The sequence below is a fragment of the Porphyromonadaceae bacterium W3.11 genome (assembly GCA_030434245.1).
Taxonomy (GTDB): Bacteria; Bacteroidota; Bacteroidia; order Bacteroidales; family Porphyromonadaceae; genus Porphyromonas_A.
The window spans coordinates 57,672-115,342 of record JAUISX010000005.1 but is presented as its reverse complement, the minus strand read 5'-3'; the positions used below and the strand labels follow the sequence as shown (position 1 = coordinate 115,342).

The 57,671-nt window shown below is 39.5% G+C and carries 42 protein-coding genes and 1 tRNA gene (2 of these 43 cut by a window edge); 21 read left to right on the top strand and 22 right to left on the bottom strand.

Features of this window, described 5'->3' with window-relative positions; translation table 11 throughout:
- From QYZ87_08880 to QYZ87_08855, 6 genes are all read right to left on the bottom strand, one after another.
- Nucleotides 1-901 carry the 5' portion of a VWA domain-containing protein gene (locus QYZ87_08880; protein ID MDN4754630.1) on the bottom strand. 140 nt of this gene lie to the left of the window's left edge, so 901 of the gene's 1,041 nt are visible here — the first part of the coding sequence; the start codon lies at nucleotides 899-901; its stop codon lies off the left edge, out of view.
- Nucleotides 902-925: 24 nt separating this feature from the next.
- Complete coding sequence (locus tag QYZ87_08875) at nucleotides 926-1,906, bottom strand: VWA domain-containing protein (GenBank protein MDN4754629.1); 981 nt, start codon at nucleotides 1,904-1,906, stop codon at nucleotides 926-928.
- A complete protein-coding gene (locus tag QYZ87_08870) occupies nucleotides 1,906-2,895 on the bottom strand; it encodes a hypothetical protein (GenBank protein MDN4754628.1) in 990 nt (329 codons plus the stop codon). Before QYZ87_08870 ends, QYZ87_08875 begins: the two co-directional genes overlap by 1 nt.
- A 5-nt stretch (nucleotides 2,896-2,900) precedes the next feature.
- The gene (locus tag QYZ87_08865) at nucleotides 2,901-3,773 is read right to left on the bottom strand and encodes a DUF58 domain-containing protein (GenBank protein ID MDN4754627.1); all 873 of its coding nucleotides are present in this window, start codon (nucleotides 3,771-3,773) and stop codon (nucleotides 2,901-2,903) included.
- Between the two features lie 56 nt (nucleotides 3,774-3,829).
- Complete coding sequence (locus tag QYZ87_08860; protein MDN4754626.1) at nucleotides 3,830-4,828, bottom strand: MoxR family ATPase; 999 nt, start codon at nucleotides 4,826-4,828, stop codon at nucleotides 3,830-3,832.
- Nucleotides 4,829-5,157: 329 nt separating this feature from the next.
- Nucleotides 5,158-7,671 carry a hypothetical protein gene (locus tag QYZ87_08855; protein MDN4754625.1) on the bottom strand — a complete coding sequence of 838 codons (2,514 nt, stop codon included), beginning with the start codon at nucleotides 7,669-7,671 and terminating at the stop codon, nucleotides 5,158-5,160.
- A gap of 318 nt (nucleotides 7,672-7,989) precedes the next feature.
- Here QYZ87_08855 and QYZ87_08850 point away from each other — a divergent pair, with 318 nt between their 5' ends.
- Both QYZ87_08850 and QYZ87_08845 read left to right on the top strand, forming a co-directional pair.
- Nucleotides 7,990-9,612 (top strand): hypothetical protein, encoded by a 1,623-nt coding sequence (locus tag QYZ87_08850; protein MDN4754624.1) that lies wholly within the window; start codon nucleotides 7,990-7,992, stop codon nucleotides 9,610-9,612.
- A gap of 79 nt (nucleotides 9,613-9,691) precedes the next feature.
- A complete protein-coding gene (locus tag QYZ87_08845; GenBank protein MDN4754623.1) occupies nucleotides 9,692-10,222 on the top strand; it encodes a hypothetical protein in 531 nt (176 codons plus the stop codon).
- A gap of 484 nt (nucleotides 10,223-10,706) precedes the next feature.
- On the opposite strand, the gene QYZ87_08840 is transcribed toward QYZ87_08845, so the two are convergent.
- The 3 genes from QYZ87_08840 to QYZ87_08830 all read right to left on the bottom strand — a co-directional run bounded on the left by QYZ87_08840 (nucleotide 10,707) and on the right by QYZ87_08830 (nucleotide 12,460).
- A complete protein-coding gene (locus tag QYZ87_08840) occupies nucleotides 10,707-11,042 on the bottom strand; it encodes a DUF2149 domain-containing protein (GenBank protein MDN4754622.1) in 336 nt (111 codons plus the stop codon).
- 61 nt (nucleotides 11,043-11,103) lie between these two features.
- Nucleotides 11,104-11,718 (bottom strand): MotA/TolQ/ExbB proton channel family protein, encoded by a 615-nt coding sequence (locus QYZ87_08835; protein MDN4754621.1) that lies wholly within the window; start codon nucleotides 11,716-11,718, stop codon nucleotides 11,104-11,106.
- A gap of 16 nt (nucleotides 11,719-11,734) precedes the next feature.
- Entirely contained in the window at nucleotides 11,735-12,460 is a 726-nt protein-coding gene (locus QYZ87_08830; GenBank protein ID MDN4754620.1) for a hypothetical protein, read from the bottom strand.
- Between the two features lie 507 nt (nucleotides 12,461-12,967).
- Between QYZ87_08830 and QYZ87_08825 the strand changes: the two genes are divergently transcribed.
- Complete coding sequence (locus QYZ87_08825; GenBank protein MDN4754619.1) at nucleotides 12,968-15,649, top strand: calcium-translocating P-type ATPase, PMCA-type; 2,682 nt, start codon at nucleotides 12,968-12,970, stop codon at nucleotides 15,647-15,649.
- Nucleotides 15,650-16,295: 646 nt separating this feature from the next.
- Entirely contained in the window at nucleotides 16,296-17,222 is a 927-nt protein-coding gene (locus tag QYZ87_08820; GenBank protein MDN4754618.1) for a DMT family transporter, read from the top strand.
- 267 nt (nucleotides 17,223-17,489) lie between these two features.
- Here the strand turns inward: QYZ87_08820 and QYZ87_08815 are convergent, their stop codons facing one another.
- The 7 genes from QYZ87_08815 to QYZ87_08785 form a co-directional block, all read right to left on the bottom strand.
- Nucleotides 17,490-18,614 carry an IS5 family transposase gene (locus tag QYZ87_08815; GenBank protein ID MDN4754617.1) on the bottom strand — a complete coding sequence of 375 codons (1,125 nt, stop codon included), beginning with the start codon at nucleotides 18,612-18,614 and terminating at the stop codon, nucleotides 17,490-17,492.
- 195 nt (nucleotides 18,615-18,809) lie between these two features.
- Nucleotides 18,810-19,817: a peptide-methionine (R)-S-oxide reductase MsrB gene (gene msrB / locus QYZ87_08810; GenBank protein ID MDN4754616.1), complete on the bottom strand. Its 1,008-nt coding sequence runs from the start codon at nucleotides 19,815-19,817 to the stop codon at nucleotides 18,810-18,812.
- A 425-nt stretch (nucleotides 19,818-20,242) separates the two neighbouring features.
- Nucleotides 20,243-21,316 carry an endonuclease/exonuclease/phosphatase family protein gene (locus QYZ87_08805; protein ID MDN4754615.1) on the bottom strand — a complete coding sequence of 358 codons (1,074 nt, stop codon included), beginning with the start codon at nucleotides 21,314-21,316 and terminating at the stop codon, nucleotides 20,243-20,245.
- Nucleotides 21,317-21,329: 13 nt separating this feature from the next.
- Complete coding sequence (locus QYZ87_08800) at nucleotides 21,330-23,327, bottom strand: DUF5689 domain-containing protein (protein MDN4754614.1); 1,998 nt, start codon at nucleotides 23,325-23,327, stop codon at nucleotides 21,330-21,332.
- A 47-nt stretch (nucleotides 23,328-23,374) separates the two neighbouring features.
- Nucleotides 23,375-26,131, bottom strand: a complete 2,757-nt coding sequence (locus tag QYZ87_08795; protein ID MDN4754613.1) for a carboxypeptidase regulatory-like domain-containing protein — start codon at nucleotides 26,129-26,131, stop codon at nucleotides 23,375-23,377.
- Nucleotides 26,132-26,250: 119 nt separating this feature from the next.
- Nucleotides 26,251-28,323, bottom strand: coding sequence for a fimbrillin family protein (locus QYZ87_08790; GenBank protein MDN4754612.1), 2,073 nt, complete (start codon nucleotides 28,321-28,323; stop codon nucleotides 26,251-26,253).
- Between the two features lie 28 nt (nucleotides 28,324-28,351).
- Complete coding sequence (locus QYZ87_08785) at nucleotides 28,352-30,934, bottom strand: DNA/RNA non-specific endonuclease (GenBank protein ID MDN4754611.1); 2,583 nt, start codon at nucleotides 30,932-30,934, stop codon at nucleotides 28,352-28,354.
- Between the two features lie 777 nt (nucleotides 30,935-31,711).
- Here QYZ87_08785 and QYZ87_08780 point away from each other — a divergent pair.
- The 12 genes from QYZ87_08780 to rpmH all read left to right on the top strand — a co-directional run bounded on the left by QYZ87_08780 (nucleotide 31,712) and on the right by rpmH (nucleotide 41,740).
- Nucleotides 31,712-32,719: an aminodeoxychorismate synthase component I gene (locus QYZ87_08780; protein ID MDN4754610.1), complete on the top strand. Its 1,008-nt coding sequence runs from the start codon at nucleotides 31,712-31,714 to the stop codon at nucleotides 32,717-32,719.
- Nucleotides 32,716-33,330, top strand: coding sequence for an aminotransferase class IV (locus QYZ87_08775; protein MDN4754609.1), 615 nt, complete (start codon nucleotides 32,716-32,718; stop codon nucleotides 33,328-33,330). The genes QYZ87_08780 and QYZ87_08775 overlap by 4 nt, the downstream gene beginning before the upstream one ends.
- Nucleotides 33,331-33,341: 11 nt before the next feature.
- Entirely contained in the window at nucleotides 33,342-34,586 is a 1,245-nt protein-coding gene (locus QYZ87_08770; protein ID MDN4754608.1) for a sigma-54 dependent transcriptional regulator, read from the top strand.
- A gap of 5 nt (nucleotides 34,587-34,591) precedes the next feature.
- A complete protein-coding gene (locus QYZ87_08765) occupies nucleotides 34,592-35,110 on the top strand; it encodes an LptE family protein (GenBank protein ID MDN4754607.1) in 519 nt (172 codons plus the stop codon).
- A gap of 12 nt (nucleotides 35,111-35,122) precedes the next feature.
- A complete protein-coding gene (locus tag QYZ87_08760; protein ID MDN4754606.1) occupies nucleotides 35,123-35,830 on the top strand; it encodes a tetratricopeptide repeat protein in 708 nt (235 codons plus the stop codon).
- A gap of 44 nt (nucleotides 35,831-35,874) precedes the next feature.
- Nucleotides 35,875-36,273 (top strand): preprotein translocase subunit SecG, encoded by a 399-nt coding sequence (secG, locus tag QYZ87_08755; protein MDN4754605.1) that lies wholly within the window; start codon nucleotides 35,875-35,877, stop codon nucleotides 36,271-36,273.
- 156 nt (nucleotides 36,274-36,429) lie between these two features.
- Complete coding sequence (rpmB, locus tag QYZ87_08750; GenBank protein ID MDN4754604.1) at nucleotides 36,430-36,687, top strand: 50S ribosomal protein L28; 258 nt, start codon at nucleotides 36,430-36,432, stop codon at nucleotides 36,685-36,687.
- A 49-nt stretch (nucleotides 36,688-36,736) separates the two neighbouring features.
- Nucleotides 36,737-36,925, top strand: a complete 189-nt coding sequence (gene rpmG, locus QYZ87_08745; protein MDN4754603.1) for a 50S ribosomal protein L33 — start codon at nucleotides 36,737-36,739, stop codon at nucleotides 36,923-36,925.
- 69 nt (nucleotides 36,926-36,994) lie between these two features.
- Entirely contained in the window at nucleotides 36,995-37,150 is a 156-nt protein-coding gene (locus QYZ87_08740) for a DUF4295 domain-containing protein (protein MDN4754602.1), read from the top strand.
- A gap of 211 nt (nucleotides 37,151-37,361) precedes the next feature.
- Nucleotides 37,362-39,266, top strand: coding sequence for a YgiQ family radical SAM protein (locus tag QYZ87_08735; GenBank protein ID MDN4754601.1), 1,905 nt, complete (start codon nucleotides 37,362-37,364; stop codon nucleotides 39,264-39,266).
- A 218-nt stretch (nucleotides 39,267-39,484) separates the two neighbouring features.
- Nucleotides 39,485-41,005 carry a Do family serine endopeptidase gene (locus QYZ87_08730; GenBank protein ID MDN4754600.1) on the top strand — a complete coding sequence of 507 codons (1,521 nt, stop codon included), beginning with the start codon at nucleotides 39,485-39,487 and terminating at the stop codon, nucleotides 41,003-41,005.
- A gap of 588 nt (nucleotides 41,006-41,593) precedes the next feature.
- Nucleotides 41,594-41,740, top strand: a complete 147-nt coding sequence (gene rpmH, locus QYZ87_08725; protein ID MDN4754599.1) for a 50S ribosomal protein L34 — start codon at nucleotides 41,594-41,596, stop codon at nucleotides 41,738-41,740.
- A gap of 240 nt (nucleotides 41,741-41,980) precedes the next feature.
- Here the strand turns inward: rpmH and QYZ87_08720 are convergent, their stop codons facing one another.
- The 6 genes from QYZ87_08720 to QYZ87_08695 form a co-directional block, all read right to left on the bottom strand.
- Entirely contained in the window at nucleotides 41,981-43,624 is a 1,644-nt protein-coding gene (locus tag QYZ87_08720; GenBank protein MDN4754598.1) for a hypothetical protein, read from the bottom strand.
- Nucleotides 43,625-43,660: 36 nt separating this feature from the next.
- Nucleotides 43,661-44,884 carry a hypothetical protein gene (locus QYZ87_08715; protein ID MDN4754597.1) on the bottom strand — a complete coding sequence of 408 codons (1,224 nt, stop codon included), beginning with the start codon at nucleotides 44,882-44,884 and terminating at the stop codon, nucleotides 43,661-43,663.
- A 206-nt stretch (nucleotides 44,885-45,090) separates the two neighbouring features.
- A complete protein-coding gene (locus QYZ87_08710) occupies nucleotides 45,091-45,642 on the bottom strand; it encodes a lipocalin family protein (protein ID MDN4754596.1) in 552 nt (183 codons plus the stop codon).
- Nucleotides 45,643-46,295: 653 nt separating this feature from the next.
- A tRNA-Ile gene (locus QYZ87_08705) sits at nucleotides 46,296-46,369 on the bottom strand.
- Between the two features lie 64 nt (nucleotides 46,370-46,433).
- Nucleotides 46,434-47,612: a DUF4369 domain-containing protein gene (locus QYZ87_08700; GenBank protein ID MDN4754595.1), complete on the bottom strand. Its 1,179-nt coding sequence runs from the start codon at nucleotides 47,610-47,612 to the stop codon at nucleotides 46,434-46,436.
- A gap of 21 nt (nucleotides 47,613-47,633) precedes the next feature.
- Entirely contained in the window at nucleotides 47,634-49,898 is a 2,265-nt protein-coding gene (locus QYZ87_08695; GenBank protein MDN4754594.1) for a serine protease, read from the bottom strand.
- A 530-nt stretch (nucleotides 49,899-50,428) separates the two neighbouring features.
- Here QYZ87_08695 and QYZ87_08690 point away from each other — a divergent pair.
- The 5 genes in view from QYZ87_08690 to secA are tightly spaced (at most 59 nt apart) and all read left to right on the top strand, a layout consistent with a single transcriptional unit that may run on beyond the window.
- On the top strand, nucleotides 50,429-51,877 hold the full coding sequence (locus tag QYZ87_08690; protein ID MDN4754593.1) for a DUF3078 domain-containing protein: 1,449 nt from the start codon (nucleotides 50,429-50,431) through the stop codon (nucleotides 51,875-51,877).
- On the top strand, nucleotides 51,877-53,253 hold the full coding sequence (locus tag QYZ87_08685; protein MDN4754592.1) for a hypothetical protein: 1,377 nt from the start codon (nucleotides 51,877-51,879) through the stop codon (nucleotides 53,251-53,253). The genes QYZ87_08690 and QYZ87_08685 overlap by 1 nt, the downstream gene beginning before the upstream one ends.
- Complete coding sequence (locus QYZ87_08680) at nucleotides 53,244-54,488, top strand: DUF4105 domain-containing protein (protein MDN4754591.1); 1,245 nt, start codon at nucleotides 53,244-53,246, stop codon at nucleotides 54,486-54,488. The genes QYZ87_08685 and QYZ87_08680 overlap by 10 nt, the downstream gene beginning before the upstream one ends.
- On the top strand, nucleotides 54,485-56,065 hold the full coding sequence (locus QYZ87_08675; GenBank protein MDN4754590.1) for an alkaline phosphatase family protein: 1,581 nt from the start codon (nucleotides 54,485-54,487) through the stop codon (nucleotides 56,063-56,065). Before QYZ87_08680 ends, QYZ87_08675 begins: the two co-directional genes overlap by 4 nt.
- A 59-nt stretch (nucleotides 56,066-56,124) precedes the next feature.
- Nucleotides 56,125-57,671: the start of a preprotein translocase subunit SecA gene (gene secA, locus QYZ87_08670; GenBank protein MDN4754589.1), read on the top strand. It continues 1,783 nt past the right edge of the window; 1,547 of the gene's 3,330 nt are visible here — the first part of the coding sequence; its start codon is at nucleotides 56,125-56,127; its stop codon lies off the right edge, out of view.

Genomic DNA, 57,671 nt, shown 5'->3' with positions numbered 1-57,671 from the left:
CACTATATACCGTCATCTCTAGTTCAGCTTTATCAAGCTTATCAAGACTCTTAGCCAGTAACTTAGTTGTCTGTGAGACATCATTAGCTCGGATATAAACTCCACCACTGGCAGCAACTATCTCCTGTGCTATCTGCTCATCTAGCTTGGTCACCACCATTTCTCCGGCTTCGTTCAGAAGGTATCCTCCTTCGGGTAATGGGATAGGTCCTCCATCTGCTGACCCTACCCCTATCACATTCACGATAATACCTTTTTCTTTGGCTTCCTTAACGGCCGCCATCACATCCCCTTCATGATTCTCTGCATCGGTGATTAAGACAATGGCTCGCTTCACCTTATCGTTAGTTGAGAAGCTACGAATACCTAGACGAATGGCTTGCTCCAGAACCGTACCCTGGGCATCAATCATATTCGGTGAAGCATTGGACAAAAACATCTTGGCACTTACCAAATCCGCTGTAATCGGCAATTGAACAAAGGCATCTCCAGCAAAATAGATCAGTCCAATCTTATTATTATCCATACGCTCCATCACCTTAGAGACTATAGCTTTGGCTCGCTCCAGTCTGCTAGGCTTCACATCATCAGAGAGCATCGAATTGGAAATATCAAGACATACCATCATCTCTATACCCTCCGTTTTCACTTGTTCGGTCTTGGCTCCCATCTGAGGTCGAGCCAATGCTACGACCAGCAATAATAAAGCACCCAAGAGTATAAGATCCTTTCCCAGTATTCTCCGCAGAGATAGGTCGGGCATCAACTCTTTGACCAATTCAGTATCTCCAAATCGCTTCAGCTCCTTACGCTGCTTAGAAATACGAAAAAACAGATAGATACCATACAAGAGTAGTGGTATCAATAGATATAATAATTCTGGATGAAGAAATCGGAACATATTTATTTAATTCATCTACGATTATTAAGGCACATTACGGAATAGTGTACTTCGACCAACCAATCCAAGCAATGCTAGTATAAGAGCACTCCATAAGAATATAGGATAATGTTCTGCCTTCTGAGTGAAATTCTCCACCTTTAGCTTTACCTTCTCCATTTGGTCAATCTCAGCATAGATTTTCCGTAAACTTTCATTATCGGTTGCTCTGAAATACTTACCCCCAGTCATATCTGCTATCGACTGTAGCATTGCTTCATCGATCTCTACGGGCATCATCACGTACTCAATTCCAAAGACTGTCTGTACTGGCGATGGGGCTTTTCCTTTGGTACCAACCCCAATAGTGTACACTCTAATCCCAAAGCTCTTGGCAATCTCAGCAGCCGTTTGAGGAGCTATCGCACCTGAGTTATTGGTACCATCAGTAAGCAGTATCACCACCTTGCTACTAGACTCAATATCTTTTAGGCGATTAATAGAAGTCGCCAAACCACTACCAATAGCAGTCCCATCACTAACGAGACCCATCTGAACACCATGAATCAAATTAATCAACATGACGTGATCTGTCGTCAGTGGGCATTGTGTATAGCTTTCTCCAGCAAAGACGACTAAACCTATATTATCGTTAGTGCGTGATGTCACAAAGTCTGCCGCGACACTCTTTGCAGCTTCCATACGATTAGGCTTAAGGTCCTGTGCCAACATACTTCCAGAAGCATCCACCGCTAGAACTACGTTTATCCCCTCTGTACTTTGCGAAGAATGAGATGAGGAGCTTTGAGGACGAGCTAGAGCTACTACGATCAAGCAATAGCTCAATAGCAATAGAGCAAATGGGAGCCAGTGCAGAACGACCCTCCATGAAGGCTTCATCCCTCTGAATGCTTCTAACGAACTCAGCGTGAAGGTGGCTGGATGCTTACGTCTCTGGATATACAACCAGATAAAGAAGGGGACAAGTAAAAGCAACCAAAAGTAATGTGGATAGACAAAAGTCATCATACGTTTGCTCCTCCTTTCTGCTCTGATTCGGTTTCGATATGAGGTTTATGTTCCTCAATAAATTCCTGGGTAATGAATAGCAAGCGGATATTATCATCAGATGAAGGTTGATACTTAGCAAACTTTGCCATATCCGCTGTATGCAAAATCTTAGTCAACTCCTGATACATCCTATCACGTCCTATCACAGTCCTGAACTGCTCCAAGATCTCATCAGACGTCTTTTCTGCAGTGCTTATCCCATAGACTCGCCACAGATATTTACGCACAATCTCCGTAAGTTCGGTATAATATTCTTTGATCTGATTCTTCTCCCAAAGTTCTTTGGACTTCAAGTTGATAATCCCCTGCAATGCTTCTTCATAGGGATCCATATAAACATCCTCCACATCATCAATCTCTGAGATATCCTTACGTTTCTTAAGATAACGGATCAAATAATAAATACCTACTGCTAGGAGGACTAACCCCAAGAATATATATAAATACAGGAGATAATCCTGCCATACAAACTTGGGTTTCCACTGATCCTTAATGTCGGCATACTTATCTGGATTATCCAGATCCACAGGCATAGTATTAACCATCAGACTTGGTGTCTCTGACGGACTATACAACTTCCCCCCAACTAATGCGTTGATATTCGAAAGATGATATGTTGCTGAGTCAAATGAAGTAATGGTAACATTATATACCAGCTCTCTCAGCTTGTCATTAACAGAAAGCGAATCAATCAAATCCGTACGAACTATCTCGACACCATTCATCAGTGTATCCTTTGGCAAAACCAAAGCAGCTGTGGCATCATTAGGATAAACCACACGGATCTTAAGATTAGTTTGCTCTCCAATCAATATCGTGGACTGCTCAATTTCAGAGATTACTCGTACTCGCTCATCAGTACCTCGCTCCTGAGCCAATAAAGGCAGAGATAGTGAAAATAATAAGCAGAGTACCACTAAGACCGTATATCTATTATTCACCATAGTGTTCATCTCCTTCGTATAGAAAATAGTCGTTGTAAAGCAGGGACATAATCCTGATTAGTAGCTGTGCTAACGAACCCGATATCATATTTCGTGAAAGCATCCCTCATGTACTTAGTCACCTCACTCCAATAGTTGCGATACTGCTCAGCCACTCTCTTGGAAGAGCTATCTATCATACGTATCTCACCGCTTTCTGCATCTTCGACTCGCAAAAGTCCTACATTCGGCAACTCCGCTTCATGTGGGTCATAGACCTGCATCGCTAGCATATGATGCTTACGACTCACGATATTAAGTGTCTTAGCATAATCACTCTGATCGATGAAGTCTGAGAGTACAAAGAGTGTACACTGCTTCTTCTGCACATTATTAGCATATACCAGAGCCTGAGATAGATCTGTACCGTGACCTTGGGGCTCCAATCTTAGTATCTCTGTAAGGATATGCAAGACATGCTTACGTCCTTTGCCTGGCGGGATGAATTTTTCGACTCTATCCGAATAAAAAATAACCCCCACCTTGTCGTTATTTGTAATAGTGCTAAACGCTAAAGTCCCAGCAATCTCAGCCAGTAACTGTCGCTTACTCCTCTCTATAGTACCAAATAATCCACTACGAGAGACATCCACGAGCAACATCATCGTCAGCTCACGTTCCTCTTCATACACTTTTATAAAGGGACGAGCATAACGAGCGGTAACGTTCCAGTCAATATCACGTACATCATCTCCTAGCTGATACTCACGCACCTCGCTAAAAGACATCCCCCTACCCTTAAATGCAGAGCGATACTCCCCCGAAAATATATTCTGGGAGAGTCGTCGAGACTTAATCTCTATTCGCCTAATTTTCTGTAGTAGTTCTTTCGTATCCATTTGATCATTGTGAGTCATTAGATTCTAATAAGAATGCTATCCCGCACTACACTAAGTTACGGTACATCCACCTTATTTAGGATCTCACTCACAATCTCCTCAGCCACTAGGTTATTGGCTTCAGCCTCGTAGCTAAGCGCTATCCTATGACGCAGCACATCATGACACACTGCACGGACATCCTCAGGAATCACAAACCCTCTTCGCTTAATGAAAGCATAGGCACGAGCAGCTAATGCTAGATTTATCGAAGCACGTGGCGAAGCACCATTGCTAATCATACCAGTAAGATTAGATAATCCCGCATCTTGAGGGAATCGAGTAGCAAATACGATATCGACAATATACTTATGAATCTTCTCATCAATATAGACCTGATGGACCATATCTCTAGCACGTAGAATCTGCTCGCTCGAAATGACAGGTGATACCTTCACTCTATTCGACCTAATTTGAGACTCTACAATCATCTGCTCCTCAGCCTTGGTTGGGTAACCGACCACCACTTTTAGCATAAAACGGTCGCTCTGAGCTTCTGGTAATTGGTAAGTACCCTCCTGATCAATAGGGTTTTGAGTGGCCATTACTAAGAATGGATTAGGGAGCTGGAATGTATTCTCTGCAATCGTCACTTGACGCTCCTGCATAGCCTCTAGTAAAGCACTTTGAACCTTAGCTGGTGCTCTATTGATCTCATCAGCTAAAACCAAATTTGCAAAGATAGGTCCCTGCTTGACACTAAAAGACTCATTCTTCTGACTATAAATCTGCGTACCGATAACGTCAGCAGGTAAAAGATCTGGAGTAAATTGAATCCGACTAAACTTTGCGTCCATCAAATCCGACAAGGTCTTGATGGCTAAAGTCTTGGCTAGCCCAGGCACCCCTTCCAAAAGAATATGCCCATCAGCCAATAAACCGATTAGCAAACTCTCGCGAAGATGCTTCTGCCCCACGATTACACTATTCATACCGCTATCCAATAGATCCAAGAAACCACTTTCTCGCTCTATTAGTTCAGTTAGCGCCCGTACATCTACTCTTTTATCTTCCATTTTACAGATTGGTTATATCTTCAGTTACTTTTTTATCACTCTTGGCTCCTCGACCCTCCCGGTAGGAACCTTGCAAATATAACCATTATTAGTGATGAGCCTCTTAAGGAAAATGAAAAATAATCATAAAAGTAGCTATACTAAAGTAAAACAAAGGTTTACGTCATAGCTTAATAATCAAATCCTCGCAAAAAGATTGATTCACCCTACTTATTTCTTCGAGAATAAAATAATCTCACTCATATATCCCTCTCAATCTTCTAACCCCTTTATATGAATGGATTCAAGCATCATAATAAAAAAGAATAACACTATTTACAAATGCAGACTCACCTAAATGCATAAATTTTAGCATTGCCGTTTAGTTGCTTGATAATTTCCATCGCTTCATTATGACTTAATCTTGACTTTGTAGTAAGATTACAATATATATTAGCACATTCACTATATATATTCGTTGCAAAAATACCAGGGTCGTCCGTTCCAATTACAATTGGAGGGATAGGATGACCTGCTTTTTGCCATCTAATCCAATTCCATAGATGATATTCATCCATATTTTTATAGTGACTAATCCTAACGTTGCTTGATGGCAAAGTTTCTATCACAACTTCTTTTCTATGCAAAAATTCAAGGACTAAGCGTTGGAGAACCTCAAGTTCTTCACATGAAAAAAACTCTAATGTATCAACTAAGATAATCTCTTTATAGCATTGTTTGACTTCTGATGAGTTATACTTCTTAACAAGTTCTATGGCATCATTATGTTTCATACTGGCAACAGCCTTATGTATTTCACATCTTTCAACATCATCGTACCATGCTAACATTGTCACATCTTCAGATGCGTAATCTGACAGCAAATGTCCTGGGCAAAAGCGTCTTAAGTGCCATGCTTTAAGATGAATTTCAGGCATATAATTTTCATGATATATCTCAAATGCCAAATCTAATATTTTACTTCTTAAAGCCAAGAGATGTGATTCTAAGTCCGTACATTTCTCATTAACAATAAGGAAATACACAAACAATAGATCATCCAAGTAATCCCCTTTTCTCACCCAGATTTCATCTCCTACATTTTTCAACCACAATGCGGGCGAAATACCACAAGCCGTAGCATGACCTATACGGTCTCCGCATTCCATGGCATTAAAATCCACCGCCTCATATATGGCTCGAAGTCCACCAATTATATGAAAAAAATCCTCTCCTGCATGGTACGTAAAATGCTTGATCCCATTTCGTCTTAGATATCTAAAAATTGGGGAGAACACTTCTGGTGGAGTTTCCAATTCATTAGCTGCGGCATCCACTCCAACGATTCTGTGGGCCTGATTTGGATAGTTTTTCTTAAATAGAGCAAGCGTTTTTGCTCTATTCCATAAATCATAACGTAACCTTTTATGCCTTATATCTGTATTTAAATCTTTATCGTTCTTCTTGATAAAGTGAGCTGTAAGATTTAACTGGGGTTGTCTTCTTGATAGACTATATTGATTTGTACTAAATAACTTATCATTTTTGCCGATAGTGCCTACTTGCTTAAAAGTACTTTCGTAACGATAATCTTCCAATGCCAGACGTTTTAGAAACTTGTTCCATCCATCATCAATTTTACTTAAAATATCCAGCATCTCTTCAGAGTTTTTTTTCGGAGAAAATCGACCTTCGAGAACTGAAATATTTCGCAATTCATTCCCATGAAGTTGAAAAAAACGCTTCAGATACGAAGAATCTTCATTAAATGCTCTCAAATCATTTTTAGTTATCTTCTGGAACTGATCAAATCCAAACTGATGGACTTGCTGCACTAATAGGCGATTAATCAAACCATAAATCTGTATATAGTAGTACAGCATAGAACTTAAAGCTTCTCGAGACTCTCCACTAAGGAAATTAAACAGAACTATATACATTAGCCCTTCTACAGATATTGGATGCAATAGACTCTCCTTCACATTATCATTTGGATATACAAGTGAAGCAAATGGATTGGTATAACTAGTAAGAGATGGCTCTATCCCACCTTCTTCAGCAAATGAATTTATCTTTTCTAAAAGATCTTGAAATGACTTTGCTCTGAATAAAGTTTCTAACCAATCCGGTTTCGCACAACATATATTAAACACGGACCCAAAAAAATATTGCCGAATAATCTTGGCTAAAACGAATAATTTTTTCAATTCAGTGGACTTACCATGAAAGAACTCCTGCTCTATTTGAGCTTCAACATCTAAATCCTCAAATGCTAATTTGAATTTTTCATAAACTTCATTTGGTGAACTCAACGAGTCTTGCCAAATAATATCAGTCTCAGATGATCCATTCAAGTGAATATGAAGGTCATAAAGTCCCTCCTCTTGCTTCAAATAATCTTCTAGCTGATTAATGTAGGCATGAGGAAGTGCTGTGTATCTAGTATTGGGTAATATATAGCGAAGGTAATATTGCCGTAAAGTTTCAGGTTTTCTATCACATAAAGGTTTTTCAATATGAAGGAATGCCATCTGTAGTATGAGTGGTGGGATATATGTAAGCAATTCTTGCCACTCATTTTGCTTATTACCTTTAACGTAAATTCGATTATCCCTTAATTCCAAGTGTTCCTTTGCTAAACGATAGAGTCCAACCCTTATTAATTTTGATAATGAGTCAATACCCTGAAAATTTTTTTCTTGACTCAAATGACAATAATGGTCAGGCATATTTCTATTAGAATCTCTATGAATCAGAAATAATCTCATTTTCACTTCCTTAAAGGTAGGAGAACAACCTCTCATAAACTCCAGCAAAGATTCATGATCAGACAACAAATATCTTAATTCTGATTCCGTCACCATCTTTTATTCTGTTTTATTATTTTATTTTTAAAACCATCTACCGTTTTTTTAGATACGTTCCGACTAAACAGTTCTTTTAATTCTTTAACGAGTTCATTATTGACTTTTTGAATAAATTCATCATATTTATAATTTTTCTTTATAACCGCCAAAGTATTATCAATATCCTTTTTATAACCATATAAAAAAGGACATATATTTTTGACGATCTTATCTGATGTTAAAAGAACAGTTGAGAGACATTTAGATAAGACTAGTTGTGACCCAGAAAGTTGTAAATATCAAAGGAGAGAACAATGGCGATGTAAACTCAAAAAATTGGCAGCGGGAATTCCATCTATTGATGGGGTCGGTGGGGGATTTGAAGGATGGCAAGATCCCGAGTTTATAATGGATAAAGGCCTTAAAGATGTCGAAGCTGCTAGGAATCTAGAACAGGATTTTGAGCAACTCTTAAAGTTAGGTTTGGATATTATCGATAAGAAGGTCTTCTTGTTAATTTTGGACGACATTGATGTGGACTTCAAAAAAGGATGGTCGGTACTTGAAACCTTGAGAAGGTATATGACTTCGCCATATATAATAACAATTTTAAGTGGTGATTTTGAGCTCTTTTCTAAATCTATCAGAAAACACCAATGGAATACGTTTGGTAAGGCTTTACTTGTAAATGAGGGTGAAAAGTTGGAGAAAATGCGTCTCTATAATGATTTAGTGACACAGATGGAGGATCAGTATGTTCAAAAAGTTTTGCAATCCAGAAGGCGAATACATCTGAATACCATTCAAGAAAAAACTAATATATACGGGAATAAAAGCTTGAATATTTATGTAAAAGGAGCTAACCAAAAAGAGAACCCAGAATCTGAAAATAGTAGAATAGATAAGTACATAAATACAAAATTAGAGTTGTTTGGGATTACTAATAAATACCAACAAGAGCCATATCGGTCATTTATACTAAATATGCCTCTTAGATCAATTGTTCAGTTTCTCTTATCTCTTGAGGGAGAACGATTTAATTCATTAGACTTTGTAGATCTTTTTAATTCGGATGTTTATAATGAGGAGGTGGATCTGGACTTAGCTAAATCGAACGACAAATTTATAGTTCCTATTATTCTTAAATATTTGATTAAAAATAATGCTTTGGATTATGCCTACCAGTTGCAACCGACAACCACCAATAGAATGTTTAATAGCGTACTGATGGCTCTGACACTATTATTTTCGTCAAGATGTAAGGAAAGTCGTTTTTTGATTTTTGAGTATTTTATCAAAATTGGATATGTAAGAAATATTTTTGATACTTTATTACCTATATATGGTGGTCCCGGTCGCAGTCTTGGTTGGTCAAGGTACTTTTCAATAGGAGAGCTATGTGACTTTTCAATGCTGTTTAATGATAGAACCTTTCGAGATAGTACTGGATTAATGATTGCCTCTGTTTGGGCTTTGTTGTTAGAAAAGAAATGGAAAAAACAGCCATGGGGCGGAAATATTCCGATTCATACGTTGAGTGTAATATCAAATAAAGTTAATAAGATGGATGAGCTATCGCCGATCGATATTCTTGCTAAGGATTTAGAACATATGAAAGGGCAGATCATCTTGATGCCAGTTAGTCGATCTCAACATAATAATAAACGTGAAGCTATAACCTCTTTTTCTTTTTTGATGTTGTTGTCAAGCATAGCTGAAATTATTCGGCGTTCTGAGTTAGAAGAAAATCTAGAATTTATTCTTAATGATCTGGCTCATATTAAAACTTATATGATGCCTGATATCACGTCAAACTTTTATGAAGGTAATGCTTATGAAACTGATAGTATTATTATAAAATCTGAAAAACCGTCCGATCAAGATTCAAAAAAAATATTAAGTGAATTAATAAATAAATGGCTCCAGTTTAGTAAGACAAGTGAGGGGGGGGCAAAATAGATTTAATGCGACTCCATATCTCTTGGGTAAAATATCTTATAGGTTTTTTATTGCTTTTAGAAATTATGAAGATGAAAATATGCCCAAATCACTAGGGGAAGCAATGCATATGTATACAACTATTTTCCTTAACTCGGTCTTAGTTGAGGAAGCGAAGGAAAGACTTGATGGATTTAGTATTAATATTAATAATCCTAATACAAGTTCGGCTATTTTTCTTGAAAATCTTAAGAAGATTATAAATGGCGATAAATTATCAGACTTAAAACTTTTTTCATGGCTTTTTACTTGTCCTCTCATCTGTGCTTTTATCAATTTAAACGAATTAAATATGGATAACTCAGGAGGGTCGTCTAATAATAACGAAGATCATTCAGAACTTAATAATTATTTAATTAAAGTTTTTGATGAGTTGCTTTCAGATGAATCACAAGACCAAATGGAGCAATTACAGAATATTTGGGATTATTATAATGATTTGTCGGTATATGAAGATCTAAAGCAAGTAAGCATTATTGCAAATCCATTAGCGGCTAATAAACCTCCTTTTTCCTCTATCAAGGTAGGATCTATTGGTCCTAAAACAGCAATTTTAGAATTATCATCATAGCTATATTTCTCAGCAATAGTATTTAAGAATGAAGTCTTTCCTGAACCTCTACTTCCAAGTACTGATATTGTACCATGAATACGAGATGGGAAAACTGTCTCTGAACGACTAGATCGATTATCTTCCTCAAGCTTATCAATTAATCTAACACGATCCGCTATCCAACCTTCTACAATTTCAATTTTTTCTCGATGAATCAATTCTCCATCCTTAAAGGATCTAGCATCGGTACTATGATTTAAGTCAATTACAACTTTTCCATTATTTGTGTTATCGTTCATTTGAATTCAGTATTTTATATGATTTTAAAACAATTGCTAACCCATACAAAAACAAATGTAATAAAAATATAAAATAAAAACAATAATAGCATAAATATTTATAAATAAACACTCATTCAGATCATCGACAACAAAAAATAAGCTTGCTTATGGAAAGAATATAAAAAAGATTGCACAACGATACAATAAGTAAAGTTCGGTAGTTACTCGGGAATGTATATGATCTCGCCATTCTCCAGTTGATAAGCGACACCTACTTTTTTCCCTTTCTTCATAGAGGCATCACTCCCATCATCCTCTTTAGGCACATATTTTTTAATTTCCTTACCCTCCTTTGTGATGATTTCCATATTATCCTCTCCTGGATTCTTAACTATGGTAAAGTCTTCTTTGCCAAAAAACTCAGACATATTAAGGTGCAGAACAATCGCAACCATCAAGGAAACGGCAAAGACCATAGCCACATCGAATAGATTGACCACCACACTCAAGGGATCTTCATCCTCTATCTCACGAAGCTTGGAAGGTCGGCGTACCATCCTCTGCTTAGGAGCATGTCCTTTGGGCATCTGTTGGCAGTCTTCCCCTCTATTAATTTCCTTACTGCTCTTCATATACTGACCTTTCTTGAATAATCCTTGCTAAGTATAGTAAATTATCGCTATCGTGAGCATACCAACGCTGTTTGTATAATAGCGTGACTAACCCTACAGAGCTGATGACAAGCCCCACAACAGTCGTCGCAAAGACCACCTGCATATTATACGCCATCCCTGCAATATCCCCACTTGCCAGACCCGTAAGAGCTGGACTCATCGAGATCAATGTACCGAGTAATCCTAGAATAGGCCCCACTTTAGAAAATAGTCGTGCGATAATAAACTCCTTCGCGACTTTATTTTCATAACAAGAGATAGCGTAGTCCGCCTTGTTCAGATCCCCTCCATACTTTAGGATCTCTCGGTAGTATGGGACGATAGCAGCCACATCCTTTTCAGGCAGAGAGAGAGAGAAGTCTTCCAGAGAAGCTTCACCCTTACCCACCTTATCCAAGAGAGGGCTTAGCTCTCTCAGGTGCTTCCGACGAGTCGTAAACTCTCCATAAAAACGCCCAATCCATATCAGAGCCCATACAAAAAAGACTATCAGCAGGATAATATCTGGTATCAAAAGGCTATTTGCTATCGCAAAAAGTATTTTAGAAATCCATTCCATAATATATTAAGTCATGTTAGTTGGCTTTCTTTTTCCTTAACCTAGTGGAGAAAAAGCCAATGATAAATAAAATCAAAAATATTGTAGTCGTGAGCAGATACTCTCTCGGCATTGACTCGCCTTGATAGCTAGGTCGGGATGTCAGTATCTCATCATGATTTGTAGAAATCAGTACTAATACAGACAGTGCCACAGATAAAAAAAGTAGCGACTCTTCACGGTGTTCCCTAATCGGGAAGGCTTCCCGACACAGCCAGCTCATTAATGGAATGAGCACCACAGCAGCACCTCCAACGATAATAGCAGGGATATAAAAATTAGCCCCTGGAAGAGCATACAAGACCTGCGTTTGAATAAAAAAAAGTGTGGGAAAAATAAGTAATGACACATAATGTTTTTGTATCCACCACAAGGGCTGCAACAATCTAGGACGGAGCTGCTGAAGACGCGTACGTCTTCCCTGATTATTGTCTTTATCAGTATGCCAATTACGGAAAGCAAATGCAAAGGCCATTGCACACTCTAAAGTAGCTAAGATAGCAACATATTCGCGAGCCTGATAATCAGCAAGAAAACGCTCAATCACCATACGACTACTTTGGGTAGTAATAGGTACAACTAATAGGCAAAAGCCTAAGAGTATAAGCCCTATGACGACACCCTTCCACCATGGTAACAAACTGACTTTTGCCACAATGGTAAGGAAGCATAGTATCATTGCTACGTATAGTAAAATTATCATTTTAATTCTCCTGACAATCCATCGTCATGAACTCAAATGACTCATGATGACTTTAATAATATATTCCAACAGCGAAGTATCAAGTACCTGCGTACCTTTCGGTAATCTAAATCATGGATTGTAAAGTTACCAATTTTTTATCCATTTGAGAGCCATCATAAATCACTCTACACTCTGGGTCTCTACTATTCCCCTACCCTTTTATGTAGAATCTTTTAAGACGACCCATACAATCTCTTTAGAGCCCCTATGCTATTCTTGAAAAAAGTGCACAGAAATTTCAATTAAATACTGATGTGCTCAATGCCATCGATATATCATCCCAAGTTGGCGATACAAATATTGCCACTTATCACGAAGCTCCCAAACAAGTGTCTCCCATTCATAGGACAGGCACTAAACTATGATTTAAAGGGACTCATATAATATTTCAAAGGATTGTTTGAATTATGTGCTAATTGATTACCTTTGTCCATTAGGTAATAATGATTTTTTTAAGACGAAGGGATGACAGAAAATATTTATCACGCTCAGACTAAAGACGAGGTGGCTAATGATTTCCAGACTTCACTAACCAGTGGCCTTAGCAGCTCTGAGGCTACTAAGCGATTAGAGAAGTATGGTGAGAACAAACTTAATAAGAAAGCCAATACCCCGTTATGGAAGATTTTTTTACATCAATTCAATGATGCGCTTGTTTATGTACTGATTATTGCAGCAATCCTAACCGCAGTAGTCAGTTTTATGGAGGGGACCAATAGCTTTACAGATAGCATCATCATTATGGCGATATTGATAGTCAATGCGGTGATTGGTACTGTTCAGGAATACCGAGCTATGGTTTCTCTGGATGCACTTAATAAGATGAGTGCACCGCATAGCAAGGTCTTGAGAGACGGTAGTGTAGTAGAAATATCAAGTGAGCACGTGGTACCAGGTGACATCGTCATATTAGATGTAGGCGATATTGTTCCTGCTGATATTCGGCTTTCTGAGAGCTTTAATCTGCAGATACAAGAATCTGCTCTCACTGGGGAGTCTGTCCCTGCCGAGAAGAATGCTGAGGTGATCGATGCCGGTCAAGATCTACCCTTGGGTGATCGCCATAACATAGCCTTCTCTACGGGGCTCGTTTCTTATGGACGTGGTACCGGAATTGTGGTCGGTACCGGCATGAATACTGAGGTGGGAAAGATAGCCGGAATGCTAAGCGATGCGGCAGATCAAGTGACACCGATGCAAAAGCGTCTCAATCAGTTGGGCAAGGTGCTAGGATATGGTGCTCTTGCTATCTGTGCATTAATCTTTGGCTTAGGAGTCTTGTATGGCAATGACCTTGTGGATATGTTTATGATGGCAGTCTCTCTGGGTGTTGCAGCTATTCCAGAAGGGTTACAGGTAGTTTCTACACTAGTACTGGCGATGGGTGTTCAACGCTTGGTCAAGCAAAATGCTATTGTTCGTACGCTCCCCTCTGTTGAGACACTAGGAAGTGCCTCTGTGATATGCTCTGATAAGACAGGAACCCTAACTCAAAATCGCATGACGATTGTAGAGATGTGGAGCATTGAAGGAAGTATCAATGCTGAGGACTATGAGATTGGTTCTAGCAAAGTCATTGACCAAATGCTTCTCAGTGGAACATTGGCTAATGACGCACACCTGTCGGAGAATATGGAGTCAGAAAATAGACTCTCCGGCGATCCTACCGAAACGGCTATCGTAGATCTAGCTGAGAAGAATGGGATTAATAAAAATGACATAGAGAAGAAGTATCAGAGAATAGGAGAGGTCCCATTTGACTCTGAACGTAAGCTGATGTCCTCTATAAATAAAACCGAGGAGGGTGGCAGTGAATTGCAAACTCATGTCAAAGGTGGCACCGATGAATTATTGGAGGTTTGTACTCATTACCTAAAGGATGGTGAACTCATCCCTCTAACGGAGGATATTAAAGAGCAAATCCGAAGTGCAAACGTCGCCATGGCTGAGAAGGCTCTGCGTGTGCTTGCTTTTGCGTATGCCAATATTAGTGCTATGCCTAAGGAGCAAACCTCAGAAATGGTGGAGCGTGACTTGATCTTCCTAGGATTAATGGGAATGATAGACCCGCCTCGTCCAGAAGCTATAAAGGCTGTATCTGAGTGTCGTACTGCTGGTATCAAACCTGTGATGATTACAGGAGACCACCAAATAACTGCAACGGCAATCGCTCGAGAGATTGGAATTGCTCAGGAGGGAGACCTCGTACTGAATGGCACTCAGCTAGAGAACATGGATGACAATGAGCTCTTCGAGGTTGTTCCGAAGTGTTCGGTCTATGCCCGCGTAGCACCAGAGCATAAGGTGCGTATCGTCAAAGCCTGGCAGAAGCACGGTGATGTGGTCGCGATGACTGGTGATGGTGTTAATGATGCTCCTGCATTGAAGACAGCTAGCATCGGAGTTGCCATGGGAATTACCGGTACAGAGGTATCTAAGGGGGCGGCAGATCTCATCCTTACAGATGATAACTTTGCCACCATCGTCCTGGCAGTTAGAGAGGGTCGCCGTATATATGATAACATAGTCAAGGCTATTCAATATCTGCTCTCTACGAACATAGGTGAAGTAATCTTGATCCTTATAGCAACAGTCTTTAATCTAGGTACGCCGCTTTTGCCTATTCAGTTATTGTGGATCAACCTAGTGACAGACAGTTTGCCTGCTCTTGGTATAAGCTTAGACCCAGAGGATAAAGATGTCATGAACAGACCACCAATAGATAGTAATAAAGGGTTCTTCACCAAAGGGTTCATTTGGCGAATTAGCTACCAAGGTGTTATGGTGGGTCTAATCGGTCTTACGTCCTATCTCATCGGGATGCATGATGGCGGTCAGGAGCTAGGGCAAACAATGGCATTCATAAGCATCTGTATGGCTCAATTGCTACACATCCGTAATCTTCATTCCAACGTTAGACCTAGCTGGCACTTCTCACCATTGAGGAATAAAAAGCTCATCGGGGCAATGCTTATTTCATTGATGCTTATTTTAGTAGTCTATTTCATCCCATTCTTAAGGGACATCTTCCATCTGGTAGAGTTAGACACTACACATTGGGTAATCGTCATGGTGATGATGTTTATCCCTATCTTGCTAGTAAACATATTTAAGCTCCTAAAAATCAACACGATAAAAGGAGAGTAATAGCTCTAAGTAATATTTAATTTTAATCCCGAGTTGGCTCCTTTTGTATAGGCTCCAATTCGGGATTATTATTGCACTGAAAACCGAATGTTCTTTAGGTCATAGGAGTTACTTATCAGGAGATTTTGGACGTACTCCTTAGTTGTATTGAGTAGTAATCTTGTTAGAGAAGAACCATCGCTAACGAAATGTAATCTTATTCCCCAAAAAAAGAGACTAAAAAGGGGCTAAAATGTTTCATATAGGAAGGATTTCTTCTTCTCATAGGAAAAATATTTTGTCTCTATAGGAAGCAATTTTCTTTCATATAACTAAAAATCACCATGCCTACAGTTCTCTAAAAAGTAGCTTCTAGTTGCGTTTTCACACCACACGTAAGCCTCTACTTTAGAAACTCTTGTGTAATTCACCTTTGATATATGCTAATAATTCAAGGCATTACATCTACTTCTGCTTACGAAGTGCAATAAGACGACTTCTCAGTACTTCCAAATCAGAGATTTATATGCCCTTATTTCCATCTCATGAAAGGAGTAATTACAGGAGAATAAGTTGAGCGTATTGAAAAACATATCTAGTGATATGAAAAAAGGAGTATCTTTGCGTAATAATTCAAAAAAGTCTAACATTTTCTTCATTCATATATATGTCAAAAGAAAAAATAAGAGGTCACGTAGCTATCTTGATCGCTACTCTTATCTTCGGATTGAACGGACCTTTCTCTAACGACCTTTTAGCGACGGGGATACTTTCACCATGGGTGCATATGTCCGCTCGCTTTGGGGTTAGTGCACTTCTTTTCTGGATCGTATCCTTTTTTATGAAGGGTCAGAAGTTAGAGAAAAAAGACCTGAAAATGGTGTTCGGTGCAGCATTAGCAGGGGTCGTATTCAATCAGGGCGGTTTTGCTTTCGCCATCGCACTAACGACACCTATCAGTCAGTCATTAGTCACAACCACAGGTCCAATCTTTGCCATGATCTTAGCGGCTCTGTTTCTTAAAGAGCCTATAACGAAAACTAAGGTACTGGGTGTAATGCTTGGTTTATCTGGAGTTTTATTACTCATTTTATCAAAAGAGACTGGAAAAATTCCGGGTCAGGAATTCTCTATACTTGGATTATTATTGGCCCTTTTTGCAACGCTTAACTACACTTTATATCTTACCCTATTCCAAAACCTGATATTAAAATATTCTCCTGTAGAGTTAATGAAGTGGCTTTTTCTGATTTCATTCTTTTTGGTTTTACCCTTCTCGTATCGCCCTATCATTGAGACTTCATGGAGTACACTCTCAATGCGTACGTATCAGGAGCTTGGTTTTATAGTGATATTCTCAACCTTCGTGGCCTACTTCCTTCTCCCAATTGGGCAGAAAAGACTACGTCCGACAGTCATTGCTATGTATAACTATATGTCACCAATCATTACAGCTATAGCAGCTCTAATTATGGGATTAGAGGACTTTACTATCATCAAACTAATTGCTGGACTACTAGTCATTTCTGGTGTTTACACCGTTACACGAAGTAAAAGTAGGCAAGACGCTCTACGTGAACAACTGTCCGAATAATTCAGCCTTGCACTTACCATGTCTTAGTAGAATTGATACAGTATAATATAGAACGCGTCACGTTCAGTACTATGATGTAATGAACGTGACGCGTCCTATTTGTGCAAATAATATGTATCAAGAGACTGTTGCACATTCGAGTTTAGACGTTTTTGACTGACTTTTTGCAGATTTTCGTCTTGTCTTTCTTGAAAAATCGCCTTGTTTTTTGATTATTCTCCTCTGTAAAAGCTCTAAATATGAGCTTTTACAGAGGATTTCTAGTACTTATCTCATAACAAGTGCTCCTCTTATAGAGGCTTCTTCATTTTTCAATAATGTATTGAGGTATAACTGGGGAGCTCTTTTGATGTTGTAGCAAATGGCTTCAAGTATATTTTGTGCATGCGTCTTAGCTAACCCTCGATATCGGCACCTCCCTCCGTGAAACCAGCGCCTGATACTTCCAAAAGTACGCTCAATTTTATTTCGATACTGGCTTATCTGTCGGTTGAATTCTTTATCTTTATCACTAAGTGGCTTCCCCTTTGTCGCTTTTCTCATTATCCCATCTTTGAGCCCGTGACCAGATAAATGTTCTCTATTGGCCTTGGAGGTGTACCCTTTATCGGCTAATACCATTACTCCTTTTTGAAGGGCTCCTTTCTCTATGAGAGTTGGAAATTCTGTGGTGTCTGAGACATTGGCAGATGTGGTGGTAAGGGTATGCACAAGTCCTTCACCGTCTGTCAAGACATGTTTCTTGTACCCATATCTAAACTTCTTACATTTTACCACCCAGCGAGCTTCAGTATCCACACCTAGTTTCGCGCTACCCACTTTTACTTGATAGCTCCGCTCTTCCTCTTTAGCTTCTTCGCTTCTGGTGTCCTCTCTATCCTCGGCGACTTCTATCTTGACAGAACCATCGGGGGCATATGGGCTATCAACTATACTTGCATCAACCAATGCTCCCGTCTCAATCTTCATAATCCCATGGCGTTGTAGCTGCTTATTGAGAAGGCTCAAAAGTTTATCCCACAAGCCTTTCTCTACAATCGCATTGCGAAAACGACAAATGGTGCTGTGATCGGGAGAGACGTGTTCCATATCAATGTCAAGAAACTTACCAAAGCTGATGGAGTCGTTAATACGTTCTTCAACGGCTCGGTCACTCAAATTATACCACGTCTCTAAAAGCAGGATCTTAAACATTAGGACTCCATCATAAGTAGGTTCGCCTTTCGCTTCAGCTCTCTTATTTAGCTTTTTATTTATGAGCGTTTGAAATGGTCTCCAATCAATGAGTTTGTCAATTTGCTCTAGAAACTCATTGCGTGCTCTAGAACTTCTCAATTCGGTAAACACCTCAGTAAATGAGGGTGCATTGTTGCTCGTTTGCTTGAATCCCATAACTATTGTCGCTATAAATCAATACTATATTCTCCCCTTAATTACACACTAAAGATACTAATAATCAATGATATACGCAATAATTTTAGCCGGTTTTTCGTGCAACATTCTCATCAAGACATTAACAGCACCTTATTAAAGGTATCATCATTTAATATCTCATCATAAACATATTTCCCTAAAGGAGGAATAAAATTACTTCTTAAAAAGATAAAGATAATCACCATATCCCTCTTTCTCCATATCTTCCTTAGCGACAAATCTTAAGGAAGCACTATTGATGCAGTAGCGGTTACCTCCCAGAGACTTTGGCCCATCCTGAAAGACATGACCCAAGTGGGCTTTGCCAGATTTACTCCTGACCTCTGTTCGAACCATTCCCATAGAATCATCAACTTTTTCCTCTATAATTTGACTGTTGATAGGCTTACTGAAGGCTGGCCAGCCACATCCCGAATCAAACTTATCTGTGGAGCTAAATAGCGGCTCTCCTGAGATAACATCCACATAGATACCTTCCTTAAAATGCTGATCATACTCATTACGATACGGCATCTCTGTGGATTCATGTTGCGTCACATCATACTGAATTGGTGTTAGTCGCTTCTTCAAATCCGCGTCGCTTTCAGCAAGTCTTTTTCTTTCATTATCCCGCAAAGCTTTATCCTTTTCAATGGAATTGGCAGGGACTTTAGCCTCTTTAGCTGAGCGAAACATCTCCCTAGGGACATGACAATATCCTCCAGGCTGAGCTTCAAGATAATCCTGATGCTCCAACTCAGCTGCATAAAAGTTTACTAATTCTTCAGCCTCCACAACCAAAGGCTTAGAATACTTAGCCTGTAACCTTGCTAAGGAACGCATCACAATAGGTCTATCTACAGGGTCAGTATAATAAACACCCGTGCGATACTGTGTGCCCATATCATTACCTTGCCTATTAACTGACACGGGATCAATAATGAGGAAAAATTGATCGAGAAGAAAGCTTAACGAGGTCACCTCTGGATCGTAAAGCACCTTTACAGTCTCTACGGCATTAGTATTGCCAGTACAGACTTCACGATAAGATGGATTCTCGACTCTGCTATTCGCAAAACCCACTTCGGTATCAACCACACCAGGTAAGAGCTTCATATAATGTTCGACGCCCCAGAAACAGCCCCCCGCTAGGTATATCACTAATAATTTACTTGCAATCATAAGAGTTAGTTTTAAAATAATTATTTCATCTTTTAGCTATAATAGAAACACATATTTTGTCTCCATTAGCATGTAAGTGCTAGAGAAATGACATCCTTGATAAAGAAAAATTATTTTCAAAAGGAATTACTTCATAAGCCTTACACAAGAGCAATTTACTGAAATTTTCGTATAACAACTACAGCAACTCCATGAAATAACAGACTATAACAGTCGAGAATTATTATGCAAAGTGCTAACCACAGATTTATTTAGGACTCTGCTGAGAGGCTAAAAAATGGATCCAATACCTACTCGGATATCAAAAGTGATGTGGTAGACCGCTATCGAAAAAAAATACTTTCTGAAAAACGAACGTGTCTGGATATCTCTAAATAAGACATCCAGACACGCAATAGGATTTAATATCATTACTCTATGGAGTATTACTTCTCCTTAACTAAGTAAATAACGACAGGGAAGTGGTCACTATATCCTTCAGTAAATGAATTGCCATCAAATGAACGGAATGGCCATCCTTTCTTTTTACCCTCTTGGGTAATAAGGAAATCACGATTAAAGATCTCCATTTTCCAATAGTTAAGGCCATTACCATGAAGGTAATTATAATTAACCATCATCTGATCAAAGAAATTCCACTTATTTTGATATACTAGGGTTCCTATCCCATCTTTATAAATGGACAATGCTGGATTGTATAAGCCCCTAGGCTCTACTTCTTCACGTGTTTCTTTACCCTTTAGAATTTCTAAACTGCTGACATTAGTAGGGTCATCATTAAGGTCGCCCATGATAATAATCTTAGCACTAGGATCCTCAGCGTAAATTTCGTCCATAATGCGATTGGTCAGCTTAGCAGCATTTACTCTAAGGTAGTCACTAGTCTTACCTCCATATCTACTAGGCCAGTGCATCACTATAAAGTGAACCTTCTCTCCAGCTAGCATCCCTGTTACCAATAGTTGGTCACGAGTAACAAATGTCGGATTTTCTTTGAGCTTAGGATAGGCATAACACTTATAACTAATCAGCTTAAAGATACTTGGGTTGTAGATTGCAGCTACATCGATACCTCTACGGTCTGGCCCCTCTTCATGAATCACTTTAAGTCCTAAATCTGCGATTGCTGGTCGTTTTACTAAATCTTCGAGAACTTGTCTATTCTCAATCTCAGCTATACCAATAAATGCAGCTCCATATGGAGTATGATCACGACCCAACTTACTAACAACTTGGGCTAAGTTATCTAGTTTTCTTTCGTACTTTGGCATGGTCCAATTATACGGACCGTCAGGTACATAATCTGTATCCCTAGGATTATTAGGATCTACGCTTGGATGCCAGAGATTCTCTACATTGTAAAAGCCAATGGCATAGGTTTCGTAGGTCTTATGAGCGGCATCATTATGCTTTACCTGCTGTGTTGTCCCACAACCATTTAATAGTAGGATACTCAGCAATGATAAGAGCCACAGTTTATTTCTAAATAAAATCTTCATATCTCAAAGCCCTTTACTCTACAGTGATATCATCAATTAAGAGATTATAAGTAGCTGTTTTTCCTACCTTTAGGGCAAACAACATATCTCCTGCATCTTTATTAGGAACTGACGTACTTATATCAAGTGTTACCTTTCGCCACTCATCTTTGGTATCAATATTGCCATTATAGTCATTTTTTTCTGTTGGCTGTAACATGGCATCACTACCACTTAGATCTCCTAGATTGAAGCACTTATAGTCAACACCCATTGTTGGTTTTTCTGCTTTAGTAGTGTACACATTACATGACAAGGAACTGGCTGAAGTTCCTTTAACATAAAAGATAATTTTTGACTTGCCTTCAAGAGAGTAGCCCTCTTGTACCAACGTAGTAAAGACATAGCTATTCTTATCACCAACAGTTGTAGCTAATTTCAACGCCTTAGAATTATTACGACCTTCACCAGCAGCACTTTGCTCGCCAATAGATAATCCATACTTATTCAAGGATGCTGTAAAAGCAGCAAAGTCTTCAAAGTTAGAGCCAGGGAACAGCAATTGGTTATCTCCTGGGGTTGGGTTCGGTGTTGGATCTGGATTTGGATCAGGGGTTGGATCTGGATTTGGAGTAGGAGTAGGAGTAGGCGTACTACCACCAACTAGGGAACCCTTATCCACAAAGGTTTTTAGCTCTTTGATCTGCCATGTACCAGATGAAGCATTAGTACAACTATATTTCATAGCAAAACGCACATTACTTTTTCCAAGTACAGATGCAGGAAATTGAATGTTTCCAGATTCCACGTTATTCCAGTCTGTTCCCGATGGATAGTTTGGAATAGTAGCTTGGGTCCATTTTGCTTTTGTAACATCGTCGGTATAATCAGTACTAAACCAAACTGTAAGCTGTTCTTTCATTAGGCTCACATCACCTTTATTCCAAGTGTGCATGAAGTGGATATATCCATCTTTTGTTTCGGTTAGATCCATGGCTGGAGATACAAGCCAGTCTTCATTTTCGTTATTCTGATTATTAAAAAAACCAGAGATATTAGCATTCTTGAATTGAGTATTAATTTTCCACACTTGATCGCCTTTGACAGACTGTGCTACGAATGGTAAAAGTTCAGAAGCAAAAGGAGCATCTATAATTTGTTTTGTAGCTGTAGTATTACCACCATTATCAGGAGTATCAGGGGTATTATTACCTATAGGATCTTTACCATCAAAACCATATACATCATCTCGCTCACGAATAAGCAACTGAGGTGCACCATTAAACTCAGAAACAATAGCAACTACAGTACCTGTCCCTAATGGTAAAAGGTCATTAGTAAATTTAGCATACCCACTAGTACGCACAATCACATTATTTCCTTTATGATCCTTTAGAGTACGATTAGCAGACTGCCCCTTTGGTGCAAATGTTTCCTTTCCACCATCAACGAAATAAACGCCCTCAAGCTTTACTAATCGTCCTGTATATTTACTTACTTCTGATAACGATACTAGATGAGGTTCAGCCGCCTCTGTCTTAGGCCATCCGTCCTTGCCAGTCCTTTCTCTAAATAACTCAATAGGTATTCTAGTCTGCTTATCCTGACCCTCTTTAGAAGGCTCTGAAACACCGATTTGTAATAAACCACGATACTTTACAGCACCCAATCCTTTTAGCTGAATCGCTAGTTTTTGCCCTACGGGATACTCACTTGAAAGGTTATATGAGTCGATAGAGATAGGAAGACCTCCTGTGGCATCCTCGATAAAAATTTGTTTGTAGATACTGCCTTCAATGTCGTTACCCACAACTACTCCATGAAGGATTATGTCCTTATCAATATTGGTATCTGCATCAGCTCCAAGAGAAGCATACAGTTGCTTAAATTCAGCAATGGTCATGGTAGGCTTCTTCAACTCATCCTTTAGCACAGGCTCAGTCAATAGAGGTGCATCATATTTTCTTTCGCAAGAAATCAAGCTTAGTGCCATCAAAGCTACTAGAGCTACAAATAACTTATTAATCTTCATATTTATTATTCGTAAATTATATTCTATTATATTTATTTCTCACCTCATTACCAGTTGTAACTTGCATTGAAAAAGAAGTTTATCCCCTGCATATAGAAGTGTTTATTTCCCAATAGTGATGCAGGGCGATCCATTCTTACTCGTCCTTGCTCATATCCACCGGTACGAATATCGGTCTTATTCAGAAGGTTATTAACAGAGAAGTTGAAGTTAATCCTATCTCTATTCTTTAGATAAAGTATCTTACCAATACTTAGATCAACCGTAGCACCACCCTTGAAGCGCTCTTGAGTAGTAAGTTCTTTATAATTAGCCCAAATATCTGGATCGTAACCGGGAACTCCTTCTGGTATCACATTCGTATAGGCTGATGCCATTCTCCGGACAGGAGCAATGTCAATATGGTTCATACCAAAGCCATTAACATTGACATTAAAGAACCAATAGTTATAGAAGTAACCAATACCAAAGGTGCCCAACATCTGTGGAACTCCACCAAGGTAAAGATTCTTAAGATAAACTTTCTCTATTTCATTATTAATCATACCATTGCCCGAATTCATCACACCCATAGCGTCTTTATCGTAGTAATACTGACCAATGGTACCAATTAAATCAAATGTCAGAGCGTCGGTAGGCTTATATTCAACACCTAATTCTATACCTCTATGAGTTCGTCCAACATCATATATATTATGATGAATAAATGTACGCATCTGGTCATTATAGTATGAATTCTTACGCATATCATTCCAGAATTTAGTGTAGAATAATCCGAGTCGTCCACGAATCTTTGGGGTGGTGAATACGTAATTGAGGTCAGCACTAGCTACTTCAAGAGGCTTAAGACTTGGTACCACTTGATCTGTAACATCAGGAGCTACAAACATCTCTCTTTCGTTATGTGGCACTTGCTGGTAGCTAGCATTAGCATTTAGGAAGTGGCGACCACTGAATTTATATGTGACTCCCGCCTTACCTTCCATCGTTACTTGTGTATGCCAGTCTGAGCGTCCAAAGGAGTTATCTGGGAAACGACCATTACGCATTTTACCCTCTCGTTGGATGGTATTCAAGCCTAGCTTAGCACCATAATAGAGGTCAATGTTATTATAATTGTGGACATTTTGAACCCATAGTCCTGCATTATGAATACGGTATCTATAGTCATAACCAAAGACATCTCCTTCCCAAACACGGCGTCCAGGTTTATTCAAGTCATTTGTTACAACTTCTGTATTACCTGGGAAGTCTCTTTCGCTGAATTTATCTACATCAAGCAAATAGTCAGCTCCCATAAGGTCATCGACAGTCTTAAATTGCTTTGAGAATGAATATTTGTACTCAAGTCCAGCCGATAACTTGACATGACGAGAAATGCGTTTATTGAGCGTGCTATTGAATGCAATCTCACCTAAGTCGCTTCTTCTTTCCTCAACCATATAAATCGCAGACCCATCTCCTGCAATATTGTTCATATGATTGACTTCATATAGCCTATCCCAATTGATTTGAGAATTAATACCGCCCATCCAAAGCGTTTGATAATACTCCTCAAGGATAGGGGTATGTGAGAAATAAGATGGTAGGTAGCGATAATAATCAGGACGTGGGTCCACACCATTATACCAGTTTAGAGCACTCTTACCATATCGGTTGTAGTGTGCTGCAAGGCCTGTAGTTAGGGTCGTTTCTTCATTTATTTTCCATACATGAGAAAGAATCGCTGTTGGGTCCCAACTTTTCACTACACGTGCATTACGTTTCTTACCATTCTGATATCCCCAGTTGGGGTTGTATGTGTTACAGCCAACAAGCTTTAATGCTTCCTCCACAGAGGCACCTTGCTGCCCTCTCTGCACTGGAGAGCCAAAGGTAATAAAGCTTAGACTATGACGTCCCTTGTCCCATACTTTCTCAGCACCTAGCATATACGAGATATTACGATAGAATACTCCTGCAATCGCCCCCTCATGTGAGTATCTACCGCCGATACCTGCTGTAAAGGCCCAACCATTATCCATCAAGCCTGTATTATAACTAAGAATAATACGTGAATAATAATTTCTATTAGTCCCTGAAATAGTTGCTTTTCCCCCCTTGGCATAATTAGATGGGCGCATATTAATATCCTCGGAACCACCCAACTTACCAAATGAGAAATTAGAATTACTCAGGTAGTTAATACGGTTACCATTACGAGTCAAATCATTAAGTGCTCCAATGGATGAGTAGTTGAATACGCCTCTCACTCCTTCATTGAAATTCACACCATTGATATAACGCTCCTCATACTTACTATCATACCCTCGAGTACGATGACGAAATTGTGAGAGTTGGTAACCAGACTTTTGCAAATAAACATCACTGGAAAAGGTCATCATCGTACTGATCTCCTGTAGTGATGCTTCATCATCACCCATACCTAACTCCATCTCATTCACTAATCCCGCGTATAAGGAACTATCATCCGTTGATATCTGAACAACTTCTATATCATCAAGTCTATTCTCACGGCCTTTAACAATAACGACCTCATACTCTTTGGATTGATGAATAGATGAAGTGATATAAAGAAGTGTTTTACCTGGTTCTACATTAATAAATGTAAAGGTTCCATCACCTCCTGTAGTCACTTGAAGCCCGCTCCCCTGAAGTGTTACTAACACACCACTCACTGGTTGATTGGATACAGCATCCACTACCCTGCCCTCAAGGGAGGTACGACTCTCTTGAGCTTGTAGTGGGAGTACCAACATCAGTAGTACGGAGAAAGCTGATAACAGCTTTGTAATTTTTTGCATACTTTTTATTAATACGATTAATTTCAAAAAACCAACAGCATAGTACTAGAAGCAAAATAGCTAGTACTATGCTGTTGGGCACTACTTATTATCAATTATATTTGTCACTATAATACACTTTACTCTACAGTAATATCATCTATCAAAAGATTGTATTCTGATTGTTTTCCTACCTTAAGAGCGAATAACGTATCACCTGCATCTTTATTAGGTACCAAACCACTAATATCTAGAGTCACCTTACGCCACTCTCCATTGGTATCTATAGTGCCGATATAGTCATTTTTTTCTGTTGGCTGTAACATGGCATCACTACCACTTAGATCACCTAGATTGAAGCACTTATAGTCAATACCCATTTTAGGTTTTTCTACTTTAGTAGTATATACATTACATGTCAATGACTTAGAAGCTTTTCCTTTAACATAAAATACAATTTTAGACTTCCCTTCTAGAGAGTAGCCATCCTGCACTAATGTGGTAAAGACATAACTATTTTTATCACCAATGGTTGTCGCTAATTTCAACGCCTTAGAATTATCACGTCCTTCACCCGCAGCACTTTCTTCAGCAAAATTTAACCCATATTGATTCAAAGAAGCTTTAAAAGCAGCAAAGTCTTCAAAGTTAGAGCCAGGGAATAGCAGTTGGTTATCTCCTGGGGTTGGGTCAGGTGTTGGATCTGGATCCGGATCTGGATCCGGAGTAGGCGTATTACCACCAACTAGCGAGCCTTTATCCACAAAGGTTTTTAGCTCTTTGACCTGCCATGTGCCAGATGCAGCATCTGTACAAGTATATTTCAGAGCAAAACGCACATTACTTTCACCAAATACAGATGCAGGAAATTTAATATTTCCTGATTCCACGTTGTTCCAGTCTTTTCCAGTTGGATAGTTTGGAATAGTCACTTGAGTCCATGTAGCTTTCGTAGCATCGTCAGTATAATCTGTACTGAACCAAACGGTAAGCTGATCCTTCATAAGACTCACATCACCCATATTCCAAGTGTGCATAAAGTGAATATAGCCAGCTTTTGTGTCACTTAGATCCATCGCTGGAGATATAAGCCAATCTTCATTCTCATATGACTTTTTGGTAGCATTATCATAACCAGAGATATATGCATTTTTATACTTGGTATTCACGTTCCATGACTGATCGCCCTTCACAGATTGAGCAGCAAATGGAGCCAGCTCGGTATCAAAAGGAGCATTTATGATCAGTTTAGTTGGATCACCTGGTGTAGGATCTGGATTCGGGTCTATAGGATTATTATCCTCTGGATCAAGAATAATAGGACCGTCAGGACTCTTTCCATCCAACCAATCATTAATTTTAGCATTACCAATGACAAGTTGACCTTCAGAGTTTATTAATATATCAATGACATGCTTATGCCCCTGCACAGTCTCAAGCTCTATTGGCTTAGCCTCTTTGCCTACCCCATTGACATTAACCTTAACCTTAGCTAAATTTTGAGGTGGTAGAATAAACGATGCTTGGTTCACCTCATCAACCTTATTCAGCTTTTGGGTTAAGGTCTTCTTCGTTGTACCTGTCACAACCTTTCCATCAATCAGGTTCATAGAACCATCTACGAGAGCATCTGTCAATGATAGATCCTTTCCATCTATACCAATAGCTTCTGACTTCACATTAAATACAACCAAGGTTAAGGAGTGATCGAAAACCATAGTCGCATTATTTTTTGAGCTAGTTACCCCTTTGACGTTATCCGAATATAATAAATCAATCAAGGCATGATTTGATTGATTAGACGCATCAAACTTATATTCTAGAGATGTACCCTGATTAGCATTATATGGATAATAAGCAATCAAATTGGCTGTCTGATTCTCAAGCCAAACGCCTTCTATAACTGATGTAAAGTTACCATCTCCATCAGTAGTAACATACTTACGATTTCCTTTGCGACCACCATTATCGATCAGGTTATCATTAGACAAAACGTCACCAGTATATGGATAAACACCTATCTGGTCATTAGCTTGCCACTTATTGTCTACTGCTCGTGTCTTGAGGTCTGCTATAGCACCATCAAGACTTACATTGCCTTCCCTTTTATCAAAAGGGCTTACTAAATCTTGTGCATCCTGACGACAACATGATGCCATAAACACCATAAGTGTTAGTAGCAGGATGGAACTAAATTTTGTTACATTTTTCATATCCTTCACTATTTATTGATTTTTATTATTACCATTTTGATCTATCTTTTTGGTTCTTTACTTCATTAGCAACATCTTTAGGTAAATGAGTAAAGAATGTTACACCTAACTCCTTTTCAAGAGCCGCCACTGTTGTTATATGGTCATACCATTTACTATTAATTCTATTGTTAGGCATCTTTACCGCAATAGAATAATACTTTTGATCTTTTCTATCATAACGAAGCATAACTTTCCATGAGTAATCTGGAATAGGAATTTGATTACCGCTCTTATCTACACATGTATTGGAAGTATTAGGATCAAATATTGGACCTGTTACCACATAGATAGTATCATTATCATTCTTACTACCCCACGACTTTTCAAGGTCTTCAAAAGCTTTCCAATTACCACCATTATGTGTTTGGTACTGAGGAATCATATTACTAAAGTAGAATGTCGTTTTATTCAAATTGCTAGTAGCAGTTCTAGCACTACTAGCCAGCATATGGCCTCTACTTTGACTCATAGAGTATGATCTCCTTAAGTCAGGTTGATACTCTTTTGGAATCTCTGGATCCCATCCCCACGCATTTGTTCTCTTAACATTCCCCATGCAGTCTGGATACATAGGATAAGCCACCCAATATGGCATCCTGCTATTCTTAGAAATGTATAGAGTATAATTACGACGCTTTCCTCCTACAGTTGACCCTCCTGCAAAATAGCTATCCGGTACCATGTGCATGTGATACAAACCGTCGGTCATCTTACCCTTATATACAACAGGGATTTCCATATAATGTGCTCTTTCGTCACTTGGCTGTCCTGGATCTGGTTCTGGATCTGGACCTGGAGTTGGATCTGCTCCACCTATCACCTTACCAGCATCAGCCTTAACTACCAAATTATTGATCTCCCATGTACTGGCATTGCTATCTGTACTAACGTACTTAAAGGCAAAACGGACATTACTCTGACCCAAGACCTCCTCAGGGAACAATATCTCGCCAGACTCCACAAAGTCCCATCCATTGGTAGATGGATAGTTCTTTATATCCACCTTAATCCATTTTGCTGTCTGTACATTATCCTTATAGTCCAGAGAGAAATAAAGCGTTGCTTCGTTTTGCATGTTAGAGGCAAAATTGATAGCGTGCTTGAATGTAAGTTTAGCAATGGTAGCTCCGGTCATATCAAACTGTGGAGAAATCAGCCAATCCTCATTAGCATAAGCTCTTTTCTCGACAGCATTGTATCCAGACATCTTAGCATAGGTCTGTCCATTCTTATTAGAACTATGTATCCACTTATAATCACCTAAAACAGATACTCCAGTAAAGCCTTCTAAATCATTGGTAAATGGAGCTTCGAGCAATATCAAGTTCGCTTCTCCTTGTGGCTTCTTCTTTGCAGCCTGAACAATGTTAATGACTCTTACCCTCTTCTCACCTTGAGCCCTAGTAGAGACAGTATTATTCTTCGGAACGATGGTTATCACAACCTTTGCCCTACGCTCCTCATAGGTTGGATTCTCTTCTAACGTAATAGTGAGATCTCCAGGACCTTGGGTTGTGGACTGAGAAAGTTTTACGAAGCTATGATCTGAAACAGCTGTCCATGTCTCATTACTTTTGGCGTCGATGGCAATCGTCTTAACCAACTCTCCACTAGTATTATCAGCAGGAATTTCTAGATCCTCAGTAGTTGATACTCCATCTTCCTCTCCTACCACATCACTGGCATCACCATCCTCCATAGGATCGATAATAGCACCATCAACTAATAATTGAAGAGTACCGGCACTAGAGATGGCAAAAGGTAATGTATAGCGATAGCCCCCCTCTAGCATTATGGCTTCGGTCTCAGTTATTTTATGAGAATACCTTTTTCCATTAACAATAAAAGTTACTACAGCATTTTTTAGCCACTGCCCTGGCAGTAACATATAGCTAAGAGAGACTGTACCACCATTCTCACTATTCAAATGACCTGAAAGCGCACCTTTCTGACTACCCAAAATCACCTCTCCAGTAGAGATATCAAAAGAACCCTTAACAATAGTTCCATCAAGAATAGACTGTACGCCATCTAAGTCAGAGCCATCTTGAGCTACAAGAGTCAGTCTCAACTGGCTAAGTTTATGATCAAACAGTAGAGAAACCCGAGGGTTAGCTAAACTAGCTGATGTCGTACTCTGACCATAGAGCAGATCTAATGAAGATGGATTACTTTGATCTGAGACATCTAGAGGTATCCTAAAGTCATCACCAACATTATTATAATATGGATAGTAAGCTATTACATTAATATTCTTACCAGGTTTCAATTTAATAGAATTCCCAGAAGATTGGAACAGACCTGTACCGTCTGTAACAAACTTATAATTGGTTACATTCTCATACACTACACCATCTGATAATGAGGCTCCACTATGCACTGCATATACACCTATCATATCATTAGCCTCCCATGATGAATCATAGGCCCTCATTGGTGAAATTTGACTATTTATAGTCAGAGAAGGTTCTACCACAGGGTTCCCCTCACCATTTTCTTTACAGGAAGTAGCAAGAATAATCATCAACCCACAGAATAGCACCGTTAGTTTTCGCAAATCAATTAACATATCAATCTTTTTATCATTGTGGATACATTGCGTGCTTTTTAACAGTCACTGCCAAAAGCACGCACTAGTCAGCTACAAATGTAACCATTAATTAAATTACAACCTAACATTTTAATGTTATAAATAATTAAGTATAAGTTAAGGGGAATACAGCTAACTTATATTTATATCTATGACTTTTACCCCATTTTTCACATTAAAATCCTAAAAAAGATAAAGAATTATCATCAATAAAATCACCTCTATTGATACCACACAAACATGGTAGCCTAAAGACTCCTCGAAAGAGTCCTGACCATTAGTCACACATTACAATTTATCCTATTACTGTACGCATCAAAAGCACACAGCACACTAGACACTGAAACAAAAAAAACACTAAACACGCCTATCCAAGTTTGAATACAAGGGGTTGTTTCGAAAGATAAAAGCTGACAAAAAATTAGTTATATAAAAACGCAACGCTTCTTATAGGAAACATATTTCTTTTATATCACAAGAAGGAAAGTTTCATATAGGATGGATTTCAACTGACCATAACGCTCGATTCCTAAAAGCCAACTATCAATTATTACGTTATAAAAAAGTCAATATTGACTTGAAAAGAATCTCATAAAACACTCACCCCAAAAAGCGATACTAATGACAAAATAAAGGGAAGTAGCTGCGGAGATTTCCTCTTATAAAAAAAGCAAAAAAAGAAAAAGCTTTATAAGATTATTGCTACCTTTACGTTTAGAAAGGGGAGGGGTTTATTTCAACTATATTCATACACTTATGATTTACAAAAATGATATGAAAGCCTTCTTCAGAAGGCTCACAGAATTATCAACTGAAGGCAAGAGGTTCTTCTTTCTTATCAATTATCCCATGACCGAAGCAATGCTTTTTGACCTTGATTCAAAAGAAGAGGATCTCAACAAAGATAGCTTATCATTTGACTTCGGATATGTGAATTATGGATATAAAAGCACCTCCATATCACCCTCTCAGAAGCATAGAGAATTAATCAAGCACCCTGAGCCACAAAGCGAATACGCAAAACGCTTTGACATCGTTTATAAGGCTCTAAAGGCAGGCGAAATATCCCTAATCAATCTCACTTTAGCAACGGACATCACATGTGATCAATCGCTAAAAGAGATTTACTTAACGTCTAAAGCTAAGTACAAGGTATTAGTGGAAAATCGCTTTGTCTGCTTCTCACCCGAACGATTCATATATGTAAATAAAGATGGTATTGTCTCATCACACCCCATGAAAGGAACCATCAGCACTGATGTTCCTAACGCAGCACAAGTCATCATGGATGACCCTAAGGAACAAGCAGAGCATGCTAATATGGTAAAGTCCATGGAAGAAGAACTAGCTAAAGTGGGCAAAAACGTATCCGTGCCTAGATATAGATACATAGATGAGATACACACAGAAGATGGTGGGCTACTGCAAGTCAGCTCAGAAGTCAGAGCCGAGCTGGCTAGCGACTGGCGTGAACATTTAGGAGAAATAATAGAGAAACTACTACCAGCAGGCTCCATAGCTGGCATACCCAAAGAGGCAGCCATCAGAGTCATCAATGAAGCAGAGCATCACGATCGCGGTTACTACTCAGGCATCTCTGGTTATTTTGACGGAGAGGAGCTAGACACATCTGTGATGATCCGTTTCATTGAACAGAGTCCAAGTGGTCAGCTTATATTCCATTCTGGTGGCGGTGTGACAATTGACAGCATATGTGAGAGAGAGTACAAAGAGGTCCTTGCTAAGATCTACCTTCCCAAATGACTTTACTTGAAACTATAGCAGTTATCGATGGAAAAATAAGGAATGCAGCGTACCATCTTCAAAGGATGGTACGTTCTGCAGGACTCAGCCACATAGACCTTGATGAGGTGCTAAAACAAAGTTCGCCTGAGATCAATCCAAGTGAATACTACAAACTAAGAATTATATATAACGGACAAGGCATCATCTCTTCCGAACTCGCACCGTATCATTTTCGACCAATAAGCTCTATAATACTTAGGTCAGCGACACCTGAATTGGACTACAGCCGAAAGTATGCTGATAGAAGTGCGTTAGATACATACAGTGACGGTCTACGAGAGGGAGCCATTCCTCTCATCATAAAGAATCGGTTTGTCACAGATACAACGTACACCAACGTCTGCTTCAGAGGAAAGGATGGCAGATGGGTAACCCCTTCTACCCCACTCCTAGAAGGGACCATGCGGCAGTACTTATTGGATCACGAAGAGATAGACGAAATGGATATAAGAGTGTCGGACCTAGCTCATTTTGATGCCGTTGCATTAATCAATGCTATGATCCCCCTTGGAAAAGCTATTTTGCCTATCTCTTCTGTTAATTTTGGTATCTTTGAAGCGGATATATGATATAGAAGAATATGAGCAAAACGGTTTCAAAAGAACTTATCCAAAGAGCCAAACAAAGATTTGGAATTATTGGAAATAGCGAAAGCTTGAATAGAGCCATAGAGGTAGCTATAATGATAGCCCCCACGGATGTCAGCGTACTTGTGACTGGCGAAAGTGGTGTGGGTAAGGAGAGCTTTCCACAAATAATTCACCACAATAGTATCCGAAAGCATGGCCCTTATGTAGCAGTCAATTGTGGTGCAATTCCGGAAGGAACAATTGACTCCGAACTATTTGGGCACAAAAAAGGCTCATTTACTGATGCTGTAAACGAGCGAAAAGGGTATTTTGAAGTGGCTGATGGGGGGACTATCTTCCTTGACGAAGTGGGAGAGCTACCACTAGCTACTCAGGCTAGGCTACTGAGAGTATTAGAGTCTGGCGAGTTCATGAAAGTCGGATCAAGTGATGTTCAGAGGACAGATATCCGCGTGGTGGCGGCTACTAATGTAGACTTAGCTGAAGCGATTAGCAAGAAAAAGTTTCGTGAAGACCTGTTCTATCGACTTAATACCGTCACCATAGAGCTACCACCTCTAAGAGAAAGAGGCTCTGACATTCAGCTCCTCTTCAGAAAATTCGCATCCGACTTTGCAGATAAGTACCAGATGCCCCCTATTCGACTAAGTGATGATGCTCAGCAACTGCTACAGGGCTACACATGGCCTGGGAACATCAGACAACTAAGAAACCTAGTAGAGCGTATTAGTGTCATTGCAGAGGATAGGAACATTGACTACGAGATGCTCGAGAGACAACTTCCAGCCAATGCTTTAGTGAAACATCCTGCTATCATCCAGAATAGCTACGTGAACTATGGCGATGACGCCTCTAGTGGCTCGAACATCGGCGGACAACTACCTCCTAACGCATCTTTAGGGGCATTATACACTATGATGCGTGAGATGAAAGGGAACCTCGGTGAGCTAACCCAACTGCTATACCGTATTCTACAAAATCAGAATACGATGCAACCCTCTTTTAGTCTACCGCAAAAACAGGAGGAAACGCACCGCTTCCCAAAAAGTGAGGATGTCATACCTATAGATGAGATTGAAGAAATCATCAGTAGCGACAAGGTCCTTACCCTCAAGGAGATGGAGACCAAATATATAGAACTGGTATTAGAAAAGAATAAAGGAGCTCGCAAACAAACAGCTGAAGATCTTGATATCTCAGAAAGAACCTTATATAGAAAGCTGAATAAAGAATGAAAACAATGACCAAAGCACTTAAATTCATCGTCATCATTTCTCTTCTGGTTACTTCAATGACCAGTTGCGGAATACCGTCATATAGGCTTAATGGTGCTAGCATCGACTATACAAGGATCAAAACCATAAACATTTCTGACTTCCAAAATCTAGCTCCGATTGTATATCCTCCGCTGGCACAAAAGTTTTCAGAAGATCTAAAACATAGATTTCAAACTCGTACACGGTTGGTTCTCACCAATAACGTAGGAGATCTTAACATTGAGGGGGAGATCATAGGATACGATTTAACAGCAGAAGCTGTACAGGAAGATGCATACGCAGCACGTACTAAACTGACTATGAGGATTAAGGTGCGCTATACAAATACGATAGACGAGAAAGAAAGTTTTGAAAAGGAATTCTCTTCTTTCGCAAGCTTTGATAGCAACAAGATGTTCAACGAAGTTCAGGACGCCCTCTGTGCTGAGCTGACTGAAGATATAATCAATCAGATATTTAATGCCACTGTAGAAAATTGGTAACCCCCCTACCCTATGACCAGTGAAGAATTACGAGATATATTGGAGCAACCTGAGTTATTGACATCGGATCAATTACCAGACCTCATGGCCCTGAGTAGACAATACCCCTACTCAGCACCCCTTCATATATTAATTCTATTATGTTTGCATAGAATAGGTGATCTACGTTTTTCAAGTGAGTTACATCGAAGAGTACTGTATATCCAAGACCTCTCTCACCTCTTCATACTCTTAGATAGCAATGGCAAGGCACAAAATAAAGTAACCACCAGCAAGCTACACGTAGAGGAGGAAGAGGAATCAGGATTTGACTTAATCAATACCTTCCTTGAGGATCACCCTGATGACACTAGCGAAATTGATTACATATTATCACTAGACACACATACAACTGACGAACCACTAAGGGAGCCAGAAGAAAAGGAAGACGAAGTATTAAGCAGCAGTGAAATAATTTCCTCCTTTCTAGACAAGGGGGAAGAAGCTGAAGTCATCAAGCCAATTGAGGAACAGACTGAGACAGCAGGACCAAAGGATACATCCCTAGCTGAAGATGAATTACTCACTGAGACACTGGCAAGAATATACATTCGTCAGGGAAAATATGATCGAGCACTAAAAATATTAAGGCAAATAAATTTGGAATATCCAAAAAAAAGTGGTTACTTTGCACAGCAAATCAGCTTCTTAGAGAAGTTGACACAAAACAACGGAAACTAAAGAACCTTTATAGGTTTGTTTTAACAAGATAAGAGAACAGTATCATGTACATTTTTCTTTCAATACTGATTGCGTTAATCGCAATAGCATTAGTATTTATTGTCACTATCCAAAATTCAAAAGGTGGAGGTTTGGCATCTGGTTTTTCCTCTTCCAATAATATCATGGGAGTGCGTCGTACTACTGACCTATTGGAGAAGGTAACTTGGGGTTTAGCCGTTGCTATGGCTGTGCTATGCATCTTAGCTGTTCGCTGGGCACCTCGTGCCGCCAATTCTGGTCAGGATGAAAGTGTCATCGTTGATTACATTGACAAAGCGACCGTACCAGTTCCAGTAGAGGCACAACCTTTTGGAGACCAACCTACTACTGAGGACTCATCGTCTAACGATATGCCTACCTCGGAAGAGGCTGCATCTAGCACTGAGGAAGTAGCGAAGTAAAGTAAAACAATCAATCCAAGAGTTATTAGTAAGCAAATAATTTTATAGATAATGACTTCTCAGTAAGATGCTGACTGCGAAGGATTTTATCGTAATTTAGTTGTAAGCCTATTGCTCTAGGATATATTATATTTAACGCGTAACAGAATAAAATATATGTCACGAATTTGTCAAATCACTGGTAAAAAGGCAATGGTGGGAAATAAAGTTTCTCACTCATTGAAACGTACAAAACATACTTTCAATGCAAACCTTTTCGACCGAAAGTTCTATTGGCCTGAGCAGGACTGCTGGATTCAGATCCGTGTATCTGCTGCTGGCTTACGTCTTATTAATAAGATTGGACTAAATGCTGCGTTGATTAACGCTGAACAAAAAGGCTTCCTTAAGGAGTACAAAATCCTTGATATGTAATAGCGAAGCTTTACTTAAAAATAACATCAAAGAATAAGGAGTATAGGCTATGTCTAAGAAATCAAAAGGCGATAGAGTACAGGTAATTCTAGAGTGTACTGAGCACAAAGAAAGTGGATTACCAGGCACTTCAAGATATGTAACGACCAAGAATAAGAAGAATACTACTGGTCGTCTTGAACTTAAGAAGTACAACCCTATCCTAAAGCGCATGACTGTGCATAAGGAAATCAAGTAATAATAGTACTTGAGACATAAAGTTTTTAGAAGAGTATCATTCAATAAAAAGAGATAAGGAGAGTATCCTATGGCAAAGAAACCGGTAGCAAGACTACAAAAAGGCGACGGACGTACTTTCTCAAAGGTCATCAAGATGGTTAAATCACCTAAGTCAGGTGCTTATACTTTCAAAGAAGAGATGGTACCTAATGAGATGGTACAGGAGTACTTCAAGAAGAAGTAATTTATATCCGAGGGGGAAATGAAGGTCTGAGGACTCGTTGAATATATAAGACGTAGTCACAAAGCTAAGACTTTTCATAAAGATAAAAGCTTAGAGGATAAGATGCGATCCTCTAGGCTTTTCTCTTATATAATAAACACCGTATATTTCAATATGACTAGGTTTTGATTAACTTTGCACACACAGACCCTATATATTGATTACAAAAGAAATGAAGCAAAGGAAGGAAAAGACAGACCTCAGAGCATGGTTACCCATTTCTAAAAAAGAGGTTCAGCTGCGAGGTTGGGATGAATTGGATATAATCCTATTCAGTGGTGATGCCTATGTAGATCACCCATCCTTTGCTAATGCTGTTATAGGTCGTGTCCTCGAAGCAGCTGGGTATCGTATCGCTATCATACCGCAACCAAATTGGAGGGATGACCTTCGAGACTTCAAGAAATTGGGTAAGCCTAGATTATTCTTTGGAGTGTCCCCTGGGAATATGGACTCAATGGTCAATCACTACACAGCAGCAAAGAGAAAACGTAGTGATGACGCATACACCCCTGATGAACGAAGTGATATGCGTCCTGACTACCCGAGTATCGTTTACACCAAAATCCTCAAAGAGTTATACCCCGATACACCTATCATCCTTGGAGGCATTGAGGCCTCTCTTCGGCGACTAACACACTACGATTACTGGCAAGATAAACTCTTACCAGGAATGCCCTACATGAGCCATGCAGACATTACGATATACGGCATGGGAGAGCGTTCGATCCTAGCCATAGCGGATCTGCTGAATAAAGGAGCATCCCTGAGCAACATTTCAGCATTACCACAAATAGCATATAAGGTATCTCAAAAAGAGTTTGTACCTATGGATGGCGATATAGCACTACACAGTCATGAACAGTGCTTGAAAGACAAGCGTTCGTATGCCATGAACTTTAGACATATTGAGGAGCAAAGCAACTCTATGATACCGCACAGGATCACGCAGGAAGTCGGAGAGGATGTCATCATAGTTAATCCGCCCTATCTTAAGCCCACAACTGAAGAGATGGATCATTTCTACTCACTTCCATACACCAGGTTACCACATCCAAGATATAGAGGCAAAACAATTCGAGCCTATGAGATGATTAAGCACTCCATAACGATGCACAGAGGTTGTTTCGGTGGCTGTGCCTTTTGTACAATATCTGCACACCAAGGAAAGTTCATCAGCTCACGAAGCAAAGAATCCATTCTAAACGAGGCTAGAGACATTACCATGATGGATGACTTCAAAGGATATATTAGCGACCTCGGTGGCCCTAGTGCAAATATGTATAGAATGGAGGGAAAAGATCTCTCTATTTGCAAAAAATGTCTGCGCCCTACTTGCCTTCACCCAAACGTCTGCCCGAATCTAAACGCAGACCACACCCCTTTACTTAAGGTTTATAAGGAAGTAGACCAAGTTGAAGGGATTAAGAAAAGCTTTATCGGAAGTGGGATACGTTATGACTTAATGATGCATGACTATAAATCGCAAGATCTTAAAAATGCGGCGAAGAAATACACCGAAGAATTAATTACCAATCACGTCTCTGGGAGACTAAAGATTGCTCCTGAGCATACCTCTCCCAAGGTCCTATCTCTCATACGAAAACCTTCATTTGATTGCTTCTACCTCTTCAAAAAAGAGTTTGACCGAATTAATCAAGAGAAGGGTCTACGCCAACAGCTTATTCCCTACTTCATATCAAGCCATCCTGGCTGTACCGAGGAGGATATGGCAGAGTTGGCACTAATCACAAAGTCCCTTAACTTCCAACTAGAGCAGGTTCAAGATTTCACCCCTACTCCAATGACAGTAGCAACTGTCATATACTACAGTGGCTACCACCCATACACTCTGGAGAAAGTTGAGACAGCCACCACCCCGAGAGAGAAAGAGAATCAGAAGCAATATTTCTTCTGGTACAAAACTGAGCAGAAACAAGGAATCATCAAATCGCTTAAGAGAATTGGACGACCAGATCTGGTTGACAAATTATTTGGTGGCGAACAATCCAGAAAGAAAAATAACCGTAATAAACGCCAACCAAAACAGCAACAAAGCAAAAGGCGTAAAAGATAATACGCGGACCCAATTCTTATATATCTGCAAAAGAACTGCCCGTCACGTTAATCATTTCTAAACCAATCATACACACCCCTATTATAGCTTTATTTTCATTAAATTGAGGGATATCTCAGTTGCAGAGTCTATAAGAAATCACTTTATTTGTATAGTACTTTCAGCTAAAGACATTTATCGTGAAGTGAATTCTTCATAACAATATTATTTAGAACGAAATGAAAAAAAGTTATTGGAAAATTGTTGTTATCGCAATTATCTGCTCACTTTTTGGAGCCGTTGCCGGTGTTGCGATAATGAATACGAATGTAGTAAGTCATTCGTTTTTTAAGGCATCAAATGGGGATAGCTACATCACAGATGTGGCTGATGAATTCAATCAACCCAAGATGACACCGGCAGTATATCACTCAGGTAGTACTCCAGATGATTTTGTTGAAGCAGCTGAGAGGAGTATCAATGGTGTTGTTAATATCACTAGCGAAATATTGATGAGTAACTCTAGAAATGTACCGCAATTTTTCGATCCCTTTGAATTTTTCTTTGGCATCCCAAGTGATCCAGGGCAAGGATCCAGAAGAGGAGAAGTTCCCAAGAAGGTAGGCATCGGATCAGGAGTGATCATAAGTACAGATGGTTACATCATTACAAATAATCACGTCATTAGTGGAGCTTCAAAAATCGTAGTGAACACCAATGACAATAGAGAATATGAAGCAACAATTATCGGAACCGACCCCGCTACGGATATAGCTCTTATAAAGATAGATGCCACAGGATTACAACCTATACCATTCGGGAATAGCGAAACGCTAAAAGTGGGCGAATGGGTCCTAGCCATCGGGAACCCATTTAATCTTACCAGTACCGTAACAGCTGGTATTGTTAGTGCTAAAGGAAGAAGTTCTTTAGGGTCAGGAGACCTCAAAATAGCTAGTTTTATACAAACTGATGCCGCTGTGAACCCTGGCAACTCAGGTGGAGCACTTGTAAATACTAGAGGAGAACTAGTCGGAATCAATACAATGATATACTCTCAGACGGGCAATTATGCAGGATATTCCTTTGCTGTTCCAGTAAGTATCGCCAGTAAAGTTGTTGCAGACATCAAGAAGTATGGTGCTGTGCAGAGAGCTGTATTAGGTGTAGTCGGAACTAATATATGCACCGAAGTAACAGATAAATACGATCTAAAGGTGTCTGAGGGTGCAGTTATCGTGGACTTTGCGTCCAGAAGTTCAGCTAAAGCAGCTGGATTAAAAGAGGGAGACGTGATTACTGCTATCAATGAGACACCGATCCGAAGTATGGGTGAACTTCAAGAGCAAGTCAATAAATACAGCCCGGGCGATAAGGTAAATCTAACCGTGAATAGAAAGGGTAAGGTAGAAGCCTTCAAGGTGATTCTCAAGAATAGTGAAGGGACTACAGAAGTGATTGAGCACACTAACTTCTCTTCTATCGGAGCAACATTTAAGGAAATAGACAAAGCTAAGGCTTCCAGACTTCAAATCTCCTATGGTGTAGAGGTAAATGGGGTCGATAACAAAGGAAAATTTGCAGAAGCTGGGATACAAAAGGGATTTGTTATTTTGGCTATCAATAACATTCCTACTCGCTCAGTGGAAACTGTTGAGAAAATTATCAACGAAGTGATAAACAATGCAACAGACAAAGTGTTATTCATTAAAGGGATATTACCTAATGGTAGGATCCAATATATAGCAGTAGAATTATAATAGGAAACGAAATAAAATAATGCTTGTGATTCAATAGTTTATTGTTTTTTGTGATTCTGTTTAAAGCCTTGGTATCGAGAGATGCCAGGGCTTTTTATTTAATTCTTAAAATACATAGGCATCGTTAGAGTTATTGATATACTTTAGGACCTTCACCTTAGAAATACAGAGGATTGAGCTATATATTAGTACTTTTTCCTAATGAGACCACTAATAAACTTTGGTACTTATTACGCTTAAACAGGATTATTTCGATGGAACTCATTTGCTCACTAATGATGGTCTAGTATCTGAAATAATTATTGTCCGATAATTTGTTTTATTTCCAGTCATCTGAAAGTAACCTCAGCATTATACTTCAGCACCAACTTTGAGAAATAAGGAATCGTGGAATTCAAAATGTATTTACTACTGCTAATAAATCCTCTCAATTATAACAAATACCAGATACAAGAGACATCATCTAGGATTTTGGTGTTTATTTCATGTTCATACGTTTCCAAATAGCTTACGATGCAAAAACTTGCAATAATGGATGATTTTAGGTACCTTTGTGGTCGATTTCGAAATCAATAAAATTTTAGAGTAATGAAGAGAACATTTCAGCCCTCTGTTCGTAAGAGGAAGAACAAGCACGGTTTCCGTTCAAGGATGGCCACAGCTAATGGCAGACGCGTTCTCGCTTCAAGACGTGCAAAAGGACGTGCGAAGCTAACCGTCTCAGATGAAAATTAATAAAGAAAGGCTTACGAGATTTATCTTGTAAGCCTTTTTTATTTGATACAACACTTCATAATGGATCACCGTCGTTAGTATTTGAAAACTTTTAGGCAAGTTCTGATACGAATGACTGTACTCTCAACGGAGATTTCCAAGCAATACATATCTACAATAAAATAGGCCACCTTAAACTCTTTATGAGTTATAAGGTGGCTTATCATATCAAGGTATATTTACCTTATACAGGAGAAAGTATTAAAATCTAAATACTAAACTTGTAACAAAGGAGTTTCTAACTTCTGAAAGCTTGCCACCTCTCACGGAAAGTTCATAAGGGTTGCCATCCTGAGCGGTAAAAGAATATCCTGAGAATGGATATACTGCTTGCTCACGTTTGCTATGTACATAAGCCATATCAATCGCTAAGTCACGGGTCAAGTTGAATCCTAGACCTACACTATAGGTAGAAAAGCTTCTAGGAAGTGTAAAGTCAGCTATCATTCCTGATGAAGGTACATTGTAGTATAGATCCTCCTTAATCGGATCCTGCTTAAGATCTGCTACTTTCATAGGATTACTTGTAAAGCTATACCCACCACGAATAGTCATCCATCCAAGTGGACGAACTTCCAAACCTACTCTATGTGTACTCTCACTACCATAATCTTCTTTTATGAACTGACTCTCAAACGTTTCATCAAAAGAGTCTGGCAACAACAATTTACTGCTGCCAAGGTTGCGGTACTGATAGTCATACGAAATAAACCCATAACGACCCAAAAAGGCCATAGCACTGACAGTTAACTTACCAGGCATAAGCATACCGTAGCTACTGCGATAATCCTCTGTATCAAAGTCTATTTGCCTTTTATCTTCAGGCAAATCCATATTTAGTAATCGAGTAGTAGCACGATAGCTTTCATCATACTTTGCGTACTGAGGTGTAAGGTACGAGATACCCAGACGTGCATAATCACCTAGAGCCACCATCGCACCTAAATTAAGTCCAAAAGACGTACCATTAGTACTCAACATATTACCATACTCCAAGTAGCTATCTGTCTCAAAATCCTCCCTATACATTGAGTAACGAGAATATGTACTAGTACCGAACCTTAGAGATGCTCCAAAAAAATACATATCATTTAGATTTACGGCCATGGTAAGATCTGTACTATTTCGACCTCCTTTTTCGGTCACATTTAGATCAGATGAGATCGGCAAAAGGTATTGGATATTATTATTACCATCTTTGACAAAGAGGTTTGACTTAAATTCTGTTGACTTCAAATCGTTATAAGGAACTTCGATAATAAAAGCTCCATTCATACCCATCGCAACAATCGGATCAACCGGGTTAATAAATGGGTCATACTCTTTATCTCTCAAATAATCACCAGCAGGAACACCTCTATTTATGGCTCTAAAAACCATTAAATCCGTAATACCTCCCGGCATTGGTCCTGATAGTAAACCATAACTCCTATTGTAGTTATACTCCTTCTCGTAGGAGATACCACCATTAATCTTGATATAATTAAGACCAGAAAGCTTAATAAGAGAGCCCGGAAAAAAATAGCTGACATGATTGAAGTTACCTAAGAACTTATCCGCATCTGTTTTTCCACCCATACCCTCAGTAGTGGTGTTCCATTTACCTAAGTCGAACCCCAATGACAAGGTATTTCGCTGGAAGAGACCTGCTCCCGCAGGGTTAATGTACGAAGCAGAAGCATCTGCCCCTACAGCACCCATAGCACCTCCAAGTGCTTGGGAACGAGCTGACCCTTGTGTCCCAGTCTTAATATTACGATACGCATCTGTTGGGGCCTGTGCATAGGCAGAAAGGAAACTTGCTCCCATGAGTAGAAGCCCCAATACGGTATATATCTTTTTCATAATGTTATTCTTCTTACACTATTAGCTAACTAATACTTATCTACTACGTTGTGACCTATTGTTACTCCTATTGGTAGTACCACTGCTCCGACTTGAACTACTACTAGTTGAACGACTCACGCCACTTCTGTTAGAGGTACGCTGAGTATTGCTTCGGTTATATGTACTATTACTAGATCTAGAGCGAGTGGTTGATGAGTTGTATGTCCGACGATTAGTAGGTGATCCAGACCTATTATATCTACTATTAGATCTATTAGTATTTCCTTCATACCTTCTACTTGTAGAGGTTGAATTTCCTCTAGTACCATAGTTATAACGCGAACCAGTCTGACTACTAGACCTATTATAATAATCACGACTACGGTTACTTCTAGTATTACCTAATGCTCTACCATAGATTTCGTCATGAACACTCCTTCCATTGGAACTCCTATAAGTATTACCTGATGAGTGTCTTGCGGTCCCAAAATTACCTGAGCTTCTGCCATACCTAGAGTATGGTTTGCTATAATAGCTATCGCGGTAGCCTGACCAAACACCATCATAGTAGCCATTCCAGTAACCACCATAATAACCACCATAGTAGCCACCATAATAACCGCCATAATATCTAGGATAATGTGGCCATCCCCATCCACTGTAGAACCATGGATCATATCTATACCATGGATCATACCATGAATCGTACCAAGGATAACTCCATGAAGACAGCCATCCATAACGATAAGGGCTATACCCCCAAGATGGGCCATAATTAATGACGACATTCACACCGCTATTCCAATCTCTACCATAGTATGAGTTGGACCATGGGTCATAATAGTCATAGTCATCAATGACATAAATCTTACTAGACCCACTTAATACAATAACTTCGTCATTGTCACTAAATCTTCGTATTCTCTTACCATACTTACCAAGAGGTCTCTTATCACCAGATCTGCCATCTAGGTTATCGAGGTTTTGCTGCATCTCTTGATCAGTGACACCTAGATCTCTACGATTATACCAATCCTCTATGTTAGCATAATCAGCTTGACTTAAATCTTCAGCGTTCTGCTCTTGATATCTTTGTCTTTCGACCTCCTTGATCCTCTCTTCTCTTCTTTTACGTGCCAGTTCTTGCTCCTGAAGCTCCTTTTTGTGAATCTCCCGAGCTTTAGAAGGCGTTATGTATGCATCATCCTGTGCTAGTGCTACAGGAGCTGATAAAAATGCACCCATCGCCAATATAAGCATCCATTTAATTGCCTTCATATTACATCCTCCATTATTTATTACAAAAATATTTGCACTCTTTAGGTGCTTTTCCTTACGCAAGATACTAATTTTTATCTACCTTACGTTATTTTGACGTCAAAAACCACCCATACGTTTAATACCAATTACTCTGCTATTGAGAGAGATATTCTCTGAAAAAATCACATTGAAGATTTCAGCATACAAGAAAAAAGCAAAAACAATTATATCTCGCCATGCTCTACCATTACTAGACGGCTCAGATCATAGCCCAGCGACTCTGCAACTCGCTTATACTTATTTATGATATCATCTGGCATTGAAGGAGTACGTGATAGAAACCAAATATAGTCCGTATTCTTCCCTACTACTAGTGCATACTCATAATCTCCATCTAACTGTACAACATTATAGGGGGAATAAAACGGTCCAAAGAATGAGACCTTTAATCGCCCAATATTAGGGGAAGCAACAAGCTTAGCCTTACCGACAGCTTCAGACCATTTATTCTCTTTATACTTATACCCTCGATTAACTACTTTTATGCTACCATCTTCATTCTTAGTATAATGTGCGGTTGTATTATTAATCTCTTTTTCATACTTGAAGTCAAACCTAGCAATCTCATACCATTTTCCCAGGTATTTGTCGGGATCAAAATCAGTCACAACTTTTGCACCTTTGGGCTTTCGTGCACACGGAAAAAACAAGAAAGAGGCAACAAATGCCACTATAAATACTCCAGCAATCCAAATTAAATCAGTTTTCTTAGCCATACTATCTACTTATGTTATTAGGTTATTTAAGTTTATTATATTCCATATAGCAATCACTCATTTACTTTTACAATATACACGAAATAATATTTCTAAAAAAAGGGAGCGTAGTCCAGCAATTAGCCAGCACCCACGTTTTACTAAGAACCCCGAACAATAAACATGGTTGTAAAATAGATCAAGGATTCGTTGAAAAATCCACACTCCTCATAATAATAGTGTTAGTCATCATCAGTCATACACAGCACAACTAAATGATAACCAAAACCTTAACACTCTTGAAGTCCAGACTGGGCTTGAACCAGTGACTCCCTGATTATGAGGGTAGGATTCGCAAATGTCAGCCTCTGTTAATCAATACATTAGGATGGTAAGAGATTCCGTTTTGAATTTTTCGTTTAAAATAGGTGTTAAATATTTACACAACTTTAAACATTGCATATTAGGAAATTAGATTTAAGGCTCTTATTAGTCCATCATTTCGAATTCTCCGTTGAAAACTTGCTGTAACACTTTGAGACAGATTATCACAGTTTGTTACAGAATGGTCAGGTATCCCGTTTAAAACGACATTTATTTTCATAAAAAAAAGTGTTAGTTATCATCTCGCTGTATATTGTACACGACTGATAACTAACACTTTAACATTCTTGTGGTCCAGACTGGGCTTGAACCAGTGACTCCCTGATTATGAGTCAGGTGCTCTAACCAACTGAGCTACAGGACCAATAGATTAAAATCTATAAATGCTTTACTTTTATCGATTGCAAAGATACAAAAAAATTATTATTTCACAAGCGATTGAGCAAAGCAACTAGCTGTTCGGAAGTCGTAATCCTATGCATAACCTCACCACCCTTCTCAAATAAGAAAAGAGTTGGGAGTGATGACAAGTTATAATACCCGACTAACTGAGAGTATCCACCATTTTTCTCCTGCAGATTAATCCAAGGTAATTTTTCAGAAACAGACTGCCACACATGTGGATCTCTATCTAAACTAACTTGGACAATCTTCAAACCCTTCTTGGCATACACCTCATATATACCCGCTAACTGCTCTATTGCTGCAGGGGACCAATTAGCTTCCATTGTACTAAAGCACAATAACGTAGGAGATTGAGCTACAATACTAGATAAAGCCACCTGATTACCATGATTGTCGGGTAATTCAAAATCAATATAGGATACTTCCTCGACCTTATGACTACTTACCATTTCATTCGCAACACCAGCGTCCTCTTTTTGCTTTTTCTGAGCTCTCAATACTGCCATAGATCTCAATGCCAATTTCTCTAGATGCTTAGTACGAGGACTCTCTGGGTAGTTGTGGAGATGAAGATTTGCCACTGCAGCAAATGCCTTCGAGTCAGTCTTATCATAAATGTTAAATATCAAATTGCCATCGACTTGTTGAAAGAGTGCAAAGTATGCAGCTGCAGACCCAGGATCATTATATATATACTTGGTTGCAACATTCTTATAAAGACCTAAGATACTATCTCTCTCTAAGGCAAAGTCATAGAGTGAAAGCCCTCCATCATTATATTTATCAATGAGATGCTTCAGCTCTCTGTCTGTATCCAACTGCGTTAGCCAGACTTCCCTAATCTGCTTGGCATCTCGACTTCCCTCAATTGTATAGCTGATCTGAAAACTCTCTTTATCTGCTGCTACAGTAAGAGTGACGGGCTCTGAAATACTAAAAGGTATAACCTGAGAATCAAGCCGCAATCTATAATAATCTGGGGTAGATGGGACTTCGTGCTTAAACGAAAACTTACCCTGATCCGACAATTTTACGGAATCAAGTATAATGGTCTTATCTAACTCCAATTGCTCTAAGTACAAAACCTTCTGATTTGCACCTGCAACAGCTCCCTCGACCTTAAACTGCTCACTCTTTTTGCAACTACTTACAGACAATAATAGCAGTACTATAATAACAATTTTATCTACTCCTCTACTCATACCTATATATCTTTATATCTATTACTCTATATCTACCGGGAACAGAGTCTTAATAGTCTCTTCCTTATCCCCTATTTGTACATGTATCAATACAACCCCTACCCCCTCAAATGGTGCTCTAGGTAATATATGCTTACCCCCTAGTATTTCGGACGAATACAGACGCTGTCCTTGAAGTGTATATACATCCAGTTTATTACTGTGCTCGTCTGGCACCGGTACTGTTACGATCAAGCCATATCCAGGCATATTTTCTAGGAGAAGAAGTGGCTGACTGTCATCATCATCCGTTATGAAAGGGTGTGAAATTAATGGCTCTAGCCACAATGATGCACTTTCATAGGCTTTCTCCCATCGACCACCAATCATCCTGTATAATGTCCCACGTTCTGGATCTTTATGTTGCTGATGTACCAAAGTTATCCCATCGGGGATCGAGCCATTCACCAGCCCAAAGATGACCTGACCATCATTAGGAATAATTAATGGCTGTGAAAACTCTAAAAAGAGTTCTGCCATCACAGGACTTCCCTCTACACCTTGATTTTTCTTCTTAAGAGGAAGAGGAAAAGAAGCCTTTAGATTCACCTTCGTCCGTCCCAATTCTTTACGGCCCTCATCACCGAAGATAGCCAACTCGATAGCTTCATCTCCACTCAAGTTCATCACTTCCCCAAATACTGTAGAGACCACTAGATACACGCCATGCACCTTTGTTCCTCGTCGTAGCATAAAACTTTCCCCCACCATCGTTGCTTTCGCATCCAGTCCCAATATTTCACGTCTTCCTAACTGTGGCATATCATCACGGATACTAGCGTCTTTCTTCATAGAGATATTGGTGATTCTCCGAATAGGTTCATCACGCACCTCCTTGCTCTTAGATCCATAACATTGAGTACGCCTATCACCACTAGGGTCCAATCTATTAATGATACGGTTACTCTCCACATCAGTTCTCTTCCAAAGCTTCTGAAGAGCAAAGAAATAGTCCGAAGACCTCACTTCGCAATATGAGTTACCCCCGCTTAATCCCCCTAAAACCAAATTATTAGCATCAAAAAGAGGAGAGCCAGAGGATCCAGGTGCAGTAGTTCCTATAGTCCATGAAGGAATAAGGTAATGCTGCTCAGACTCGAAGGGTAGAGAACTTGATAGATATGAGGTTATAGAGATTGTAGAAGACTCATAGATATTAATTCTCTTAGTATTGCCACCAGGATGATGTATATTGATATAAGAGCCACCAGCATTTTCAGAAGCATTCCAACCCGCGTAATAAGCATCATACTCCAATGGAGGTCTTTGATTCATCTCTAGGAGAGCCACATCCGATTTATCTTGGTAGCCAATTAATTCTGCACCTGCTAGGGTCTGGACCGTATTAGGAGCTATCTCTCCACTGCAAGTAGGGGATGAGTAGTTAAAAAAGACGACCGTATTTTCTGCATTTCGCTTAACATTACGAGATGAAAAGTTCTTACTCATCACATGAGCAGCCGTCAAGATTAGAGGGGTTCCATCACCAGAAGTATTATTGACTAACGTGCCCGTGCCCATAGCTGTACCATCAATTCCAATCAAGACCACAGATCTACCAATCTCAGTATATGACGATAGGCAGGCTATCTCTGGGGTACATTCATAACTTTTAGGACCACCCATCTCATATCGAGGAATAGACAACCGCAAAAAGTTCAAGTCTCTCACACCATGATTAACCTCAGCAACCCTGAGCTGCGGAATGGTACCCTCAGGAGACTGTACTTCTATGACCACATCCTCAGCAGCAATAGGCATTGTAGGTAATACCTTTTGGCCATTATTATTAATGGCACCAAAGCCCCCAATGTAATTCTCTTTATTAAAAGAGTCATATACATATAAGAGTCCACCTTCGGGCAACTCAAAGCGGTCAAAAAAGAAACTCAGACTCTTTGCACCACTTGACCGCACACGATACCGCCAAACTTGCGTCCCATCTGCCAACTGAAATTTCTCCCCATTCTGTATTACATCAATTTCCCTAACGAACTTATGTGCATATACATACATCCTAAGCCCCTCGGAACTAGACTCCATCTCCATTCGAGCAGAATCGACATCAAAAGCCGCCATTCTAGCCGTAGGCAGTTGCAACACTTCTCCAATGCTAGGAGACTGATTTTCACTCCTTAACATTGATGAAGATACGATCTGAGAGAACGCAAAAGATAACGAAGCTCCCAAGCAGACCATACATAGTAGAACCCTAATCATAGAGACTCTAGCATCGACACGATTCATATCATCACTCAAAAAAAATTAATATTAGTTTACAAATGTACTTAAAATCCAAAGAAAAGTATAACGCCTACTCAAAAATGGCAGGTTAACAACTAAAGGGTATTAAATTATAATACATCATCCGAATCTCAGGAAAGCGATTGGTGACGAAATAAATGGGGCTCTCTGAAGAACCCCCGCTATTAGTAGCATGAATTCTTACTATATCAAGCAAAAGTCCTTCTCATAGGAAAAATTATTTTTTCCTATAGGAAACGTTTCTCCTTCATATAACTAAAATTTCACCTATTTATAACAATAGAAAAACACACTTCAAAAGACCTTTAACACTCTCTATTTAATATTATATATCAACACATATTAGAGTCTTAGTTTGCCTATTTACAACGAATTTATAAGCTATTAATCTAAAATAGCTTATAAAGAGCAGAGAGTATATGTCGAAAAAACTTTTGCCAACTCTTCAATGCTTAGTATATTTGCTACTGACATATACTCAAATCTGAGGTTTAAAGAATTTAATAAATATTATGCGACTCGAAAAAATGTATTTGCCTCTTGCGGCAACGTTACTATTTATACTTCCTATGGGCTCAGCACAAGCCCAAGATAATGCTAGTGGGCATTCCTTCGGTGTAACCCCTGAGATCTCCACGAAAATCTTATTAACAGACTCATTGAGTAACAATCTGAGTCCTGAAGCAAAACGCATCATAGGACGCCCTATGCTTCCCATCCCCAATTACTATACCAATAGGGATACTACATTTTCTGCCTCCTTATTTGCACCTATAGCGTTTGATTTAAGTAATCTCTCCAGCATCAAATTTCCCAAAGAGAAGATTCAGAAAGAAATAGAGATACAAAGTCCGCTTAGAAAGGAATCTATCAGCGAAAAGATGGCTCAGTACGAAACTGACCGACTAGCAAATAATAAAGTATCAAAAGTTATAGCCTTTGCCACCATTGCTAACAAAGCTAGAGAGAGCGTAATGGTGACTAATCCAAGGTTAGTTAGGAGATCATCTGATCAATTCCCTGACCGAGTAAAGCTAGAGCAAATTGACGTACAATATACTGGCGAATTAGCTCAGAGAAATGCCCCTGAAATACCAGTAAAAAAAGCACCTAGCCTAGGTGAAACCATCGATAGAAAATATTGGATACAAGCCTTCCAAGGAAGCCTACATCTCTCTCAAAGTAGTGTTTCCAAAAACTGGCATAAAGGTGGATACAATAGTCTGAACTTCAATAGCCGAGTGTATTATAACCTAACCTACAAAAAAGACAAAATCAACTGGGTCAATGAATTGGAATACAAAATTGGGTTATTTGCCAATAATGTTGACTACACAGATAAAAAAGTGGGGCTTAAGATCTCAGAAGATATATTTAGAATAAACTCCAACTACGGTATCAAAGCCTATGAAAGGTGGTTTTATACTCTTGACGCACAGCTGAGGAGCCAACTAATGAAGAATAAAGACAATGAAGGTAATCTGACGACTCTCACATTTGCCCCTATTCACTTATCAGCTGGACTTGGTATGAAATATGAGCTGGACCTTAAGAATATGAACGGTGACCCATTCCAGAAGCTTAAGTTCACAGCCAACGTCGCTCCAATCTCAGCATCTATAGTTTATACCTATAGTGACCTTATTGACAAGGGAAGGATTGGTCTGGAAGAAAACGAGAACTTTAGATTTCGTCTAGGCTCCACCATTCACCTCAACCTTGATTGGGATATAAATGACCGATTGAACTGGCGATCAAGAATGTACTATAATACATCCTTCAAACATGTGGAGGTAGAGTTCGAGAATGCTCTTACATTCACCTTCAATCGCTTCTTCAGTACCCGATTGGCAGTTGACCTACGCTATGACGACAGTGTTATCATAGACGAACCCAAAACGTTTAAAAACCTTCTGCAGTACAATCAGCTATTTAGTCTAGGTTTTGAGTACAAATTCTGATGCCAGCCGAAGCAAAAAAAATTAGTTTACCTAACGCTTTTAGAAAAAGCTACCAAGAAGAATTTGGACCCACAGAATTGGCTTTGCTAGAGGAGGCTCTAACAAAGCCTCTTTCTAGTGCTCTAAGGACACATCCGCAAAAGAATTTTGCCCCTAATTTGCGTCCTGTACCATGGTGTGACAGGGGCTTTTTCACAGACATAGAGGCTACATTTGGTGCAGATCCAATCTGGCATGCTGGAGGATATTATGTTCAGGAGCCAGCTTCGATGATTCTCTCACAATATTTTGAACAACACAAAATCCACCCCGCACGTGCCCTAGACTTATGTGCAGCACCTGGGGGGAAGAGCACCTTGCTGAGAAGCTATCTACCAGATAGTTGCACACTAATTTCCAATGAGCCTGACGCAACTAGGGCAAGAATCCTCAGTGAAAACTTTGCTCGTTGGGGCATGGACGAAACCATTATTACCTCAGCATACCCTAACAAGATCGCCGAGACAGGTTTGCTCTTTGACTTCATCCTAGTGGATGCCCCATGTAGTGGGGAAGGTATGTTCAGAAAAGAACCTCAGGCACTAACTGGCTGGAGCCCTCAGAATGTAGAGCTCTGTGTGACGAGACAGAAAGAGATACTCAATGCAGCATGGGAGATGTTAGAAAAAGATGGCGTACTCATCTACAGTACTTGCACCTACAACAAGAAGGAAAATGAAGATCAGCTGGACTACATCTCAGGACTCGGAGAGATAGAGATACTACCGCTTTCTCTAAATCAGAAATGGGGTGTCCAATCTCACAGAGCAGGAGTCTATCGCTTCACGCCCCAGCATACAGAGAGTGAAGGGCTGACCATCTTTGCAATTAGAAAGAAAGGAGGGGGCAATACAAGCATCACAACAAAAAAGGAGAAAGCTAAAAAGGGACTCCCCTCGCTTCTGAACGAGGTCTTCACTGATAAGCAAGATGCACTGTACAATCACAACGACTCTTGGTACTATCTCTCTCCAGCAGGGCAGGAACAGCTAGCACAACTTAAGAAAATAAAAATCTTGGCGGGAGGTGTCCAATTAGGACAGCTCAAGGGAAAAGACTTCATTCCTGATACCAACTGGGTTCATAGCGGTTCATTAAACGAACATCTCCCCTACCCTCGGTATGAACTAGACAACGAAAGTGCCATTCAATATCTAAAGAGAGAAAACATCAAGTTAGACGAAGATTTGGACAAAGGGATATACCTTGTCACGTACAAAGAACTACCTCTGGGTATAGTTAAGCATTTGGGCAATCGCACCAATAACCTCTACCCTAAAGAGTTATCCATCAAGAATAGGAACCTAAAAACTGAAGATATACCAAATTGGGATTGATTAAAGCCATGAAAAGACGTATCCTACTACTATCATTGTTATTATTTGGGAGCTTTGTCATCTGCTCTGCAATGGAGCAAGAAACGAAGAACACTTCAGATGACACTCCTATTATTAGTTTACTTACCTGTGGTCCAACAGATGATTATGTCTTTTACTTATACGGACATACGGCTCTAAGGGTACAATACAGAGATACGGATCTAGTATATAATTACGGATACTTCTCCCTGGAGCAAAAGAACTTTATCCTTAACTTCATATTGGGTAAGCCCATGTATTCTGTAGGCACCACCACATTTGAGGATTTCCTTTACGAATACCATCTTCAAGGGCGAAGCGTCATAGAACAAGATTTACTCTTACTTCCAGACGAAGCGAAGCAACTCCTAGAGATGCTAGAGTGGAATGTGCTCCCTGAAAATCGGGACTATATGTATAACTTTTACTTTGATAACTGTGCTACTCGTCCAAGAGACTTAATCGAGAAGTTCACAGGAGGGCTGGATTACAGAATCAAATTAGAAAACATGCCTACATTCAGAGAGGCTATAAGAAATAAGAGTTATACAGCATCTTGGTACACCACTGGTGCCGACTGTTGCTTGGGCTGGAAAAGCGACGAACGAATGAGTCTAAAAGATGCGGCATTTCTGCCAGAACTTTTACTGCAAGAATTTGACCACGCATATCGTGTAAAAGATGGACAAAAATTAGTAACTAATAAGAGAGTATGGTTAGAACAGACAAAGGAGATTGGCAGTGGTTGGTGGGCAAACTTCAACTTTCCTCTCTGGACTTCCATTGTTATTGGATTGATCTATTTCGGACTATATCTCGTTAAATACTTCAAGGGCAAGGCTTTACCTCTGAATATATTAAGAAGAATATTATATGTATCTATCTCTATATTAGGTATTATTGTCTGGTTTCTCGCACTCTTTTCACAACATCCTCACACGTTTCCGAATGCCAATATGTTGTTATTACACCCGTTGTATATTTTGTTACTAATAACGATGGGAAAAGAGAAGTATAATAAGACAAATAATTGGCTCTATTTTAGTAACTTTGTGGCAATTATTATATACCTAGGATTGGGATATAAGCAGGTATTACCGATTGGGGTGCCATTTTTAGCAATGATAATGGCCGTGGATCAATTATTGCACTTCTTAGAAAATAAAAAGCTAAAGAAAGTGATAAGAGCAGAGATATTTAGAAAAAACGAATGAATAGATTACTGACTGGATTAGTTTCACTATTGGCTCTATGTCAAGTAGGGATACTTAACGCACAATCACCCAAGTTATTTGTGATGATTAGCGTTGAGGAGCTTAGGAGCGATCTACTGATAGAGCTATCTAAGCAGATGCCCAATAATGATGGGATCAAGCAGCTAATAGAGTCAGGTAGGTTATACACAGAGGTGTTAAATCCACTTCTATCAGCCGATGCTACCGCATCTGAAGCTATCCTTCAGACTGGTACCACAGCCCTAGCAAATGGAATAACAGCTCGCCAACCACTGATCAAACTTAGTGATGGACGACGCATAACTGCCACCTCTGCACTGGAGGATAAATCCCACACAGGATATGCTACTTCAGACAGATTATCTCCATTAGCACTGTCGGCCCCGAGTATTTCGGACCAATTAAAACAAAATAGTGCGGGTATTAGCATTGTATATTCAATAGCTCCATCGGCTGAAGAAGCCATAATAGCTGGAGGTCAGCTAGCTGATGGTGCCTTCTGGATAGATAGTTCTACAGGACGATGGGCTAGTTCCACATACTATAAAGGAGGCTTTCCTAAATACATCGAACAGCTTAATAGCAATTCAGAGGGTGTAGTCAGTAAGCTTAATAAAGGGATAACATGGCAGGCTCTTTACGCTAACGAATTTCAGAAAAAATATTCCGACATCCTTCCGAATGGAGCTACAAAGTCATTCAGCCATACATTTGAAAGATCCAATAAAGATATAATCAAATACAAAGAAAGTGGTCTAGTTAATGATGATGTAGTAGAGGTTGCCAATCGACTACTGAATTACTCGTTACTGGGTAATGACCAGGTTACCGACTTACTGACCATTCACTTCACAGTTAGTGCAGGCGATAATGCGGAGTCAGACATCTCTCCAGAAGTGATAGACTCGTACTACCGACTTGATAGAGCAATTGCAAACTTACTACGCATCATTGATAAGAGCGTAGGGAGATCTAATACCCTAATAGCCCTTACAGGAAATGCAACTGCGATTGAACGTACTCCTATTATCAAGGAGCAAAGAATATTCAGACCATCTAGGTGCAAGGCGTTAATGAATATGTACCTTAATGCCAAGTATGGGCATCAAGGATTTATTGATGAGATCACACCAAATGGAGAGGTCTTTCTAAACCATGAAGTTATAAAAAATTACAGTCCTGTAACTCTTGAGCAGATCCAAACTGCAGTGAGTAACTTCCTCATAGACTTTAGCGGCATACAATACGCTATTGAGGAACATCGGTTACGCTCCGAAGCTATTGGCAACTCAGAAAATAGGTACTGGCAATCAGCTTTGAACAAAGCATTGCACAATAATAGGGCTGATGTCATTTATGAATTACTACCAGGATGGGTCATTGAGGATCTCAGTAAGAGCGAGGGTATCCAAAAGTATAAAATGACTGCGACCCCGACCATCTTCGTAATGGTTCATCCAGATATAAAAGCAGAAAAGATACACACCCCTATTGATCTAAGAGAGGTCAGTAAGAAGGTATCTAAAGTCCTAAAGATACGGCCTCCGACTCCCTAACTAGTCTTAGAGTAATAGAGTCAATTAAGTAGATATAAATAGAATAACAATAATATATAATGGGAATAAATAATTTTCTATCCAAAATATTTGGAAATAAATCACAGCGTGACCTCAAGGAGATTTCACCCTATGTGTCGAAAATCCATGAGGCGTATCAAACCATTTCTAAACTCTCTAATGATGAGCTGAGAGCAAGAACAGCTGAAATGCGTCAGGAGCTACAAGACTTCGTAAAACCTGAAAGAGATGAAATAAAACAGCTAAAGGTAGGTGTTGACGATCTTCATCTAGCGGGAAGAGAAGAAGTATGGGCTAAGGTAGATAAACTGGAGGATGAAATCCTTGACAAACTTGAGAAAAAGCTTGATGAGCTTCTACCCGATGCTTTCTCCATCGTCAAAGAGACCGCAAAGCGCTTTTCCGAGAATGAAGAGATCGTAGTCACTGCTAATGATTTTGACAAAGATCTTGCTATCAATCATGACTTTGTACGTATCGAGGGTGATAAAGCCATATATGTAAATGAATGGAAAGCTGGTGGTAATGTCACTAAGTGGAACATGGTTCACTATGATGTCCAGCTCTTTGGTGGGGTAGTCCTACACGAAGGAAAAATAGCTGAGATGGCAACTGGTGAAGGTAAGACCTTAGTAGCTACATTACCGGTGTTCCTTAATGCCCTCACAGGTAATGGTGTACACGTTGTTACCGTGAATGATTACCTCTCTAAGCGTGATGCGGAGTGGATGGGACCATTATATATGTTCCATGGGTTAAGCGTGGACTGTATTGACAAGCACGAGCCTAATTCAGAAGCAAGAAAGAGAGCATATAACTGTGACATTACCTTCGGCACCAATAATGAATTTGGCTTTGACTACCTAAGAGATAATATGGCTCGTAGCCCTGAGGATTTAGTTCAGAGGAAGCACAACTACGCCATTGTGGATGAGGTGGACTCCGTTTTGATTGATGATGCTCGTACACCATTGATTATATCGGGTCCTGTTGAGTCCAAAGGAGACCTAATGTTTGAGGAATTCCGTGGGAATGTGGAGACGGTTGTCAATGCACAGAAAAACCTCTGCTCTAGACTATTGGCAGATGCTAAAAAACTTATTAAGAGCGAAGACAAAAAACAACAGGAGGAGGGCTTCCTACTCCTATACAGAAGCTTTAAGGGACTCCCTAAGAGTAAACCTCTGATTAAGTTCCTAAGCGAAGAGGGCATCAAAGCTAAGTTACTTGATACAGAAGCTCTATACATGCAAGATAACATGAAGAATATGTACATCGTAACAGATGACCTATACTTCGTTATCGAGGAAAAGAACAATCAGATAGAGCTAACAGATAAGGGTATAGACCTCTTGACTGGTAACAGTGATGACCCTAAATTCTTTGTTCTTCCAGACATTGCAACTCAGCTTTCCGACCTAGAGAATCAAGACCTTACCGATGCTCAAAAAGCGGAGAAAAAAGATGAGCTACTAACAACATACTCCATCAAGAGTGAGCGTGTACACACCATCCAACAGCTGCTCAAAGCTTATACGCTATTCGAAAAGGACGATCAGTACGTCGTTATGGATAATAAGGTAAT

What these genes read in the sequence shown, in the direction of transcription:
- QYZ87_08875 (MDN4754629.1), bottom strand. Translation starts at nt 1,906, where the DNA reads ATGACTTTTGTCTATCCACATTACTTTTGGTTGCTTTTACTTGTCCCC.
- QYZ87_08870 (MDN4754628.1), bottom strand. Translation starts at nt 2,895, where the DNA reads ATGGTGAATAATAGATATACGGTCTTAGTGGTACTCTGCTTATTATTT.
- QYZ87_08865 (MDN4754627.1), bottom strand. Translation starts at nt 3,773, where the DNA reads ATGGATACGAAAGAACTACTACAGAAAATTAGGCGAATAGAGATTAAG.
- QYZ87_08860 (MDN4754626.1), bottom strand. Translation starts at nt 4,828, where the DNA reads ATGGAAGATAAAAGAGTAGATGTACGGGCGCTAACTGAACTAATAGAG.
- QYZ87_08855 (MDN4754625.1), bottom strand. Translation starts at nt 7,671, where the DNA reads ATGGTGACGGAATCAGAATTAAGATATTTGTTGTCTGATCATGAATCT.
- QYZ87_08845 (MDN4754623.1), top strand. Translation starts at nt 9,692, where the DNA reads ATGCCCAAATCACTAGGGGAAGCAATGCATATGTATACAACTATTTTC.
- QYZ87_08840 (MDN4754622.1), bottom strand. Translation starts at nt 11,042, where the DNA reads ATGGTACGCCGACCTTCCAAGCTTCGTGAGATAGAGGATGAAGATCCC.
- QYZ87_08835 (MDN4754621.1), bottom strand. Translation starts at nt 11,718, where the DNA reads ATGGAATGGATTTCTAAAATACTTTTTGCGATAGCAAATAGCCTTTTG.
- QYZ87_08830 (MDN4754620.1), bottom strand. Translation starts at nt 12,460, where the DNA reads ATGATAATTTTACTATACGTAGCAATGATACTATGCTTCCTTACCATT.
- QYZ87_08825 (MDN4754619.1), top strand. Translation starts at nt 12,968, where the DNA reads ATGACAGAAAATATTTATCACGCTCAGACTAAAGACGAGGTGGCTAAT.
- QYZ87_08820 (MDN4754618.1), top strand. Translation starts at nt 16,296, where the DNA reads ATGTCAAAAGAAAAAATAAGAGGTCACGTAGCTATCTTGATCGCTACT.
- QYZ87_08815 (MDN4754617.1), bottom strand. Translation starts at nt 18,614, where the DNA reads ATGGGATTCAAGCAAACGAGCAACAATGCACCCTCATTTACTGAGGTG.
- msrB (MDN4754616.1), bottom strand. Translation starts at nt 19,817, where the DNA reads ATGATTGCAAGTAAATTATTAGTGATATACCTAGCGGGGGGCTGTTTC.
- QYZ87_08805 (MDN4754615.1), bottom strand. Translation starts at nt 21,316, where the DNA reads ATGAAGATTTTATTTAGAAATAAACTGTGGCTCTTATCATTGCTGAGT.
- QYZ87_08800 (MDN4754614.1), bottom strand. Translation starts at nt 23,327, where the DNA reads ATGAAGATTAATAAGTTATTTGTAGCTCTAGTAGCTTTGATGGCACTA.
- QYZ87_08795 (MDN4754613.1), bottom strand. Translation starts at nt 26,131, where the DNA reads ATGCAAAAAATTACAAAGCTGTTATCAGCTTTCTCCGTACTACTGATG.
- QYZ87_08790 (MDN4754612.1), bottom strand. Translation starts at nt 28,323, where the DNA reads ATGAAAAATGTAACAAAATTTAGTTCCATCCTGCTACTAACACTTATG.
- QYZ87_08785 (MDN4754611.1), bottom strand. Translation starts at nt 30,934, where the DNA reads ATGTTAATTGATTTGCGAAAACTAACGGTGCTATTCTGTGGGTTGATG.
- QYZ87_08780 (MDN4754610.1), top strand. Translation starts at nt 31,712, where the DNA reads ATGATTTACAAAAATGATATGAAAGCCTTCTTCAGAAGGCTCACAGAA.
- QYZ87_08775 (MDN4754609.1), top strand. Translation starts at nt 32,716, where the DNA reads ATGACTTTACTTGAAACTATAGCAGTTATCGATGGAAAAATAAGGAAT.
- QYZ87_08770 (MDN4754608.1), top strand. Translation starts at nt 33,342, where the DNA reads ATGAGCAAAACGGTTTCAAAAGAACTTATCCAAAGAGCCAAACAAAGA.
- QYZ87_08765 (MDN4754607.1), top strand. Translation starts at nt 34,592, where the DNA reads ATGACCAAAGCACTTAAATTCATCGTCATCATTTCTCTTCTGGTTACT.
- QYZ87_08760 (MDN4754606.1), top strand. Translation starts at nt 35,123, where the DNA reads ATGACCAGTGAAGAATTACGAGATATATTGGAGCAACCTGAGTTATTG.
- secG (MDN4754605.1), top strand. Translation starts at nt 35,875, where the DNA reads ATGTACATTTTTCTTTCAATACTGATTGCGTTAATCGCAATAGCATTA.
- rpmB (MDN4754604.1), top strand. Translation starts at nt 36,430, where the DNA reads ATGTCACGAATTTGTCAAATCACTGGTAAAAAGGCAATGGTGGGAAAT.
- rpmG (MDN4754603.1), top strand. Translation starts at nt 36,737, where the DNA reads ATGTCTAAGAAATCAAAAGGCGATAGAGTACAGGTAATTCTAGAGTGT.
- QYZ87_08740 (MDN4754602.1), top strand. Translation starts at nt 36,995, where the DNA reads ATGGCAAAGAAACCGGTAGCAAGACTACAAAAAGGCGACGGACGTACT.
- QYZ87_08735 (MDN4754601.1), top strand. Translation starts at nt 37,362, where the DNA reads ATGAAGCAAAGGAAGGAAAAGACAGACCTCAGAGCATGGTTACCCATT.
- QYZ87_08730 (MDN4754600.1), top strand. Translation starts at nt 39,485, where the DNA reads ATGAAAAAAAGTTATTGGAAAATTGTTGTTATCGCAATTATCTGCTCA.
- rpmH (MDN4754599.1), top strand. Translation starts at nt 41,594, where the DNA reads ATGAAGAGAACATTTCAGCCCTCTGTTCGTAAGAGGAAGAACAAGCAC.
- QYZ87_08720 (MDN4754598.1), bottom strand. Translation starts at nt 43,624, where the DNA reads ATGAAAAAGATATATACCGTATTGGGGCTTCTACTCATGGGAGCAAGT.
- QYZ87_08715 (MDN4754597.1), bottom strand. Translation starts at nt 44,884, where the DNA reads ATGAAGGCAATTAAATGGATGCTTATATTGGCGATGGGTGCATTTTTA.
- QYZ87_08710 (MDN4754596.1), bottom strand. Translation starts at nt 45,642, where the DNA reads ATGGCTAAGAAAACTGATTTAATTTGGATTGCTGGAGTATTTATAGTG.
- QYZ87_08700 (MDN4754595.1), bottom strand. Translation starts at nt 47,612, where the DNA reads ATGAGTAGAGGAGTAGATAAAATTGTTATTATAGTACTGCTATTATTG.
- QYZ87_08695 (MDN4754594.1), bottom strand. Translation starts at nt 49,898, where the DNA reads ATGAATCGTGTCGATGCTAGAGTCTCTATGATTAGGGTTCTACTATGT.
- QYZ87_08690 (MDN4754593.1), top strand. Translation starts at nt 50,429, where the DNA reads ATGCGACTCGAAAAAATGTATTTGCCTCTTGCGGCAACGTTACTATTT.
- QYZ87_08685 (MDN4754592.1), top strand. Translation starts at nt 51,877, where the DNA reads ATGCCAGCCGAAGCAAAAAAAATTAGTTTACCTAACGCTTTTAGAAAA.
- QYZ87_08675 (MDN4754590.1), top strand. Translation starts at nt 54,485, where the DNA reads ATGAATAGATTACTGACTGGATTAGTTTCACTATTGGCTCTATGTCAA.